At 63.8% G+C, this 55,450-nt stretch carries 58 protein-coding genes, 1 tRNA gene and 1 other RNA gene (2 of these 60 running past the window's edge); 25 read left to right on the forward strand and 35 right to left on the reverse strand.

The features are described from left to right. Positions 1–633 carry the final stretch of a cation:proton antiporter domain-containing protein gene (locus ABMC89_RS06185; RefSeq protein WP_349566283.1) on the forward strand. It extends 1,290 nt beyond the left edge of the window, so 633 of the gene's 1,923 nt are visible here — the last part of the coding sequence; the start codon falls outside the window, past its left edge; its stop codon occupies positions 631–633. 23 nt (positions 634–656) lie between these two features. Here the strand turns inward: ABMC89_RS06185 and cobT are convergent, their stop codons facing one another. Beyond that, positions 657–1,667 carry a nicotinate-nucleotide--dimethylbenzimidazole phosphoribosyltransferase gene (gene cobT, locus ABMC89_RS06190; RefSeq protein ID WP_349566285.1) on the reverse strand — a complete coding sequence of 337 codons (1,011 nt, stop codon included), beginning with the start codon at positions 1,665–1,667 and terminating at the stop codon, positions 657–659. 99 nt (positions 1,668–1,766) lie between these two features. On the opposite strand from cobT, the gene cobS reads away from it, so the two are divergent. Then, positions 1,767–2,501: an adenosylcobinamide-GDP ribazoletransferase gene (gene cobS / locus ABMC89_RS06195; protein ID WP_349566287.1), complete on the forward strand. Its 735-nt coding sequence runs from the start codon at positions 1,767–1,769 to the stop codon at positions 2,499–2,501. A 61-nt stretch (positions 2,502–2,562) separates the two neighbouring features. Here the strand turns inward: cobS and ABMC89_RS06200 are convergent, their stop codons facing one another. The 5 genes from ABMC89_RS06200 to ABMC89_RS06220 all read right to left on the reverse strand — a co-directional run bounded on the left by ABMC89_RS06200 (position 2,563) and on the right by ABMC89_RS06220 (position 7,675). After that, the gene (locus ABMC89_RS06200; protein WP_349566289.1) at positions 2,563–3,075 is read right to left on the reverse strand and encodes a CarD family transcriptional regulator; all 513 of its coding nucleotides are present in this window, start codon (positions 3,073–3,075) and stop codon (positions 2,563–2,565) included. 271 nt (positions 3,076–3,346) lie between these two features. Continuing rightward, positions 3,347–3,682, reverse strand: a complete 336-nt coding sequence (gene fdxA, locus ABMC89_RS06205; RefSeq protein WP_349566291.1) for a ferredoxin FdxA — start codon at positions 3,680–3,682, stop codon at positions 3,347–3,349. Positions 3,683–3,734: 52 nt separating this feature from the next. Then, positions 3,735–4,124, reverse strand: a complete 390-nt coding sequence (locus tag ABMC89_RS06210) for an RNA-binding S4 domain-containing protein (RefSeq protein WP_349566293.1) — start codon at positions 4,122–4,124, stop codon at positions 3,735–3,737. After that, the gene (locus ABMC89_RS06215; protein WP_439655638.1) at positions 4,121–7,102 is read right to left on the reverse strand and encodes a helicase-related protein; all 2,982 of its coding nucleotides are present in this window, start codon (positions 7,100–7,102) and stop codon (positions 4,121–4,123) included. The genes ABMC89_RS06210 and ABMC89_RS06215 overlap by 4 nt, the downstream gene beginning before the upstream one ends. An 18-nt stretch (positions 7,103–7,120) precedes the next feature. After that, positions 7,121–7,675, reverse strand: coding sequence for a tetratricopeptide repeat protein (locus tag ABMC89_RS06220; protein ID WP_349566295.1), 555 nt, complete (start codon positions 7,673–7,675; stop codon positions 7,121–7,123). Positions 7,676–7,750: 75 nt separating this feature from the next. On the opposite strand from ABMC89_RS06220, the gene ABMC89_RS06225 reads away from it, so the two are divergent. The 6 genes from ABMC89_RS06225 to ABMC89_RS06250 all read left to right on the forward strand — a co-directional run bounded on the left by ABMC89_RS06225 (position 7,751) and on the right by ABMC89_RS06250 (position 14,192). Then, on the forward strand, positions 7,751–8,038 hold the full coding sequence (locus ABMC89_RS06225; protein ID WP_349566298.1) for an SCP2 sterol-binding domain-containing protein: 288 nt from the start codon (positions 7,751–7,753) through the stop codon (positions 8,036–8,038). A gap of 12 nt (positions 8,039–8,050) precedes the next feature. Next, positions 8,051–8,998, forward strand: a complete 948-nt coding sequence (locus ABMC89_RS06230) for an alpha/beta fold hydrolase (protein WP_349566300.1) — start codon at positions 8,051–8,053, stop codon at positions 8,996–8,998. 39 nt (positions 8,999–9,037) lie between these two features. Further along, the gene (locus ABMC89_RS06235) at positions 9,038–10,063 is read left to right on the forward strand and encodes a ligase-associated DNA damage response exonuclease (protein ID WP_349566302.1); all 1,026 of its coding nucleotides are present in this window, start codon (positions 9,038–9,040) and stop codon (positions 10,061–10,063) included. Beyond that, a complete protein-coding gene (locus ABMC89_RS06240; protein ID WP_349566304.1) occupies positions 10,060–11,658 on the forward strand; it encodes an ATP-dependent DNA ligase in 1,599 nt (532 codons plus the stop codon). Before ABMC89_RS06235 ends, ABMC89_RS06240 begins: the two co-directional genes overlap by 4 nt. A 109-nt stretch (positions 11,659–11,767) precedes the next feature. Further along, positions 11,768–13,585, forward strand: coding sequence for a M3 family oligoendopeptidase (locus ABMC89_RS06245; protein WP_349566306.1), 1,818 nt, complete (start codon positions 11,768–11,770; stop codon positions 13,583–13,585). 118 nt (positions 13,586–13,703) lie between these two features. Beyond that, positions 13,704–14,192, forward strand: a complete 489-nt coding sequence (locus ABMC89_RS06250; RefSeq protein ID WP_349566308.1) for a fasciclin domain-containing protein — start codon at positions 13,704–13,706, stop codon at positions 14,190–14,192. Positions 14,193–14,235: 43 nt separating this feature from the next. Here the strand turns inward: ABMC89_RS06250 and ABMC89_RS06255 are convergent, their stop codons facing one another. From ABMC89_RS06255 to ABMC89_RS06265, 3 genes are all read right to left on the reverse strand, one after another. Then, on the reverse strand, positions 14,236–14,505 hold the full coding sequence (locus tag ABMC89_RS06255) for a DksA/TraR family C4-type zinc finger protein (protein ID WP_349566310.1): 270 nt from the start codon (positions 14,503–14,505) through the stop codon (positions 14,236–14,238). 277 nt (positions 14,506–14,782) lie between these two features. Beyond that, positions 14,783–15,679 carry an RNA polymerase sigma factor RpoH gene (gene rpoH, locus ABMC89_RS06260; protein ID WP_349566312.1) on the reverse strand — a complete coding sequence of 299 codons (897 nt, stop codon included), beginning with the start codon at positions 15,677–15,679 and terminating at the stop codon, positions 14,783–14,785. A 207-nt stretch (positions 15,680–15,886) separates the two neighbouring features. Continuing rightward, positions 15,887–16,909: an RluA family pseudouridine synthase gene (locus ABMC89_RS06265; protein WP_349566314.1), complete on the reverse strand. Its 1,023-nt coding sequence runs from the start codon at positions 16,907–16,909 to the stop codon at positions 15,887–15,889. Between ABMC89_RS06265 and ABMC89_RS06270 the strand changes: the two genes are divergently transcribed. Further along, positions 16,908–17,192 (forward strand): DUF6476 family protein, encoded by a 285-nt coding sequence (locus ABMC89_RS06270; RefSeq protein ID WP_349566316.1) that lies wholly within the window; start codon positions 16,908–16,910, stop codon positions 17,190–17,192. The two genes, ABMC89_RS06265 and ABMC89_RS06270, sit on opposite strands and share 2 nt — an antisense overlap. Positions 17,193–17,302: 110 nt before the next feature. On the opposite strand, the gene ABMC89_RS06275 is transcribed toward ABMC89_RS06270, so the two are convergent. Both ABMC89_RS06275 and ABMC89_RS06280 read right to left on the reverse strand, forming a co-directional pair. Beyond that, positions 17,303–17,379, reverse strand: a tRNA-His gene (locus ABMC89_RS06275). A gap of 62 nt (positions 17,380–17,441) precedes the next feature. Further along, positions 17,442–17,924 (reverse strand): GNAT family N-acetyltransferase, encoded by a 483-nt coding sequence (locus ABMC89_RS06280; protein ID WP_349566318.1) that lies wholly within the window; start codon positions 17,922–17,924, stop codon positions 17,442–17,444. Positions 17,925–18,008: 84 nt separating this feature from the next. Between ABMC89_RS06280 and ABMC89_RS06285 the strand changes: the two genes are divergently transcribed. After that, positions 18,009–18,209, forward strand: coding sequence for a DUF6324 family protein (locus ABMC89_RS06285; protein ID WP_349566320.1), 201 nt, complete (start codon positions 18,009–18,011; stop codon positions 18,207–18,209). An 8-nt stretch (positions 18,210–18,217) separates the two neighbouring features. On the opposite strand, the gene ABMC89_RS06290 is transcribed toward ABMC89_RS06285, so the two are convergent. Continuing rightward, positions 18,218–18,673: an MmcB family DNA repair protein gene (locus ABMC89_RS06290; RefSeq protein WP_349566322.1), complete on the reverse strand. Its 456-nt coding sequence runs from the start codon at positions 18,671–18,673 to the stop codon at positions 18,218–18,220. A 109-nt stretch (positions 18,674–18,782) separates the two neighbouring features. Between ABMC89_RS06290 and ABMC89_RS06295 the strand changes: the two genes are divergently transcribed. The 3 genes from ABMC89_RS06295 (at position 18,783) to ssrS (ending at position 21,028) form a co-directional block, all read left to right on the forward strand. Continuing rightward, a complete protein-coding gene (locus ABMC89_RS06295; protein ID WP_349566324.1) occupies positions 18,783–20,075 on the forward strand; it encodes a hypothetical protein in 1,293 nt (430 codons plus the stop codon). Beyond that, on the forward strand, positions 20,072–20,830 hold the full coding sequence (locus tag ABMC89_RS06300) for a COG3904 family protein (RefSeq protein ID WP_349566326.1): 759 nt from the start codon (positions 20,072–20,074) through the stop codon (positions 20,828–20,830). The genes ABMC89_RS06295 and ABMC89_RS06300 overlap by 4 nt, the downstream gene beginning before the upstream one ends. 43 nt (positions 20,831–20,873) lie before the next feature. Beyond that, positions 20,874–21,028: non-coding RNA, 6S RNA (gene ssrS, locus ABMC89_RS19060), on the forward strand. 86 nt (positions 21,029–21,114) lie between these two features. On the opposite strand, the gene nusB is transcribed toward ssrS, so the two are convergent. From nusB to ABMC89_RS06320, 4 genes are all read right to left on the reverse strand, one after another. Then, positions 21,115–21,603: a transcription antitermination factor NusB gene (gene nusB, locus ABMC89_RS06305; protein ID WP_349566328.1), complete on the reverse strand. Its 489-nt coding sequence runs from the start codon at positions 21,601–21,603 to the stop codon at positions 21,115–21,117. Positions 21,604–21,624: 21 nt separating this feature from the next. Next, positions 21,625–22,149 (reverse strand): 6,7-dimethyl-8-ribityllumazine synthase, encoded by a 525-nt coding sequence (locus ABMC89_RS06310; RefSeq protein WP_349566330.1) that lies wholly within the window; start codon positions 22,147–22,149, stop codon positions 21,625–21,627. Positions 22,150–22,152: 3 nt separating this feature from the next. Continuing rightward, complete coding sequence (ribB, locus tag ABMC89_RS06315; RefSeq protein WP_349566332.1) at positions 22,153–23,274, reverse strand: 3,4-dihydroxy-2-butanone-4-phosphate synthase; 1,122 nt, start codon at positions 23,272–23,274, stop codon at positions 22,153–22,155. A 61-nt stretch (positions 23,275–23,335) separates the two neighbouring features. Continuing rightward, a complete protein-coding gene (locus ABMC89_RS06320; protein ID WP_349566334.1) occupies positions 23,336–23,923 on the reverse strand; it encodes a riboflavin synthase in 588 nt (195 codons plus the stop codon). Between the two features lie 107 nt (positions 23,924–24,030). Here ABMC89_RS06320 and ABMC89_RS06325 point away from each other — a divergent pair, with 107 nt between their 5' ends. From ABMC89_RS06325 to ABMC89_RS06335, 3 genes are all read left to right on the forward strand, one after another. Beyond that, positions 24,031–25,323 (forward strand): capsule polysaccharide biogenesis protein, encoded by a 1,293-nt coding sequence (locus ABMC89_RS06325; protein WP_349566336.1) that lies wholly within the window; start codon positions 24,031–24,033, stop codon positions 25,321–25,323. Between the two features lie 110 nt (positions 25,324–25,433). Further along, a complete protein-coding gene (locus ABMC89_RS06330) occupies positions 25,434–26,576 on the forward strand; it encodes a polysaccharide biosynthesis/export family protein (RefSeq protein ID WP_349566339.1) in 1,143 nt (380 codons plus the stop codon). Then, on the forward strand, positions 26,576–28,600 hold the full coding sequence (locus ABMC89_RS06335) for a capsule polysaccharide biogenesis protein (protein ID WP_349566341.1): 2,025 nt from the start codon (positions 26,576–26,578) through the stop codon (positions 28,598–28,600). The genes ABMC89_RS06330 and ABMC89_RS06335 overlap by 1 nt, the downstream gene beginning before the upstream one ends. Here ABMC89_RS06335 and ribD read toward each other — a convergent pair. After that, positions 28,597–29,673, reverse strand: coding sequence for a bifunctional diaminohydroxyphosphoribosylaminopyrimidine deaminase/5-amino-6-(5-phosphoribosylamino)uracil reductase RibD (gene ribD / locus ABMC89_RS06340; RefSeq protein ID WP_349568531.1), 1,077 nt, complete (start codon positions 29,671–29,673; stop codon positions 28,597–28,599). The genes ABMC89_RS06335 and ribD overlap by 4 nt on opposite strands. A 14-nt stretch (positions 29,674–29,687) precedes the next feature. Beyond that, positions 29,688–30,155 (reverse strand): transcriptional regulator NrdR, encoded by a 468-nt coding sequence (nrdR, locus tag ABMC89_RS06345; protein WP_349566343.1) that lies wholly within the window; start codon positions 30,153–30,155, stop codon positions 29,688–29,690. Positions 30,156–30,346: 191 nt separating this feature from the next. Here nrdR and ABMC89_RS06350 point away from each other — a divergent pair, with 191 nt between their 5' ends. Beyond that, positions 30,347–31,018, forward strand: a complete 672-nt coding sequence (locus ABMC89_RS06350; protein WP_349566345.1) for an SDR family oxidoreductase — start codon at positions 30,347–30,349, stop codon at positions 31,016–31,018. On the opposite strand, the gene ABMC89_RS06355 is transcribed toward ABMC89_RS06350, so the two are convergent. The 14 genes from ABMC89_RS06355 to ABMC89_RS06420 all read right to left on the reverse strand — a co-directional run bounded on the left by ABMC89_RS06355 (position 31,015) and on the right by ABMC89_RS06420 (position 46,162). After that, positions 31,015–31,443: a secondary thiamine-phosphate synthase enzyme YjbQ gene (locus ABMC89_RS06355; protein ID WP_349566347.1), complete on the reverse strand. Its 429-nt coding sequence runs from the start codon at positions 31,441–31,443 to the stop codon at positions 31,015–31,017. The two genes, ABMC89_RS06350 and ABMC89_RS06355, sit on opposite strands and share 4 nt — an antisense overlap. A gap of 2 nt (positions 31,444–31,445) precedes the next feature. Beyond that, the gene (locus tag ABMC89_RS06360) at positions 31,446–31,850 is read right to left on the reverse strand and encodes a hypothetical protein (protein WP_349566349.1); all 405 of its coding nucleotides are present in this window, start codon (positions 31,848–31,850) and stop codon (positions 31,446–31,448) included. Further along, positions 31,850–32,257 (reverse strand): hypothetical protein, encoded by a 408-nt coding sequence (locus ABMC89_RS06365; protein ID WP_349566351.1) that lies wholly within the window; start codon positions 32,255–32,257, stop codon positions 31,850–31,852. The genes ABMC89_RS06360 and ABMC89_RS06365 overlap by 1 nt, the downstream gene beginning before the upstream one ends. Before the next feature lie 2 nt (positions 32,258–32,259). Next, complete coding sequence (locus ABMC89_RS06370) at positions 32,260–32,679, reverse strand: hypothetical protein (protein ID WP_349566353.1); 420 nt, start codon at positions 32,677–32,679, stop codon at positions 32,260–32,262. 186 nt (positions 32,680–32,865) lie between these two features. Then, positions 32,866–34,854: an RNA polymerase sigma factor RpoD gene (rpoD, locus tag ABMC89_RS06375; RefSeq protein WP_349566355.1), complete on the reverse strand. Its 1,989-nt coding sequence runs from the start codon at positions 34,852–34,854 to the stop codon at positions 32,866–32,868. Between the two features lie 176 nt (positions 34,855–35,030). Next, positions 35,031–37,016, reverse strand: coding sequence for a DNA primase (gene dnaG / locus ABMC89_RS06380; RefSeq protein ID WP_349566357.1), 1,986 nt, complete (start codon positions 37,014–37,016; stop codon positions 35,031–35,033). Positions 37,017–37,130: 114 nt separating this feature from the next. Next, a complete protein-coding gene (locus ABMC89_RS06385) occupies positions 37,131–37,433 on the reverse strand; it encodes a hypothetical protein (protein WP_349566359.1) in 303 nt (100 codons plus the stop codon). Positions 37,434–37,467: 34 nt separating this feature from the next. Continuing rightward, positions 37,468–38,004: a sarcosine oxidase subunit gamma gene (locus ABMC89_RS06390; RefSeq protein WP_349566361.1), complete on the reverse strand. Its 537-nt coding sequence runs from the start codon at positions 38,002–38,004 to the stop codon at positions 37,468–37,470. Further along, complete coding sequence (locus tag ABMC89_RS06395; protein ID WP_349566363.1) at positions 37,997–40,918, reverse strand: sarcosine oxidase subunit alpha family protein; 2,922 nt, start codon at positions 40,916–40,918, stop codon at positions 37,997–37,999. Before ABMC89_RS06395 ends, ABMC89_RS06390 begins: the two co-directional genes overlap by 8 nt. Beyond that, the gene (locus ABMC89_RS06400; protein WP_349566365.1) at positions 40,915–41,178 is read right to left on the reverse strand and encodes a sarcosine oxidase subunit delta; all 264 of its coding nucleotides are present in this window, start codon (positions 41,176–41,178) and stop codon (positions 40,915–40,917) included. Before ABMC89_RS06400 ends, ABMC89_RS06395 begins: the two co-directional genes overlap by 4 nt. 78 nt (positions 41,179–41,256) lie before the next feature. Next, entirely contained in the window at positions 41,257–42,510 is a 1,254-nt protein-coding gene (locus tag ABMC89_RS06405) for a sarcosine oxidase subunit beta family protein (RefSeq protein WP_349566367.1), read from the reverse strand. A gap of 132 nt (positions 42,511–42,642) precedes the next feature. Beyond that, a complete protein-coding gene (locus ABMC89_RS06410; RefSeq protein ID WP_349566369.1) occupies positions 42,643–44,010 on the reverse strand; it encodes a pilus assembly protein TadG-related protein in 1,368 nt (455 codons plus the stop codon). Between the two features lie 3 nt (positions 44,011–44,013). Further along, positions 44,014–44,466: a TadE/TadG family type IV pilus assembly protein gene (locus ABMC89_RS06415; protein WP_349566371.1), complete on the reverse strand. Its 453-nt coding sequence runs from the start codon at positions 44,464–44,466 to the stop codon at positions 44,014–44,016. Positions 44,467–44,728: 262 nt separating this feature from the next. After that, positions 44,729–46,162 (reverse strand): Glu/Leu/Phe/Val family dehydrogenase, encoded by a 1,434-nt coding sequence (locus ABMC89_RS06420; RefSeq protein WP_349566373.1) that lies wholly within the window; start codon positions 46,160–46,162, stop codon positions 44,729–44,731. Positions 46,163–46,362: 200 nt separating this feature from the next. On the opposite strand from ABMC89_RS06420, the gene ABMC89_RS06425 reads away from it, so the two are divergent. The 4 genes from ABMC89_RS06425 to ABMC89_RS06440 all read left to right on the forward strand — a co-directional run bounded on the left by ABMC89_RS06425 (position 46,363) and on the right by ABMC89_RS06440 (position 49,607). After that, positions 46,363–46,830, forward strand: coding sequence for a YbaK/EbsC family protein (locus tag ABMC89_RS06425; RefSeq protein WP_349566375.1), 468 nt, complete (start codon positions 46,363–46,365; stop codon positions 46,828–46,830). A gap of 238 nt (positions 46,831–47,068) precedes the next feature. Next, positions 47,069–48,493, forward strand: coding sequence for a pilus assembly protein TadG-related protein (locus tag ABMC89_RS06430; RefSeq protein ID WP_349566376.1), 1,425 nt, complete (start codon positions 47,069–47,071; stop codon positions 48,491–48,493). Further along, positions 48,493–49,029, forward strand: coding sequence for a TadE/TadG family type IV pilus assembly protein (locus ABMC89_RS06435; RefSeq protein ID WP_349566378.1), 537 nt, complete (start codon positions 48,493–48,495; stop codon positions 49,027–49,029). The genes ABMC89_RS06430 and ABMC89_RS06435 overlap by 1 nt, the downstream gene beginning before the upstream one ends. Beyond that, complete coding sequence (locus ABMC89_RS06440; RefSeq protein ID WP_349566380.1) at positions 49,029–49,607, forward strand: TadE/TadG family type IV pilus assembly protein; 579 nt, start codon at positions 49,029–49,031, stop codon at positions 49,605–49,607. Before ABMC89_RS06435 ends, ABMC89_RS06440 begins: the two co-directional genes overlap by 1 nt. A 75-nt stretch (positions 49,608–49,682) precedes the next feature. Here ABMC89_RS06440 and ABMC89_RS06445 read toward each other — a convergent pair whose 3' ends face one another. Continuing rightward, positions 49,683–50,207: a hypothetical protein gene (locus ABMC89_RS06445; protein WP_349566382.1), complete on the reverse strand. Its 525-nt coding sequence runs from the start codon at positions 50,205–50,207 to the stop codon at positions 49,683–49,685. Between the two features lie 70 nt (positions 50,208–50,277). After that, positions 50,278–51,228 carry an NAD(P)-dependent oxidoreductase gene (locus ABMC89_RS06450; protein WP_349566384.1) on the reverse strand — a complete coding sequence of 317 codons (951 nt, stop codon included), beginning with the start codon at positions 51,226–51,228 and terminating at the stop codon, positions 50,278–50,280. Between the two features lie 256 nt (positions 51,229–51,484). On the opposite strand from ABMC89_RS06450, the gene ABMC89_RS06455 reads away from it, so the two are divergent. Then, on the forward strand, positions 51,485–52,396 hold the full coding sequence (locus ABMC89_RS06455; protein ID WP_349566386.1) for a pirin family protein: 912 nt from the start codon (positions 51,485–51,487) through the stop codon (positions 52,394–52,396). Between the two features lie 12 nt (positions 52,397–52,408). Here ABMC89_RS06455 and ABMC89_RS06460 read toward each other — a convergent pair whose 3' ends face one another. Continuing rightward, complete coding sequence (locus ABMC89_RS06460) at positions 52,409–52,996, reverse strand: TetR/AcrR family transcriptional regulator (RefSeq protein ID WP_349566388.1); 588 nt, start codon at positions 52,994–52,996, stop codon at positions 52,409–52,411. A gap of 78 nt (positions 52,997–53,074) precedes the next feature. Here ABMC89_RS06460 and ABMC89_RS06465 point away from each other — a divergent pair, with 78 nt between their 5' ends. The 3 genes from ABMC89_RS06465 to recJ all read left to right on the forward strand — a co-directional run. Further along, on the forward strand, positions 53,075–53,371 hold the full coding sequence (locus ABMC89_RS06465) for a hypothetical protein (protein ID WP_349566390.1): 297 nt from the start codon (positions 53,075–53,077) through the stop codon (positions 53,369–53,371). A 91-nt stretch (positions 53,372–53,462) separates the two neighbouring features. Then, positions 53,463–54,749, forward strand: a complete 1,287-nt coding sequence (locus ABMC89_RS06470; RefSeq protein WP_349566392.1) for a homoserine dehydrogenase — start codon at positions 53,463–53,465, stop codon at positions 54,747–54,749. A 50-nt stretch (positions 54,750–54,799) separates the two neighbouring features. Next, a protein-coding gene (gene recJ / locus ABMC89_RS06475) for a single-stranded-DNA-specific exonuclease RecJ (RefSeq protein WP_349566394.1) crosses the window boundary here: on the forward strand, positions 54,800–55,450 show its 5' end (the start). 1,089 nt of this gene lie beyond the right edge of the window; only the first 651 of its 1,740 coding nucleotides appear in the window; its start codon is at positions 54,800–54,802; its stop codon lies off the right edge, out of view.

A 55,450-nucleotide genomic window follows, 5' to 3' on the forward strand; every position in this document is an offset into this window, starting at 1 on the left:
CCCGACGACGAGATCGACGAATCCGGCCCCGTGATCATCGCGGGCGTGGGCCGCTTCGGCCAGATCGTGAACCGTCTGGTGCAGGCGTCGGGCTTTGAAACCGTGGTTCTGGACAACAACCCCAAGACGATCTCGGTCATGCGCCGCTTCGGCTTCAAGGCGTTTCTCGGAGATCCGACCCGCGCCGACATCCTGCGCAAGGCCGGTCTGGCCGAGGCAAAAGTGCTGGTGGTCGCTCTCGACAATCAACAATCCGCGCGCGCGCTGGTGCAATACGCCCGCGCCCAGCGGCCCGATCTGCATATCGTGGCAAGGGCGCACGACCGCACGGATGTCTACCACCTGTTCCGCGCCGGTGCGAACGACATCGTCCGCGAGATGTTCGACAGCTCGCTGCGCGCGGGCCGCTACGTTCTGGAAAACCTCGGCCTGTCGGAATACGAGGCCGCAGAGGCGCAGCGGATCTTCTACCAGCACGACCGGATGTCGATCCGCGAACTGGCCGAGCTGTGGCGCCCGGATGTCGATCCGGTAAACAACAAAGCCTACGTTGCCCGCGCCAAGGCGCTGGAAAAGGATCTGGAAACAGCTTTCCTGAACCGCACGGACGAGGACGACAAGAAAAGCGCCTGACGCGCGCTTTCCCCACGAACCCTCTAGCCGTCGCTGACCCCGGCCTCGGCAAAGGTGGCCATGCCGCTGTGGCATTCCAGCGCGGATCTGACGATGTTGATCGCCAGCGCGCCGCCCGATGCCTCGCCCAGACGCAGACCGAGCGACAGGATCGGATCCTTGCCAAGACTGTCAAGCAGGCGCGCGTGCGCCCCTTCGGCGCTGAGGTGCCCCGCGACGCAGTGGTCGAGGGCGCCCTTGACCGTATGCTCGAGGCAGGCGGCGGCTGCGGTGCAGATGAACCCGTCGAGGATCACGGGAATGCGCAGGGCGCGTGCGCGCGCGATCGCGCCCGCCATCGCGGCCAGCTCCCGTCCGCCAAGCCGGCGCAACAGCTCGAGCCCGTCACCCTGCCCCGCGTGCAGCGCCACCCCTTCGGCCACCACATCCGTCTTGAGCGCGAGGCCTGTGTCATCGACGCCGGTCCCGCGACCGGTCCAAAGACCCGCATCGCCGCCCACAAGTGCTGCGGCCAGCGCGGCGGCCGGCGTGGTGTTGCCAATCCCCATTTCGCCCACGACCAGCAGATCCGACTGATCGTTGACCGCATCCCAGCCGCGCGCCAAGGCTGCGGTCACCTCGGCCTCGGTCATGGCCGGGCCTGCGGTGAAATCGGCGGTGGGTGTATCGAGGTCCAGCGCATGGACATCCAGCGTCGCACCCGCCGCGCGGGCGAGCTGGTTGATCGCCGCCCCGCCCGCCTGAAAGTTCAGCACCATCTGTTCCGTCACTTCGGGCGGAAAGGCAGAGACACCGCGCGCCGCGACGCCGTGATTTCCCGCGAAAACGATGATCTGCGGTGCCGTCACGCGGGGGCGGGCCTGCGCACGCCATGACGCGTACCAGAGCGATAACTCTTCCAGCCGCCCCAGTGATCCCGGCGGCTTGGTCAATGTGCCGTCGCGGGCCTGCGCCTCGCGCTGTGCTGCCGCATCAGTGTCAGGCATCTGGCCGAGGAGCGCGCGAAACCCCGCAAGATCGGAAAACTCAGCCATTCTACACCTCTTCATTGCCAGACCGGTCCAGCCTGTTTACCCAATGGCGCGAGGCTCACAAGCGCAGAAAGGGGCAGACACGTGCGAAAAAACGACCCTGTGAAGCAACTTTGGCTTGCGCTGGTCCTGCTCACCCGCCTGCCGATGCCGCATTTGCCCGCCGAGGCTTTCGCCAACGGCGCGCGCGCGGTCTGGGCCTATCCGGTTGTGGGCGTGGTCGTCGGCAGCTTCGCCGCCCTGTGCGCGCTGGCGGCTGCCGCGCTGGGGTTGCCCGATGTCGCGGTCTCGGGCGCGGCGATTGCCGGGATGATGATGGTAACCGGTGCGATGCACGAAGACGGGCTTGCGGATCTGTTCGACGGGTTCTGGGGCGCTGTGACAACGCCCGACCGGTTGCGGATCATGCGCGACAGCCAGATCGGCACCTACGGTGTTCTGGCGCTGGTCGTGGTGACCGGCCTGCGGTGGAGCGCGCTGACCCTGCTGCTGGCGGAGGGCATCGGCACGATGATCGCCGCGGCGGTCCTGTCGCGCGCTGTGATGCCACTGCTGATGGCGACCCTGCCCCACGCCCGTGACGACGGTCTGTCACATTCCGTCGGGCGCCCTGCCATGGCGTCCGCCCTCGTGGCCCTCGGGATCGGCAGCGTGCTGGCGATCGCGATCCTCGGCAGTGCCGGCATTCTGGCCGCCCTCACCGTGATCGCCGTCGGTGCCGGCCTTGGCACCTTGGCAAGACGCAAGATCGGCGGGCAGACGGGCGATGTTCTGGGCGCAGCACAACAGTTGGCGGAACTGGCGGTCCTGCTGCTCTGCGCTGCCGCCGTGGCATGAAAAAACCGCGCCTGCCGGGTGTGGCAGACGCGGTTGGATTTCGGCACCGTTGTCCGGCGGATCAGGCTGCGACGCGGCTTTCGAGAACGTCTCCGACCTGCTTGGCTGCGGCCATTTCATCGCCACCGGACACCGCAGCGACTTCGCGGGTCAGACGCTCGAGTGCCGCTTCGTAAAGCTGACGCTCGGAATAGCTTTGCTCGCGCTGCTCGTCGGTGCGGTGCAGGTCGCGCACGACTTCGGCAATCGCGATCAGATCGCCCGAATTGATCTTCTGTTCGTATTCCTGCGCCCGGCGCGACCACATCGCTTTCTTGACCTTGGCCTTGCCCTTGAGGGTTTTCATCGCGTGGCTGATCACGTCCGGAGAGCTGAGCGCGCGCATCCCGATCTCGGTCGCCTTGTGCGTGGGCACGCGCAGGGTCATCTTGTCCTTCTCGAAGGAAATCACGAAAAGTTCCAGTTTGATGCCAGCGACTTCCTGCTCTTCCACGGAAATGATCTGCCCGACGCCATGGGCGGGGTAGACGACGAATTCGTTGGGGCGGAAATCAAGTTTCTTGGATTTGGTCATACTCTTGAGGCTCCTGGCTCGGTCGTGCCCTGTAAGGCAGGACACGGAAAAAAACACGCAAGACATCGGGCCAAAGCCCGGTCTGTCGGCGTGGTGGTGACGGATCAGTTGCGCCGCGGCAATCCGGCGGCGATTTTATGTGCGTGTTTCACTTGCATTACGCAATCATACCACAAAAATGAGGCCGCTGGAAGCGGCCCCGCAGAAGCGTCATGGTCAAGCATTTAAGGCCTTCGGACGGATCCGCGCCAAAAACCGCGCGAATCGGTTTTCAGCCGCCCTCGCCCGGCGTTTCCGAGAAGAGCTCCATCTTGCCTTCCTTGCCGTCCATCTCCTCGGCGTTGGGCAACGGGTCTTTCTTGGTGATGATCACCGGCCAGAGCTCGGAATACTTGCGATTGAACTCGACCCATTTTTCCATGTCCGGCTCGGTATCCGGACGGATGGCGTCGGCGGGGCATTCGGGCTCGCACACGCCGCAGTCGATACACTCATCTGGGTGGATGACGAGCATGTTCTCGCCTTCGTAAAAGCAGTCGACCGGGCAGACTTCTACGCAGTCGGTGTACTTGCAGGCAATGCACGCATCGTTGACGATATATGTCATGGGGAGGTCTCTGTCATATGAAGTTGGGCACTAGCTAAATCAGCGGCTTCCATCAATCAAGGTGGCGGGACCGAGAAAGATCAAGCTGCCTGCGGTCGCGCTTGGTCGGACGACCTTTTCCGTCATAGCCGGGATTTTCGGGACGGGCGTCCTTGTCGCGCGGTTGCGGCGGCGAAAGATCGGTGTATAGCGCCTGCGCCTCGGGCGCCGGTCCGCGCCTTGTGCCGCAGGCTTCGATCCGGATCACGCGAACATGATCGTCTTTGGGGAAGGTCAGCACGTCGCCCGGCGTGACCGTGGCCGCCCGTTTCGATGTCGGCGTCCCGTTGATCCGCACATGCCCGCCCGCCACGATGGTCGCGGCAAGCGAGCGTGTCTTGAAGAACCGTGCGTACCACAGCCATTTATCCAGCCGCAGTTTCTCCGCTGCGGCTGCGGTCACTTATCGCCTTTCAGCCCCATCAGCGCGGCGGCGAAGGGATTGTCGGGATCGATGGCTTTTTCCTTGCGCGGCGGTTTGGAGGAGAAGTTCTGCGCCTTGCCCCCCTGCGCCGGTTTTCCGCCGCCTTTCTTGCCACGCGGCTGCTGGGACTTCGGTTTGTTGCGGCCACCGCCGCCTGCCCCGCGTGCATCGCCACCGCCCTGACGGCGCGGCGGACGCGCCCAGGTAAAGGTATAGAAGACTTCCATCTCCTGTCCTTCGATCTCGGCGTAGGGCTCCGTGCCGGGATCGATTTCCTCGGCGGGAGTGTCGGGGATATTGTCGTCGACTTCCGGCTGTTCGGAGGGTGCATCCGCAATCGGTGCAATCCCGTCGTCGGGCATCTCGGCGACCCGCTCCGAAGTGTCCGCGGGCTGCACGGGCTCGGCCGCGTCGACCACGCCGCCGTCCGGCTGTTCGGCGGCCACGTCCATCACGGGCTTGTCCGGGGCATCCTCGGCAGGTGCTGCATCATTGAGCGTCTTTTCCGGCACATCCGTGTCGGCCGCGGGCGGCATCGCTTCTTCGGTGCCGTCATGGGGGACAACCTTGTCCGCAGGCTTGGCCTTGGGGCGCTCACCGCGTTCGGCGCGGTACCCCAGCCCCTCCATCAGGTCGGCGAATTGTTCAAGCGTTGTGCCGGAGATCGACAGCATATCCGCTTTGGCCTCGAAGCCGCTGCGCGAATCCTCGGCGCGCAGCATGTCCGCCAGACGCTCCAGCATGTCGATGCGGATCGCCCGTGTGCCCGCGTTACGGTAGCCAGACATGGTGTCGGCCCCTTGCGGTGCGCCAGCCTCGACCGGGATGGTGACAAGGCCGGGCGGCGGCGATTCAGGGAACTCGCCAAGGTTCTTCTGGAGCGACCACAGCACCAGACGCAGACGCGTGGGCGCGGGTTTCAGCAAAAGCGGCATGAAAATCGTGAACTGGCCGAAACGGATCCCGTGCTTGCGCAGCGCACCGCGCGCGTCCTGATCCAGCGATTTGACTTCGTCGGCGACCTGCGCACGGGGGATGATGCCGAAGTTTTCGACCATCTGGAACGCAAACCCGCGGGCAAGACCCGTCAGCGCGTCATCCTTCTGCATGGCGATCAGCGGCTCGAACAGCGTGGCGATCCGGCGCTCGATGAAGTGTTGCAGCCTGCGCTGGACCTTCTGGACCACGTCAGCACCCGCGATGTCGTCGACGAAAACCTCGACGTTGGGCTTCAGGTTGTCGGAGCCCGCAACCAGTTTGCCGACAGCCGTGTCGCCCCACATGAGGCCACCCTGTTCGGTAAAATCGATTTCCGTATCCGGCGCGTTGTAGAAACGGTCGGCCCGAAGCTGGAATTGCGGCGCAAGCGCCTGCAAGGCAGCGGTCTTGATCGTCTTGCTTTCGGCGGCACCCGCCCCCTTGTCGGCGCGGAACCGGAACCCTTCCAGTTTGCCTACGTATTCGCCTCCGACGGTCACTTCACCGGTATCATTAACTTCGGCCACCATGGCTTCCTTCTGTCCTAGCCGGCGCAAAAGCACGGATGTGCGCCGGTCTACAAATCTTTGGGTCAGACGTTCGTGCAAGGCGTCCGACAGTCTGTCTTCTACGACACGGGCTTCTCCGCGCCAATGGGTTTCGTCGTTGGTCCAGCCTTTGCGCTGGGTGACGTAGGTCCACGTGCGGATAAACGCCAGTCGTTTGGATAACGCATCAATGTCGCCATCGGTTCGATCTATGCGTCGGATTTGCCGCGCGAGCCAGTCGTCCGGGATCGTCCCGCGCTCGTGCAGGTGGTTGAAAATCACTTCCAGAAGGCTCGCGTGCTCGGCGTGACTGATCCCGCGGAAGTCGGGAATCCGGCATACATCCCACAAAAGACGCACCGAAGGGCCATCGGTCGCGCGCGCCGCGATCTCGGCGTCATCGGCCAGCATCTTGAGCGCGCGCAGGTCGTCTGCCTCGCGGGCTTTGACTAGCCGCTCGTTGTCGGGTTTTTCCTCGAGCGACATGATCAGCCGGTCCACCGATCCGAATTGCAGCGCCGGGTTGCGCCACAAGACCTTGTTCTGGGGCGTGAACTGGTGATCCATGATCGCCCGTGCCACCCCTTCGTCGAGAGGCCGGGCATCGCCCGTTACGCCGAAGGTGCCGTTCTTCATGCCCCGCCCCGCACGGCCCGCGATCTGCGCCAGCTCGTTGGGGGCAAGCGGACGCATCCGCCGTCCGTCGAACTTGCTCAGCGATGAAAACGCCACGTGATCCACATCGAGGTTCAGCCCCATCCCGATCGCGTCCGTTGCCACCAGGAAATCGACTTCGCCGTTCTGGTACATGTCCACCTGCGCGTTGCGTGTGCGGGGGCTGAGTGCGCCCATCACCACGGCGGCACCGCCCTTCTGGCGGCGGATCAGCTCTGCGATGGCATAGACGTTTTCGACCGAAAACCCGACGATGGCGCTGCGCGGGCGCATCCTGCTGATCTTTTTCTGGCCCGAATAGGTCAGCTCCGACATCCGCTCGCGCTTGATGAACTGCGCTTCGGGGACCAGCGCCGCAATGGTGCCGCGCATGGTGTCGGACCCCATGAACAGCGTCTCGTGCAGGCCGCGCATCCGCAGCAGCCGGTCAGTAAAGACATGCCCGCGTTCGGGATCGGCGCAAAGCTGGATTTCGTCGACGGCGGCAAAATCGGCCCCCATGCCTTCCGGCATCGCCTCGACCGTGCACACCCAGTACTGGGTGCGCGGCGGCACGATCCGCTCCTCGCCGGTTACCAACGCCACGACCGACGGGCCGCGCGCGGCAACGATACGGTCATACACCTCGCGCGCCAGCAGCCGCAGCGGCAGACCGATGATGCCCGTGCGATGTCCGAGCATCCGCTCTATGGCATATGTCGTCTTGCCTGTGTTGGTCGGGCCAAGAACGGCCACAACTCTTCCGCGCGTATCCACCGCATCATTCCTTCGCGATCAGAGGGTGCGGCCGATGCCGTCTTTCTTCAGACCTTCGAGCGCCTTGGTTGCATTTTCATGATGCGGGTTCAACGCCAGAACCCGCCGGTAAAGCTGCGCGGCCTGCCGCGTGCGGCCGAACTCCTCGAACATCACGGCCAGCCCGAAGATCGCGTTGAAATGCTGCGGGTTGAGCGCCAATGTCCGCTCCAGATCGTCGATTGCGGGGCCGTATAGTTCGGCACGGAAATAGGCAGTGGCGCGCGCGTGGAACCCTTCGGCAAAATCCGGCGCGTGGTCGGTCAGGGCTGTCAGATGGTCGATCGCCACATCGAAATCCCCGACCGCCATGGCCTCGCGCCCGCGCTTGAGCAGAAGGTCCATCGCAGCCGATCCCGACCGCGACCATTCCCGCTCCAGATCACGCTGGGCGTTCGCCGCTTCTTCGGGGGTCGCGGTGCGCAGTTTTTCGATCAACACGTCCTGATCCTGCGCCTGCGCAGGGACACCAAGCAACAAGACGACACCAAGTGTCGCAACGGCATGTTTGAGGTTGACGGTTCGAATACGCATAACAATTGTGAACGTAACAGGTGACGGGCCGATTTCCAGAGGCACGGGTCACCAATTGCCAAAAAGGACTCACATATGAGTGATATCGTCAACGAAGCCGTCAAGGTCCTGAACGAAAAGATGTCGGGGGGCCTCGGTGGCACCGCGAAATTCGACATCGAGGGCGAAGGCTGTGTCATGATCGACGACGACGGCGCGCGCGCGGGCGACGAGGAAGCGGACGTGACGCTGAGCGCGGACCCCGAGACCTTCCGCGGCATTCTCGAAGGTGACACGAATCCGACAGCCGCCTTCATGGCGGGCCAGCTGAAAGTCGATGGCGACATGGGCATGGCGATGAAACTCGCCTCAGTTCTGGCCTGATCCGGCCGCCTCATGGCCCTGACCGATGCCCCCCTGTTCACGGATGTTGATCCCGGCCCCGATGGGGGCCGTGCGGTTTGGGCAGACACGTCCGACGGCAAACGCATCCGGCTGGGCATCTGGACGAAAGGAACCGACCGGGGCACGGTGCTGCTGTTCCCCGGCCGGACCGAATACATCGAGAAATACGGCCCCGCCGCCGCCGATTTCGCGGCACGCGGCCTGTCGACCATCGCCATAGACTGGCGCGGTCAGGGCCTTGCCGACCGGCTGCTGGACGATCCGCTGACCGGGCATGTCGATCTCTTTTCCGACTACCAGAAAGACGTGGCCGCGCTGATGCGGGCCGTGCGCGAGCTGAACCTGCCGCGCCCCTATTTCCTTGTGGCGCACTCCATGGGCGGCTGCATCGGCCTGCGCGCAGTGATCGAAGGCATCGGCGTTCAGGCGGCTGCGTTTACCGGACCGATGTGGGGGATCCATATCGCCCCGCACATGCGGCTTCCGGCCAAGATCATCACCAACCTGCTGCCGCGCATCCATCAGGGGCACCGTCTGCCCCCGGGCACGAAACGCGATCCTTACGTGCTGACCGATCCGTTCGAGGACAACGTGCTGACAACGGACGCCGAAATGTTCGAGATGATGCAATTGCAGGTGCAGGCGCATCCCGACTTGCAACTGGGCGGCCCCAGCGTCATCTGGCTGCGCGAGGCGCTGGCAGAAACCCGGCACCTCGCCGGGCGCGCGGCCCCAAACATGCCCTGCCTGACCTTTGTCGGCACCAATGAACGCATCGTCGACGTGCCGCGCATCCGCGCCCGGATGGAGCATTGGAAAGGCGGCGCGTTGCGGATGATCGAGGGCGCGGAACACGAGGTCCTGATGGAGCTTCCCAGCATCCGCACCCCGATCTTCGACGAGATTTCGGCCCTCTTTCTCGACACCACGACCGGCTGATCGCTGGCCCCGGCGGCCCGCACCGCTATCTGGTGCGCCATGAGCCGAGAACCCGCCCTGATATTCACCCCCGAAGGCATCTATTGCCCTGCCGGAGATTTCCATATCGATCCGTGGCGCCGCGTGCCGCGCGCGCTGATCACCCACGGGCACGCCGACCACGCCCGCTGGGGCATGGACAGCTATCTGGCGACCCATGACGCCCTGCCCGTCATGCGCCACCGTCTGGGCGACATCGCGGCCGAAGGCATCGCCTACGGCGAACGCCGGCAGATCGGCGGGGCAACGGTGTCTTTCCATCCCGCGGGCCATGTCCCCGGCGCGGCGCAGATCCGCGTCGAAGTAGCCGGTGAAATCTGGGTTGCTTCCGGCGACTACAAGGTGATCGACGATGGCCTGTCCACCCCGTTCGAGCCGGTGAAATGCCATCACTTCATCACCGAAAGCACCTTCGGCCTGCCCGTGTTCCGCTGGCGCGCACAGGCCGACATCGCCGCCGAGATCAACGGCTGGTGGCGTGACTGCGCGGCGGCGGGCAAAACCGCGATACTGGGGGCCTATTCGCTTGGCAAGGCACAGCGGCTGATCACGATGCTGGACCCCTCAATCGGCCCGATCCTGTGCCACGCGGCGGTTGAAAACACCAACGCGGTGCTGCGCGAACAGGACATCGCCCTGCCCGACACCGTGCTGGCCGACAAGGACATCAGCGCCAAGACACATCCGGGAGCGATGGTCATCGCGCCGCCCTCTGCGATGGGATCGGCATGGTCGCGCAAGTTCGGCGCGCAGGAAACCGGCTTTGCCTCGGGCTGGATGGCGATGCGCGGCGTCAGGCGCCGCCGCGCAGGCGACCGAGGCTTCGTCATCTCGGATCACGCGGACTGGAACGGGCTGCTTTGGGCAATCAAGGAAACTGAATCCGAAAACGTATACGTCACACATGGTTACACGGATGTATTCGCGCGATACCTTAATGAAAACGGCTGGAACGCCGAGGTAGTGCCGACACAGTTCGAGGGGGAAAGCCTCGACCGGTCGGACGATGCGGAGGATGCCGCATGAAGGCCTATGCCGACCTCTTCAATGCAATCGATCAAAGCACGAAAACCACGATCAAGGTCAATGCGTTATCAGAATATTTTAAGGTAACGGATGATATCGACAAGCTGTGGACGATCGCGCTCTTCTCGGGCCGCCGACCGAAGCGCGCGGTCACCACCACGAAGCTGCGCGAATGGGGTGCCGAAGTTGCGTGCATCCCCCTGTGGTTGTTCGAGGAATGCTACCCCATCGTGGGCGATCTGGCCGAAACGATTGCACTGGTCCTGCCGCCGAACGAGACCACGGACAATCGCCCCCTGTCGCAGTGGATCGCGGACCTGCGCGAGGTGTACAAGGCCGACGAGGAGGCCAAGAAGGCCTTCGTCCTCGACGCCTGGGCGCGGCTGGGCGGCACCGAGCGCTTCGTGTTCAACAAGCTCATCACCGGCGGCATGCGGGTTGGCGTCAGCCAGAAGCTGATGACCCGCGCACTGGCCCGCGCCACCGACCGTGACGAGGCGGAACTGGCACACCGCCTGATGGGCAACTGGCATCCCGACGACACGACGTGGCACGCGCTGATCGAAGCCGAGGACGCCAGCGCCGATACCTCGCGCCCCTATCCTTTCTATCTGGCCTACGCGCTGGAAAACGGGCCCGAAGACCTCGAGACGCCGCAGAACTGGCGCGCCGAATGGAAATGGGACGGCATCCGCGGCCAGCTGATCCTGCGCGGGGGCGAGCATTTCGTCTGGTCGCGCGGCGAAGAGCTGATGACAGACCGCTTTCCCGAACTGGCGCGCGCGGTCGACTACCTGCCCGACGGCACGGTTCTGGACGGCGAGTTGCTGGTCTGGCACGCGGACCGCGACCACCCCGAAAGCTTCAACACGCTCCAGCCGCGTATCGGGCGCAAAACGGTGCCGAAAAAACTGCTGAAAGAGGCGCCGGTCATGCTGCACGCCTACGATCTGCTGGAGCATGAGGGCGCGGACGTGCGGGAGCGCCCCTTCGCGGACCGCCGCGCCATGCTGGAGACGCTCTGTACCGGTCTGCCGCCCGATGCGCCCGTCCGCCTGTCGCCGCAACTGCCCTTCAGCGCGTGGGAGGATCTGCACGCCTACCGCGACAACGCGCGCGAGGCCTATGCCGAGGGGCTGATGCTGAAACGCGCCGACAGCCCGTATCTGTCGGGGCGCAAGAAAGGCGACTGGTGGAAATGGAAACTCGCGCCGCTGACCATCGACGCGGTGATGATCTATGCGCAATCGGGATCGGGGCGGCGGGCGAACCTGTTCACCGATTTCACCTTCGCAGTCTGGGACGGCGACGATCTGGTGCCCTTTACCAAGGCTTATTCCGGCCTGACCGACGCCGAGTTCCGCAAGATCACGGCTTGGGTGCGCAAGAACACGCAGCAGCGCTTCGGCCCTGTGCGGCAGGTCACGCCCCACCACGTCTTCGAGATCGCGTTCGAAGGCATTCAGGCCAGCCCCCGCCATAAATCCGGCGTCGCACTGCGCTTTCCGAGGATGCTGCGCTGGCGGCAGGACAAACCCATGGCCGAGGCCAACACGCTCGACGATCTCAAGCAGATGCTGGCCCAATACGGCTGAGCCGCCGCATTTTTAGCTGTCCGGTGCTGCCGCGGCGGCAAGATGCCTTGCCCCCCGGGGCATGCAGCCTTACCTGTTGGCCAAAGACTGACACAACCGAGGTGACGAGATGTTCCAACTGCCCTTTCCCGTACGCGACGCAAACGCCGGAGGTGGCAAGGATTTCGGCGACCTGCCCGAATGGGACCTCGACGATCTCTATACCGGTGAAAACGCAGCCGAGCTGAAGCGCGATCTGGACTGGCTGGAACAGGCCTGCCGCAGCTTTGCCGAGGACTACGAAGGCAAGCTTGGCGCGCTGGATGCCGACGGGCTGCTGGACTGCGTGTTGCGCAACGAGAAGATCAACCAGATCGCGGGGCGCATCATGTCCTTCGCGGGCCTGCGCTACTACCAGCAGACGACGGACGGCAGCCGCGCAAAGTTCATGTCTGACATGCAGGAGAAGATCACCAATTTCACCACTCCGCTGGTTTTCTTCACTCTTGAACTCAACAGGCTCGAAGACAATCACCTCGACGCGCTGCTCGACGCCAACGACGATCTGGCCCGCTACAAGCCAGTGTTCGACCGCATCCGCGCGATGAAGCCCTACCAGCTTTCCGACGAGATGGAGAAATTCCTGCACGATCTCGGCGTTGTCGGGGACGCGTGGGAGCGGCTGTTCGACGAAACCATCGCGGGCCTTGAATTCGAGGTGAACGGCGAGATCCTCGGCATCGAGGGCACGTTGAATCTGCTGACCGATCCGGACCGCGACAACCGCGAGGCCGCGGCGCGCGAACTGGCCAGCGTGTTCCAGAACAACGTCAAGACCTTCGCGCGCATCCACAACACGCAGGCCAAGGAAAAAGAAGTCCTTGACCGCTGGCGCGGCATGGAAACCGCGCAGACCGCGCGACACCTCAGCAACCACGTCGAACCCGAGGTCGTCGAGGCGCTGCGCAATGCGGTGGTCAACAACTATCCCAAGCTGAGCCACCGCTACTACGAGCTCAAGCGCAAGTGGCTGGGGCTGGACAAGATGCAGGTCTGGGACCGCAACGCGCCCCTGCCGATGGAAGAGCCCAAGACAGTCGGCTGGGACACGGCAAGGGCGACCGTGATGGAGGCCTACGAAGCCTTCGATCCGCGTATGGGCGAAATCGCCAAGCCGTTCTTCACCGATGGCTGGATCGACGCGGGCGTCAAGCCCGGCAAGGCACCCGGTGCCTTTGCCCACCCCACCGTCACCGACGTGCACCCCTACGTGATGCTGAACTATCTGGGCAAACCGCGTGACGTGATGACCCTCGCGCACGAGCTGGGCCACGGGGTTCATCAGGTGCTGGCCGCCGGTCAGGGCGAAATGCTGTCGTCGACACCGCTGACGCTGGCCGAAACGGCGAGTGTCTTCGGCGAGATGCTGACTTTCCGCAAGATGCTGGACAAGGCCAAGACGACATCAGAACGCAAGGTGCTGCTGGCCGGCAAGGTCGAGGACATGATCAACACGGTCGTCCGCCAGATCGCCTTTTACGATTTTGAGTGCAAGCTGCACGAGGCCCGGCGCGGTGGCGAGCTGACGCCCGAGGATATCAATGCGCTGTGGATGTCGGTGCAGGGTGAAAGCCTCGGACCTGCGTTCGAGTTCATGGAAGGCTACGATACCTTCTGGGCCTATATCCCGCATTTCGTGCATTCCCCCTTCTACGTCTATGCCTACGCCTTCGGCGACGGATTGGTGAACGCGCTCTATGCGGTCTACCAAGAGGGCAAGCCGGGGTTCGAGGACAAGTATTTCGACATGCTCAAGGCGGGCGGGTCGAAGCACCACAAGGACCTGCTGGCCCCCTTCGGCCTTGATGCGTCCGATCCGGCCTTCTGGGACAAGGGGCTTTCGATGATCTCGGGCATGATCGACGAATTGGAAGCGATGGAAGACTGATCCGGCAGTCCGGGCGCGACAACGCGACGCGCCCGGACCGCCAAACTCTGCCCGGCAACCGCGAACCATTCGCGCGGCCAGACGTATCCCCCCTGAACCATTGCAAAGGGAGATACCAATGAACCGCAGATTTCTTCTCACCTCAGCCGCTGCTGTCGGCCTGTTGTCGGTCGCGGGATGCGCGACGACCATCGCATCCAGCGGATCCATCGTCGATGTTGCGGCTGGCGATCCCGATTTCTCGACACTGGTCACGGCAATCTCGGCGGCGGGGCTGACCGAAACCCTTGCGGGGCCGGGGCCGTTCACGGTGTTCGCGCCCACGGACGCGGCCTTTGCCGCGCTGCCGGCAGGCACGGTGCAATCGCTGTTACGCCCCGAAAACCGCGACGATCTGGTTGCGCTGCTGTCCTATCATGTCGTTCCGGGGGCCTACCCTGCCTCGGCTCTGGCAGGGGAACGCGGGCGGCTTGATACGCTTGAAGGGGGTCGTCTGCGGATGAACGGCAGGAACGGTGTTCGCGTCGACGGTGCGACCGTGAGGATGCCCGATATCGTCGCCTCGAACGGGGTGATACACGCGATCGACACCGTGCTCATGCCCTGAACTTTCGCGCGGCTCGCCTAGGCGGGCCGCGCCGGTGCTTGCTTTACTTCAACTGGCTGTCTTTCGACCCGCGCCGGTTGATTCCGCCGCGCGCCTGCTGGCGCCCGTCGCGTTCCTGCATGCAGTCGATGCACAGCTTTACGCCGGGAAGCGCCTTGCGGCGGGCTTCGGGAATAGGTTCCTCGCATTCCGCGCAATGGGTGCGGCTTTCGCCTTCGGGCCCACGCCGCGCCTTCAGCCGTGCAAGTTCATCGCTGATAGAGGCTTCTATCTGCTCCGATACCGCACCATCACGTGCCCATCCTCCTGCCATCGCTTTATCCTTTCCATCCCGGTTCGGGTGTCAGTCTATACCCCCCAACGCATCACACCGGGGATTTGATCCCCGGGGATGCTTCAACCGCCGCTTGGCTACACCATAATCATAGCAAAAACGGCCTGCTGCGTCAGAAAATCGCTTGTCTCGAAGGTCGGGTTTTCAGTCCTTCCGGTCTACACCCGCGAGGCCCAACCAAGGTAGCGGCCCCCGAAAACCCTGCGCAAGACAAAAGAGCGCCCCTGTCAGAGCGCCCTTTCAGGGAAAAATCGGTTTATGCGTTCGCCATCATCCCTTTTTCTTTGGCGATTTCGCGCATGCGCGCTTGCAGCTTCTCGAACGCGCGCACCTCAATCTGGCGGATCCGTTCGCGGCTGACGTCGTACTGTCCAGACAGATCCTCCAGCGTCACAGTCTCGTCGGAAAGGCGGCGCTGCGTCAGGATATCCTTCTCGCGGTCGTTCAGGACCTCGAGCGCCTCTGCCAGCATCTCACGGCGCGTTTCCAGCTCGTCGCGCGCTTCGTAATCGCTGGCCTGGTCGGCGTCTTCATCCTCCAGCCAGTCCTGCCATTGCATCGTGCCTTCGCCTTCGGAGCCGACAGTCGCGTTCAGCGATGCATCGCCACCGGACATCCGCCGGTTCATCGAGATGACTTCCGCTTCGGTCACACCCAGCTGCGTCGCGATCTTCTCGACGTTTTCGGGCCGCAGATCGCCCTCTTCCAGCGCGCCGATCTTGTTCTTGGCCTTGCGCAGGTTGAAGAACAGCTTTTTCTGACCCGATGTCGTGCCGAGCTTCACCAGGGACCAGGAGCGCAGGATATATTCCTGAATAGACGCGCGGATCCACCACATCGCGTAGGTCGCCAGCCGGAATCCCTTTTCGGGATCAAAGCGCTTTACCGCCTGCATCAGGCCCACGTTCGCCTCCGAGATCACCTCGGCCTGCGGCAGACCGTAGCCCCGGTAGCCCATCGCGATCTTCGCAGCCAGACGCAGGTGCGATGTCACCATTTTATGCGCCGCCTCGGTGTCCTGTTCCTCGACCCAGCGTTTGGCCAGCATGTATTCCTCTTCCGGCTCCAGCAGGGGAAACTTTCGGATCTCCTGCATATAGCGGTTGAGGCCACCTTCCGGCGTGGGTGCGGGCAGGTTTGCGTAATTCGCCATGTTTCTATCCTTCGTCCCTGAAACCCCATGTTACGAGGTTTAACATACCATATGGGCGCGGTGATTTACACATACAAGTCTGTGCCGCGCGGTTCACGTTCATACCTACACAACGATTGTTAACGAGGAATGATCCATCCGCACGGATCACCCCATCGTGCATTTCGTTACAGTGCTACGTTTTGTCACGATTTGCGCAAAGCATAATCAGGTGAGGCAGCTTAGCAGATCTTCCATGTCTTGCGCCAAAGGCGCTTCGAACCGGATCAGCTCACCGCTGAGTGGATGTGTAAACCCCAAGACTGCCGCGTGCAGCGCCTGCCGGTCGAACCCGCGCACCGCCTCTGTCGCGGTCTCCGACAGCGCCGCCTTGGGCAGCTTGCGGCGCCCGCCGTAGACCGGATCACCCACAAGGCTGTGGCCCGCGTGGGCCATATGCACACGGATCTGGTGCGTGCGCCCGGTTTCGAGCCAGCATCCCATCAACGCCAGAACCGGCGGCACGCCAAAAGTTTCGATGCATCTGGCACGGGTCACGGCGTGTTTGCCGCCCTGAAACAGGACCGCCTGCCGCTGCCGGTCGGTCCGGTGGCGCGCCAGTTGCGTTGTCAGCTTCAGGATATTGCCTGTCTCGAAACTCGCGCCCTTCACCCCCCTGAGCCGTGGATCGTTGGCATCGGGAACGCCGTAGACCAAGGCGCGGTAGTAGCGCTCCACGGTATGCGCCTCGAACTGCTTGGCCAGCCCGTGATGCGCCGCATCGGATTTCGCGACGACCAGCAGCCCCGAGGTGTCCTTGTCGATCCGGTGCACGATACCGGGGCGCTTCATGCCGCCCACACCGGACAGATCGTCGCCGCAATGGGCAAGAAGCGCGTTCACCAGCGTGCCCGACGGCGATCCGGGTGCGGGATGCACGACCATGCCCGCGGGCTTGTTAACGACGATCAGGTCTTCATCCTCGAAAATGATATCGAGCGGGATTGCCTCTGGCTGGATATGGCTTTCTTCCGCTTCCTCGACGTCGATGTCGATCTTGGCACCCTCGCCCACAACCGCGCGCGGGTCGCGCTGGATTTCCTCGTTCACATAAACCGAACCGGACTCGATCAGACGTGCCAGCCGGGTGCGCGACAATGCGGCGTCCTCTGGCACATCCCGCGCCAGCGCCTTATCAAGACGGGGCGGCGGCGTTTCGCCGAGGATGAATGTGATACGGCGGTGCGACATGGACGAGCTTCCTGAACCGGGCAACCTGCGGTTTTTGCGCCGCATGGTGACGGTGCTGACCTTGGTCATGATTGGCGGTGTCGTAGTCGTAATCGGGCTGCTTGTCACCCGCCTCGGCACCCACACCCCGCCGTTGCCTGCCGAAATAACGCTCCCCGACGGGGCGCGTGCGACAGCCCTCACCCAAGGCCAGGATTGGTACGCCGTGGTCACGGATCGCAACCAGATACTGATATTTGACCGTATGACCGGCGCGCTGCGCCAGACGGTCGACGTGAAATAGCGGCAAAGACCGGGCGCTGAATCGGCCCCGTGGCGGCTCGAACGGCCAAACATACAGTTAAGGCAGAGCGTTAACGCTGCCCGACAATACGCTGAATTTAAAGAGGAAGATGGTACCACCTCCTGGTCTCGAACCAGGGACCTCTTGATCCACAATCAAGCGCTCTAACCAACTGAGCTAAGGCGGCACGCAGGTGGGACTTATCTTTGTCGCGAAAAGATTGCAAGCCTTGCAGGCTGCGAAAATCACTTAAAACGTGATCTCGAAGGTCTGTTCATTCAGCGACTGCCCGAAGGACGTCACAGGGCGTTCAGCGATCAGGCGCCAACCGTTGCGCCGGTAGAGCGCGCAGGCCGCGCGGTGGCTTTCGTGGGTCCAAAGCTGCATCCCGTCATAGCCGCACGCGCGGGCGAATCCGGTGCATGTCTCAAGCAGACGCCGCCCCAGCCCCTTGCCGCGCGCATCCGGCATCAGCAGAAACAGGCGCAGTTTCGCGCGTGTCCCGTCCAACCGGACGCAGAAGATGGACCCGATGCGCTTGCCGTCCTCCCACGCGATCCAGCCCCGCTCGTCCTCGGGATCGTGTGACGCGATGAAATCATCGAGAATGCCCGCAACCAATATGCCGAACGACTCGTCGAATCCCTCCTCGCGGGCGTAATGCTTGGCGTGGGCGGCGACCAGCCAGTCGCGGTCGTCGGGCGTAAAGGGGCGCAGTTCGATGTCGGACATATGTTCAGGATAGCCCTTAGCAATCTTGCGTTTCAACCCGCGCGCGGATACCGCTATGCTGCTGTGACACAAGGGAGAGCGACCGTGGGCATCAATTCCGAAAGCGATATCGAAGCCAATCTTCAGATCGGACCGACCGAGCTGGGCATGGTGCGCCTGTTCGTCGAGGGGGGCGGTGTGGAACTGCCAATGGATTTCACGCCTGACGAAGCGCGCGAGATCGCCGAAGAGATCGTGGCGGCAGCCGCAACGGCGGCCAAGGTCGGCGGCAAGAAAAAGCGCTGAGCGCCGCGTCAGTCCCAGTCGGGATGCATGTCCGGATCGCGCAACACCTGCAACCGGCGTGCCGCCGTTGTGGCGAATTTCTGAACCATCGTCTTGCGACGGGCGGGCGCGAGCTTGGTCTCCTCCGACATGCGCAGTATTTCGGCGTTGTAGGCATCGGCCACGATCAATCCGTGATCGTCGGGCAAGATCTCGGTCGGGAACTCCGCATCCACCGCAAAGAAAAAACGGTCGGCCCACTCCAGATAGCCCTGCCATTTCTGGTCTGATGTGAAATCCGCCCGCGAGGATTTGCATTCGACGACCCAGATCTCGCCTTTCGGGCCCAGTGCCATCACGTCCACCCGCATTCCCCGCGTCGGGACCACTTCCTCCACGCAGGCGAACCCCAAGGAGGCAAGGTGGCGGGACACGCCCCGCTGCAAAAGCTGGCCGGGCTGGTAGGTTTGTGCAATCTGGTTCATGCGCAAAATAATGAACAATTCGTGAACATTTGCAACCCCCGTTCCTGCCGCGGTTGGCAGTGGGCGCGCGCGCCCCTATCTTTCAGACAACCAAAAGGATGCAACCGCGATGAGCACACCCGATGACCATTCCGCGCAGGCGCGCGGTGTCCGCTACGCGCGAGAACTCGAAGGACATGTCACGTGGCTCGATACTTTCTCGGGGACCGCTCTGGGCGTCTTGTCGGTGGCATCCGGCATCTACACCTATCTGGGGGTGTCGTCGCTGCTGGACGACAACGGCGCGATGACCGCATTTGCGGCGATCGCCTATTCCGTGGCGGTGTCTGTCGGCATCTTCGTGTTCTGGTCCTACATGATCCGCCTGTTTCCGGCGGTGCGCGGCGCACGGGCGCGGATCGCGCTCCTGGGCGCGATGGGTCTGGGATCGTTGGCCATCGTCGCCATGTCAAGCTGGCTGAACGCGGCGGCACTCGCCGGGTCGGCAGCGGTCGAACAGCACCTTGCCGAAACCGTTCAGGATTATCAGGGCGCGCTGGAACAGGCCCACGAGGTCGCCCTGACCGGTCAGGCGCTGGAGCGTGACGTGGCCCGCGTCCGGCAGTCCTTCGAGGATCTGAGCGAACAGGAGGCCACCGGCAATCTCTCCGGCCTTGCGGGCCGCGGTGCGGTTTTCCGCGTTCTGCGCCAGAAATCATCCGAGCTTGCCGCGCTGGAAGCCCAGATCGCGGCGCAGGAACCGCTTGTCCAATCCGCCTTTTCCGAAGGCAACGCGATCCTCAGCCGGATGCGTGCCCTCACGGTCGAACCCGGCCCGGTAGAGGCGCGGTCGGTGGAGTTTTCCGAACAGGCCGTGCGCCTTGCGGGGCTGATCACGCAGCTGCGCCAGCTCTCCGTGGCATCGCTGGTCGAACGCGCGGCGCAGGATCTGTCGGCCTCGGTTGTCCTGCCGGAACTCGATGGCCGGTCCGAGGCGACGCGCACGGATCAGGCGGCGACGATCACGTCGGTGCTTGAGGTGCTCGCCCAGCGCGCAACCACGTTGGAGCGCGCCGCGCAGGACGTTCTGGCGCGCCCCGCCCCGCCCGAGACGACCTATACGCCGATATCCTCTGCCGATGCGGTGATCCTTTATGCGCGCAACTTCGTGCCCTCATGGGCGGGGGCCATCGCGATTGACCTGCTGCCCGGTGTTCTGGTGCTGATTCTCGCGATCACGCAGGGCGCTATCCGCATGGGCCGCGAGGGCACCGCCATCGAAGACAGCATGACCCTTGCAGAGCTGCGTGCCGCCATGGCCGTGGTGCGCGAGCTCGATCCCGGCATGTTCCGCGACAGCGAGACGCCCGCCACGTCTCAGCCCCCTGCACCGCTGCCCAAACCGAAACCCGCCGCCGAATGACCGAGGCAACCCCGAAACGCAACACCGTCGGACGCGTCCTGATGGGTGTGCTGATCTTCCAGCTCGGCCTTGCCGGTCTGTTGTTTCTGGGCGACATGCAAAGCGGTTTCAGCCTGCCCGACTTCGGGCCGAGGGCGCCGCAGCTGACCGAACCGATCCGCCCCGGTGACCAAACACGGCGGTTCTCGCCCGATCGCTCGCCCCCCGGCGGGCAACCCCTGCGCACGGAGCCCCTGCCGGAGCGGCTGGTGCTGACTTCCGTGGCGGGCGGTGAGGCGATCCTGCTGGAAGGGGCCATCGCGGGAGGCGACGCCGAGCGCATCCTGAAGCTGATCGAAGACCTCCGGACCCCGCCCAGCCGGATCATCCTGAATTCGCCGGGCGGGTCTGTGCGCGATGCGCTTGTGCTGGGTCGCGCCGTGCGTCAGGCGGGGTTCGAGACCGAACTCCGCTCGGGCGACATATGCTATTCGGCCTGCCCCTACCTTCTGGCCGCTGGCACCACGCGCAGGGTGCCGGACGATGCGTCGGTGGGTGTGCACCAGCATTATTTCGGCGAAAGCACCCTGCTCCCCGCTTTTGTCGCAGTGGAGGATATCCAGCGCGGACAGGGCGAAGTGATGCGTTACCTTGACCAGATGGGTGTTGATCCGCTGGTCATGCAGCACGCACTGGTGACCCCGCCCGACGAAATCTATGTGCTGCTGCCCGAGGAACTGGTGCGGTACGGATTTATTGACGGTACAGAGGGCTGAGCCCTTGTCCGGACCGACCCCGCGGCTTATCTCTGGGCTGTGACGGGTTCTGCCCTGCTCGACTGACGTCTACATTCCAGTGGCCTTAAGCAAATCCGAGGGAGCTGGCTCTGTCCTGGCCCTGGTCAGGTTATCTGGCGCCCACCTGTATATACAGGTCCTCGGGAATAAGACTGACCCGGCAACGGCGGTCCCGTCACACAACTTCCCTCAGCGGCGATTTCAGCCGGCGCGCAGCGCGGATTCACGCTGCAACAGGGCCAAAACCTCCAGTTTCAGAATATTCAGAACGTTTCGGGCCGCGCTTCACGCGCCATAAAGTCAAGGATCGCATTCACAAAGCGGGTTTCCTTGCCGTCGGGAAAGAACGACGCCGCGATATCAAGGTATTCGGCGATCACCACTTTCGGCGGGATGCCCTTGTCGCGAAACTCGGCCCCTGCCGCGCGAAACAGCGCACGCAAGGTCGGATCAAGCCGTGCGATCGGCCATTTCTGCACCAGCGCGCGGTCTGTCGACTGGTCGATGGCCGCCTGATGGGCCACCACGCCCTCCAGCACCCGCGTGAAATGCGCTTCGTCGCCTTCGAGCATTTCCTGCCCGTCCAGAAGCTCTCCGAAACGGTGGTTCAGGAATTCGATGCGCACGCGGTCCACCGACAGGTCCGAATGTTCCATCTGGAACAGTGCCTGCACCGCGAAAAAGCGCGCGGCGTGGCGCATCTTTCGCTTCATGTTGCCGGTCATGTTGTCGCTTCGCGGAGGCGTGGTCATCGGGAGGGTCCAGTACTGGGATCAGGCAATGATGGTATCCGTGCCACCCGGTTTGAAACCAATGCCTTTGCTCGTGCCCGCCCACTTACGGGCCAGTGCAATGAGATGCAAGGCCGCCATTGCGGCACCGCCCCCCTTGTTCTGCCCGTCGGGGTCTGCACGTACCTCGGCCTGCTGCTTGTTCTCGACGGTGAGGATCCCGTTCCCGATGCACAGCCCCGACAGGCCCAGCATCTGGAGCGCGCGGCTGCTGTCGTTGCAGACGGTCTCGTAATGCGTGGTTTCGCCGCGGATCACGCAGCCGAGCGCCACGTAGCCGTCGAAATTGCTGCCACGGTCGGAGATGCCGATGGCCGTGGGAATCTCGAGCGCGCCGGGCATCTCGACGACCTCATAGGTCGCGCCGACGCTTTCCAGCGCCGCCTTCGCGCCCTTCACCAAGTCGGCGGCGATATCGCTGTAATAGGGCGACACCACGATCAGTACCTTCACGGGCGCGTCGAATTCCGGCGCAGGCAGGACGGTGTGTTCTTCCGAGGCGGCCATGGCTTATTCCTTTGTGATCGGGCGGTGGCCCACGATTTTCAGATCGTAGGCTTCAAGCCCGGTGTATTTGGTCTGCGGATTGTCGGTCAGCAGGATCAGCTCGTGAACGCCCATTTCCGCAAGGATCTGCGCGCCAAGACCGGTGCGCTTGATGGTGCGGGGTGCGTCGTCTTCGTCGTCGAGCCGCAGTCGCGGGTTCGGCTCGCGGAACAGCAGGACCGCACCGCGCCCCTCTTTCTCGATGATCCGCATGGCGCGGGGCAGCTCGTCCGGAGCGGACGGGCCCAGCCCCAGCACGTCTTCAAGCGCGTTCAGCGCATGGGTCCGGGTCAGCACGGGCTTTCCGTCGCCGATATCGCCCTTCGACAGCACGACGTGGTCGGTGCCCGAAATCTGGTCCTGAAAGACGCGCATGCGCCAGTCGCCACCATAGGCCGAAGTCACTTCGCGGTCATCGCGGACCATCAGCATGTTGTCGTGCTTGTTCCGGTAGGCGATGAGATCGCTGATCGTGCCGATTTTCAGGTCGTGCTGCTTGGCGAAGGTCACCAGATCGGGCAGCCGCGCCATGGTGCCATCGTCCTTCATGATCTCGCAGATCACACCGGCGGGTTTCAGTCCCGCCAGCCGCGAGATATCGACCGAGGCCTCCGTATGGCCGGCGCGCACCAGCACGCCGCCGTCACGGGCGCGCAGCGGGAACACGTGGCCCGGTGTGGCGATGTCTGCGGCGGTGTTCTGTTCGTTGATCGCAACGGCGACGGTCAGCGCCCTGTCCGCGGCCGAGATGCCGGTGCTGACACCCTCGCGCGCCTCGATGCTGACGGTGAACGCGGTTTCATGGCGCGAGGAATTGTTCGTGGCCATCATCGGCAGTTCCAGCGCGTTCACCCGCGCCTGCGTCATCGGCAGGCAGATCAGGCCGCGCCCGTGGGTCGCCATGAAATTGATCGCCTCGGCATCCGCGAATTCCGCCGCGATCACCAGATCACCCTCGTTCTCGCGGTCCTCGTGATCGACAAGAATATACATCTTGCCCTGACGCGCCTCCTCGATGATCTCTTCGATCGGTGAGATGGCGCTTGCCAGCTCTTCCTCGACGGGTCCGGGTGTTTCGAAATTCATGCTGTCTCCTTCGGAGCGCTTTGACGCCGGTGCGCGCTGACGCGCCACACCGGCAAATTGTTCAGGTCATCTCTGCCAGCCGCGCGACATAGCGCGCAAGCGTATCGATTTCCAGATTGATGCGGTCGCCGACGGCGACATCGCCCCACGTTGTCACCGTTTTGGTGTGCGGGATGAAATTGATGCCGAAATCGCAGCCGTCGACCTCGTTCACGGTCAGCGATGTCCCGTTCAGCGCCACCGAGCCTTTGGGCGCGATGAAACGTGCCAGTGATGCGGGCGCGCGCAGGGTCACGCGGGTGCTGTCGCCCTCGTCATGCATCGCGACCACCTCGGCCACGCCGTCGACGTGGCCCGATACGATATGTCCGCCCAGTTCGTCGCCCACTTTCAGGGCCCTCTCGAGGTTCACCCGCCGCCCCTCGCGCCAGTCGCCCAGATTGGTCAGATCGACGGTTTCCGCGCTGACCTGTACCTCGTACCAGTCCGGGCCCAGATCTACCACGGTCAGGCAGACGCCGTCGCTTGCGATGGACGCGCCCATGTCGATCCTGGATGTATCATAACCGCAGCGGATGCGTACGCGCAGGTCGCCTTCCTGCTGCAGGGACGTTATGGTTCCTACATCGGTGACAATCCCCGTGAACATGGCTTTCCTTCCGGTCATGATGGACCACGGCGCACTGCACGCCGGGTCATAATTTGGACAGAGTTTTGAGACTAAATAAGCCCGACCGCAACCAAAGAAAGCCCCCCATGCCCTCGTCGAGCCCTGACAAGCGGGTGTTTCTGTTCCTGCAAGGGCCGCACGGGCCCTTCTTCAACCGGCTTGGCCGGATGTTGCGCGCGGCTGGCAGCGAGGTATGGCGCGTGGGCTTCAACGCCGGTGACCGTGCGTTCTGGTTCCATTCGAGCAGCTATATCCCCTTTCGCGGCACTGTAGAAGACTGGCCCGGCACCTTCGCGGCCCTCCTGCGCGACAAGGGCGTGACGGACATCGTCCTTTACGGCGACACGCGCCCCATCCACGCCGAGGCCGTGGCACAGGCCCGCGCAAGCGGACTTTGCGTGCACGTCTTCGAAGAAGGCTACATGCGGCCCTACTGGATCACCTACGAGCGGGGCGGCACGAACGGCAATTCGCGCCTGATGGAAATGAGCATCCCGCAGATGCAAAAGGCGCTGGAGAAATCCGACATGGAGGCGCCCCTGCCCCCCGGCCACTGGGGCGACATGCGACAGCATGTCTTCTACGGCGCGCTCTATCACTGGTTCGTCATGTTTAGAAACGGCGATTACCGCAATTTCCGCCCCCACCGCGACCTGCCGGTCACCAAGGAATTCCAGCTCTATCTCAAGCGGTTGCTGTTGATGCCGTGGCAGGCGATCGAAAGGCGTCTGGCCACCCTGCGCATCCGGCTGAGCGGTTTTCCCTACCACCTGGCCTTGCTGCAACTGGAGCACGACAGTTCGTTCCAGATGCATTCGCCCTTCGACAGCATGAGCGATTTTCTCAAGCTGGTGGTGGACGGTTTCGCCGATGGCGCGCCGCAGCATCACCACCTCGTGGTCAAGGCGCACCCGCTGGAAGACGGCCGCGTGCCGGTGCGGCGCGTGCTGCGCAAGCTCGCGCGCGAGCGCGGCATCGGCGACCGCGTGCACTTCGTGCGCGGCGGCAAGCTGGCGCAGCTTCTCAACGATGCGCGCACTGCCGTGACGGTGAATTCGACCGCCGGCCAGCAGGTGCTGTGGCGCGGCATTCCACTGAAGGTGTTCGGTCGCGCGGTCTATGCGAAACCCGAATTCGTGTCAGACCAGCCGCTGACCGACTTCTTTTCCGCAGCGTCGCGTCCCGACAACCGCGCCTACAAGGATTTCCGCCGGTATCTCCTTGAAACATCGCAGCTTCCCGGTGGGTTCTATTCGGCCCGCGGGCGCAGGCAACTGATGCGACAGGTCGTGGACATGATGCTGAGCCCTGACGATCCCTACGACGCGCTGGACCACGGGACCGCGGCACCACGGCAACAGTTGCGTGTGGTGAAGTAACGGCGCGCGGGCGCAAGTGTAGATTTTATCAATCGCTTACGCTACGCTGCTGCCTAATCAGCCGGAAGATACCGGCATCGAGGCAGTAAATAGGTCGAGGAGACCGGGCAGTGAAAACCCAGAAGTTCCGGTGGGCACGTCCCATCGCATTCGTCGCGGCTTGCGCCGTTTTGGCGTCCTGCGGATTGCCGCAGGTCGGCCCGAACAAACGCCAGATCTACGCGGGATCGGTCCAGCGCGAGGGTGATGCCTTTATCGTTGCGGTCAACGACCGCGTGACACGCGCCACTGCCGTGACCCCCGCACTCGGGTTCTCGAACGCGTTCAAATCGGCCGGGCAACTTGGCTCCGACACGATCCGCGCGGGCGATGTTCTGGGAATCACCATCTACGAAAACGTCGATGACAGCCTTCTGGGCGTCGAGGGCGCACCCGCGATCCTCGAAGAGGTGCAGGTCGACGGGGCCGGATTTATCTTTATCCCCTACGCGGGACGCATTCGCGCGGCGGGCAACTCCCCCGAGGCGATCCGGCGGATCATCACCAACAAACTGGCCGACCAAACCCCCGATCCGCAGGTCGAGGTGCGCCGCGCCGCAGGCGACGGTGCGACCGTGTCGCTGGTCGGTGCGGTCGGGGGTCAGGGCGTCTATCCGATCGAACGTCCCACACGCACCCTTGCCAGCATGCTGGCCCGCTCCGGCGGCATCACCATCGAACCCGAGATTGCGCAGATCACCGTCATCCGCGGCACGACCTCCGGCAAGATCTGGTTCGAGGACCTCTATGAGCACCCCGAACTCGATATCGCGCTGCGGGCCGGTGACAAGATCCTCGTCGAGGAAGACACCCGTTCCTACGTAGCGCTCGGCGCGACCGGCACACAGGCCCGCGTCCCGTTCGAGACACAGAACCTGTCGGCCATCGAGGCTATTGCCCAAGTCGGCGGCCTGCTGGCCAGCGCGGCGGACCCGACAGGTGTGTTCGTGATGCGCAACGAACCCGAGGAAGTCGCGGCACAGGTGCTGGGTCGCAACGATCTGCAAGGCGCGCAGCGACTGGTCTATGTTCTCAACCTCACCGAACCCAACGGCATGTTCATGGCCCGCGATTTCGTGATCCGCGACGGGGATACCCTCTATGTCACCGAAGCGCCGTTCACGCAGTGGAACAAGGTGATCGCGGCGATCACCGGCACCGCCTCTTCCGTGGGGGGCCTGACCACCACGGCCACCGCCCTTTCCGGCGGCTGATGCCGAACGACAGCCAGAACGCCGCCGCCGGTCCCGTAAAGGACCGGCGGCTTTTCGTTTACAACGGCGGCTTTCTCACACAGGGGCGTATCCGGCGCATCCTGCATCTTTCGGGCTATTCCATCCATATCGGCCTGCCCTCAGAGGACGGTGATGCCGTGGCGGTCTGGGGCAACTCGCCCACCGCGCATCGCGGTCTGGGCGTGGCCGAAGCGCGCGATAGCCCCGTTGTACGCATCGAGGACGCGTTTCTGAGGTCGCTGTTTCCCGGCCGCGAGGGCGAGCCGCCGCTGGGGCTGGTGATCGACCACAGCGCGGCCCATTTCGATCCCTCGCGCCCTTCAGATCTGGAACGGCTGCTGGCGAACGACCCACTGGACGACACCGCCCTGCTGGACCGCGCGCGCGGGGCCATCGCTAGGCTGAAAGAGGCGCATCTGACAAAATACGCCGCTGTGCGCGACGACATCGACCCGCCCGCTCCGGGCTATGTGCTGGTCATCGACCAGACCCACGAGGACGCCTCCGTCACAGCCTCGGGTGCGGATCGCGCACGGTTTCTCGAAATGCTCTACTACGCGCAGGAGGAGCATCCGGGCGCGCAGATCCTGATCAAGACCCACCCCGAAACGGCTGCGGGACACCGCAAGGGATATTTCCGCGACGAGGATCTGGGCGACCGGATACGCTTTCTGACCGAACCGATCAGCCCGTGGATCCTGTTCGAGGGGGCCATCGGTGTCTACACGGTCTCGTCCGGTCTGGGGTTCGAGGCGATCTTTGCCGGGCACAGGCCGCGCGTGTTCGGGCAGCCCTTCTATGCAGGCTGGGGGCTGACCGAGGACGCCTTCGAAGTGCAGCGACGCCAGCGCAGGCTGACCCGCGCGCAATTGTTCGCGGGGGCGATGATCCTCTATCCGCGCTGGTACGACCCCTACACCGACGCGCTGTGTCCGCTCGAGCGTGTGATCGACACGCTGGAAGCGCAGGCGCGGGCGTGGCGCGAGGACCGGCAGGGCTGGACCGCCTCGGCCATGTCGCGGTGGAAACACGCACCTTTGCAGACATTCTACGGTCGCCATCATCCCGTGGTGTTCGAAAACGATCCCGCCCGCGCACGGGCGCGGGGCGGGCCGTGGATGGTCTGGGCGGGGCGCGCCGACGTGGGCCACGGCGATGCCGTAAGGGTCGAGGATGGCTTCCTGCGCTCGCGCGGTCTGGGGGCGGCGCTGACCCCGCCGCTGTCGTTGGTCACGGACGATCTGGGCATCTACTACGATCCCGCCCGCCCCTCGCGGCTGGAGCGGGCAATCGCCGCGCGGGCCGAGCTGCGCCCCGATCAGGAACGCCGCGCAGCCGCGCTGATCAAGGCGCTGCGCGCAAACCGGCTCAGCAAGTACAATACCGGCACCGCCACGATGCCAGACCTGCCGCAGGGGCATCGCATTCTGGTTCCCGGACAGGTGGCCGACGATGCCTCGATCCGCACGGGCACCACGGATATCGCGACCGATCGGGCGCTGCTGGAGGCCGTGCGCGCGGCCCGTCCCGAGGCGGTGATCCTCTACAAGCCCCATCCCGACGTCGAGGCCGGTTTGCGCAGCGGCGGGATCGACGATCCGGCCCTTGCCGATGTGATCCTGAACGGTGTCGATCCGGCAGCCGTGCTGGGCGCCGTAGACGAGGTGCATACGATGACCTCCCTGATGGGGTTCGAGGCTTTGCTGCGCGGCATTCCGGTCACGACCTACGGCGCGCCCTTTTACGCAGGCTGGGGTCTGACCACGGACAAGGGCGAAATTCCGCCCCGGCGCCGGGCGCGCCCTACCCTCGAAGGACTGGTCCATGCGGCTTTGATCGACTATCCGCGCTACCTCGATCCGGTGACGGAACTGCCCTGCCCGGTCGAAGTGGTCGTGCAGCGGCTGGCGAAGGGCGACATCCCCGGCCCCGGAGCGCGCAACCGCCTGTTGTCGCGTCTGCAAGGGCTCTTCGCCCCGTTTGCGGGGCTTTGGCGGCGCTAGACCGCGGCGCGCGTCCAGTGGTGCAGCAGATCACCACCCACCGCCCGCGTCCCTGCCAGCGCAAAGCGTGGGCCGTCGGACAGTCGCGCCAGCCCCATCGCACCCAGTCCCGGCAATCCTTCCGCCCCGATTGCAAGACCGGCGGTAAATCCGACCAGATGGTCGACCAGATCCGCCTGCAACAGGGACGCGGCCAGCGCGGAGCCGCCTTCGCTGAACACGCGGGTCAGACCATGCGCGCCCAGCTTTTGCATCACGTCCACCAGATCCAGCTGCCCGCCGCTGATTTCGCACGGCAGCAGCACCGCCCCCAGACCGCGCCATGCCTCGACCAGCTCCTGCGGCGCAGAGGCCCCGTGACACAGGATCACCGGTACATCACGCGCCGTCGTCGCCAGCTTGCCCGTCAACGGCAGATCCAGCCTGCGGCTGATGACCACGCGCACCGGCTGCCGCGTGGCGCCCATGTCGCGCACGGTAAGGGAGGGATCATCCTCGCGCGCGGTGCCAGCCCCCACCATCACCGCATCGTGGCGCAGACGCATCGCGTGGACCTCACGGCGCGCCTGCGCTCCGGTGATCCACTGGCTTTCTCCCGTGGCCGTGGCGATGCGCCCGTCAAAGGATTGCGCCAGCTTGAGGGTCAGCATCGGCCGGCCCCGTTCGACCCGCGCAAAGAAGCCTTCGTTGGCGCGCCGGGCGGCCTTCTCCATCACGCCGACCTCGACCTTGATGCCGGCGGCACGCAGCATCGCGATGCCCTGCCCCGCGACGCGCGGATCGCTGTCCTGGGTTGCGACGACCACACGCGCCACACCCGCGTCGACGAGGGCCTTGGCGCAGGGGGGCGTCTTGCCGGTATGGGCGCAGGGTTCAAGCGTGACGAATGCATCCGCACCCCGCGCCAGCGGTCCCGCCTGCGCCAAGGCGCGGGTTTCGGCGTGGGGCCGTCCCCCCGGCGCAGTCCAGCCACGGCCGACGATGCGCCCCGCGCGCACCAGAACACAGCCCACCGCCGGGTTCGGCCATGTATTGCCAAGCCCGCGCCGCCCCAGCGACAGGGCCAGCGCCATGAAGCGAAGATCGCTCAACTTTCGGGAAGCGGATCGGGGCGGAGTTCCTGCACGAACTTGTCGAAATCATCCGCCGCCTGGAAATTCTTGTAGACGCTGGCAAAGCGCACGTAGGCGACAGTGTCGATCCGCGCCAGCGCTTCCATCACGATCTCGCCGATTTGCTTGGAGGGGATGTCGGTTTCGCCCATGCTCTCCAGCCGCCGCACGATCCCGCTGATCATCTGGTCGATCCGCTCGGGCTCTATCGGGCGTTTCTGCATCGAGATACGGATCGAGCGTTCCAGCTTGTCGCGGTCGAAATCCTCGCGCTTGCCGGAGGACTTGATGACGACCAGATCGCGTAGCTGCACGCGCTCGTAGGTCGTGAAGCGACCGCCACAGGCCGGACAGAACCGGCGCCGGCGGATCGACACGTGGTCTTCGGCCGGTCGGCTGTCTTTGACTTGAGTATCGATATTCCCGCAAAATGGGCAGCGCATGGACCTGTCCCCTCAACTGTGTTCCGCCTCGATTGTGGGATCACCGCCCCACTTGTCCACAGGTATACGCCAGACACAAGGTTTTGGGTAGACAAGATTTGCGGGCCCAGATGCTGAGACAGAATGCCCCGAACAAACAGCCGCCCTGGCGCGTTCCTGTCTGAGTTCACACACACAGACGGAGACAGACCATGGCCAAGACACTATTCATCACGGGCGCGTCCTCAGGCATCGGGGCCGCAACAGCGAAGGCTGCGGCGAGCGCGGGCTGGAACGTCGGCCTTTTCGCGCGCAGCGAAGACAAGCTGAACGAACTGGCCAAGGAAATCGGATCACAGGCGCTGGCCCTTCCCGGCGACGCGATGAACTTCGACGCACAGAAAAAAGCGATCGAGCAACTGCGCGAGCATACCGGCAGCATCGATGCGGCCTTTGCCAACGCGGGCCGTGGCAGCAAGGCGGCGGGCGTGGAAAGCGGTGACCCCGAGGATTGGGACGGCATGATCGACCTCAACATCAAGGGTGCGCTCTACACCGCGCACGCGGTGATGCCCGATCTGAAAAAGAACAAGGGCCAGTTTCTGGTCACCGGCTCGGCTGCCGGTCGCAGGCACATCAAGGGGTCGATCTACGGCGCGACGAAATGGTTCATCCACGGTTTCGCCGGAAACCTGGCCGAGGAAATGTCGGAATGGGGCGGGCGCTGCATGGTCGTGGCACCGGGCATGGTCGATACGCCATTCTTCGACAGCGCCAAGCCTGACAAACTCCACGCCGAGGACGTGGCCGAAGCGGTCGTCTACGCGCTGAACGCGCCCGAGCGCGCCACCATCCGCGAAGTGTTCATGATGCCGACGAACTAGGCCCGGTCGGACATGAAATGCCCCGCAGCGCGCCTGCGGTGCGGGGCAGTACGATGCTCGAACAGGTAGATGCCCTGCCATGTCCCCAACCGCATGTGCCCGTCGATGACGGGGATATGGAGGCTGACAGGTAACATCGCCGCCTTGATATGCGCGGGCATGTCGTCGGGCCCTTCGGCGGTATGGGTCAGATAGGTCATCTCGGGCCTATCGGCAGGCGGCACCAGCCGCGCGAAATAGGCGTGAAGATCACGCTGCACATCCGCGTCGGCATTTTCCTGGATCAGCAGGGACGCCGAGGTGTGACGCACCATCAGCGTCAGAAGACCCGACACGGCACCGCAGTCGCGCAACCACGCCGCGACGTCCTGCGTGAATTCATAGAGGCGCGGGCCGCGCGTCTCGATCTCGAACTCGGTATGCATCGCTACTTGGTCGACCGCGTGAACGCATCGCGGCAAAACCGGCGCGCCTGCGCGGATTTCATCATCTCGCCCGGGACATCGACCGTCACGCTCAGCCGCTCGGGGTCGGGCGCGGGAAGCCCCTCGTTGCTGAGGCTGAACACCACCGCCTGACGCCGGCTTGCAGTGCGCGCCGGGCCGATCGGGGTTTTCACGTAGATCGGTGTCGTCTCTGAGAGGCCCTGCCGCACCTCGACATAGCTTGCAGCGGCGCACCACAGCTCTGCCGGGCCCATCTGCTGGAGGCGGATCACCTCGAAATCGGTGCCACCCAGAGGATTGATGACAAACCTCTTTTCCTCGCCAAGGGTTGCGGCGGCAGCGCTGGTTGCAAGGCACATAAGGCCGGACAGAACGATCTGGCGCATCAAATATCCCCGTTCGTGATCAGCCGGAAATCGGCGCAAAACCCGTAGGCGTGGCCAACGCTGAGATTGCTGCCCGGCTGCGACAATGTCGCGCCGAGGATCGTAGCCGCGCGGGGCGTCAAACCGGCAGGGTCCAGCGTAAAGACAACCGGCGATCTTTGCCCCAGACCGGCAGGGCGCGGGGAGGCAACGTAGATGCGGGCGTTCCCGCGCGCACCCAGAATGTCGCGCGCATAGTCCGCCGCACCACACCAGTAACCGCGCGCGCCCAATCCCCCGTCGGACAGCACCGCGAAGCCGCTCTCGACGGGGGCAACCTCAACACCCGGCGCGGCGGTGTGGGTCTGCGCAACGGCTTGCGCTGCCAGCGATACGAATGAGGCCAGAGCCAACAGGGTCAACCGCACGATCAATACCTCCGGAACAGGGAATCGTCGCGATCATAGATATCGCGGCAGAACTGGATCGCGTGATCGACCGGCAGCCCCACCCCGACCTGATCCGTACCCAGACTGACGGACTGAAAGGGGCCTTGGGACAAATTGGCCGGATTGATGGTGAAACCCACCGCCTTGCGACCTGTCACGCTCTGCGCCGGTCCGCGCGCCCGCTGGATGTAGACGCGATCCTCCGCGCCAAGGCGACGTTCGGCATATTCGGCAGCCGCGCACCAGATGCCGCGCGGCCCCTCCCCGCGCCCTTCGATCACCTCGAATTCGGTGCCGCCGAGGGGCACGACGTAGAGGTCGTTTACCGCCTGATACGCCTGCGCGGACGCGATAGCGGGGGTCAGGCCAAGCGACAGGGCAACAATGGCAAGGGAACGCATAGAACTCTCCTTCTGCTGCCCTAAAGGTAGGGGCCGCACGGGCGAGGTCAAAATCACAGCCGGGTGAGCGGCGGCGCCTTGCCGATTGGTACCAGCCACTCGCTGGGCCCCAACGAAAAAGGCGGGGGCCATTGGTGGCCCCCGCCTTGCAATATCGTTGGTGCGGGTCCTGTACCCGCGACCGACCTACTGGTCGAGGAAACTGCGCAGCTTGCGCGACCGGCTCGGATGCTTGAGCTTGCGCAGCGCCTTCGCCTCGATCTGGCGGATCCGTTCGCGGGTCACGCTGAACTGCTGGCCCACTTCTTCCAGCGTGTGGTCTGTGTTCATGCCGATGCCGAAACGCATGCGCAGCACACGTTCCTCGCGCGGCGTGAGGCTGGCCAGAACCCGTGTGGTGGTTTCCTTGAGGTTTTCCTGAATGGCGCTGTCCAGTGGCAGCACGGCATTCTTGTCCTCGATGAAATCGCCCAGCTGGCTGTCTTCCTCGTCGCCGATGGGGGTTTCGAGGCTGATCGGCTCCTTGGCGATCTTCATCACCTTGCGGACCTTTTCCAGCGGCATCTGCAGCTTCTCGGCCAGCTCTTCCGGCGTCGGTTCGCGGCCGATCTCGTGGAGCATCTGACGGCCCGTGCGGACCAGCTTGTTGATCGTTTCGATCATGTGCACCGGAATACGGATCGTGCGCGCCTGATCCGCAATCGACCGAGTGATCGCCTGCCGGATCCACCATGTCGCGTAGGTGGAGAACTTGTAGCCGCGGCGGTATTCGAACTTGTCCACCGCCTTCATCAGGCCAATGTTGCCTTCCTGAATGAGATCAAGGAATTGCAGACCACGGTTGGTGTATTTCTTCGCGATGGAGATAACGAGACGCAGGTTCGCCTCGACCATTTCCTTCTTGGCCTGACGGGCTTCTTTCTCGCCCTTCTGGACCTGCTGCACGATGCGGCGGAATTCGGAGATATCCAGACCGACGTATTGGCCCACCTGCGCCATGTCGGCGCGCAGCTGCTCGACCTTGTCGGCAGAGCGTTCGATGAACATCTGCCAGCCGCGGCCGGGCTTTTCGGCCATCCGCTCCATCCAGCCGGGATCGAGTTCGTGGTTGCGGTAGGCGTCGATGAATTCCTTGCGGTTGATACGCGCCTGATCCGCAAGCTTTACCATCGCACTGTCGATCTGCATGATCCGGCGGTTGATGCCGTACAGCTGGTCGATCAGGGCTTCGATACGGTTGTTGTGCAGATGCAGATCGTTCACCAGCGCCACGATCTCGCTGCGCAGCTTCTGGTAGGTGTCCTCGTCCCCTTTCGAGAAGGTATTGTCCTCGTTCAGGGTGGCCGAGATACGGCTGTCCTGCATCTCGCTCAACTTGACGTAATCGTCGGCGATACGGTCAAGCGCTTCGAGCACCTGTGGCTTCAGCGCGGCTTCCATGGCGGCAAGCGACATGTTGGCCTGATCGTCGTCATCGTCGTCGTCATCGTCATCGGCGCTGATCGGATTGCCGTCCGCGTCGAGTTCCTGCTTGGCCTCTTCCTTGCCCGGCGCAGGGGCGCCTGCCGCGGGAACCACCGGAGTGGTTTCCTCGTCGTCGCCCATCTGGTTGCCGAATGTCGCCTCGAGGTCGATCACATCGCGCAGCAGAATATCCTCGGACAGAAGTTCGTCGCGCCAGATGGTGATCGCCTGAAAGGTCAGCGGGCTTTCGCACAGGCCCGCAATCATGGTGTTGCGCCCCGCCTCGATCCGCTTGGCGATGGCGATTTCGCCCTCGCGGCTCAGCAGTTCGACCGACCCCATTTCGCGCAGGTACATGCGGACGGGATCGTCCGTGCGGTCCAGTTTCTCGGAGGTGCCGGAGCCGAGTGCGACCTCGCGGTTGCTTTCGGTCGTAGTTACGTCGGTCGAGCCCTTGTTCTCTTCTTCCTCGGCCTCTTCGTCCTCGATGATGTTAATGCCCATCTCGGAGAGCATCGACATCACGTCCTCGATCTGTTCGGAACTCACCTGATCGGGTGGCAGGACCGTATTGAGCTGGTCGTAGGTGATATACCCTTTCTCGCGCGCCTCGCCGATCATCTTCTTGACGGCGGCCTGGCTCATGTCGAGCGAGTGGCCGGAGTCCTGATCGTCGTTCTTGACGTCTTCGTTGGTATCCTTGGCAGCCATGAAAGCTCCTCTCAAGCGTCCCTGCGAATCAGTGGTAGCTGATTCGTTTTTCGAATCATGCGTGGTTTCAGACGATTCTTAAACCCGCGTCCCTATTTTTCCGCTAATTGCGGACGATTGGTCACGATCGACCCGTCGATGCGCCAGAGCGCCCGGCCGCAAAGCCGCGCGGCGCATCAGCTGTTCTTGCGACCGCCCTTGCTGAAATCGATCTGATCAAAGAAGCTGCGGCTTTTCTCGACTTCCTCCCGGTCCAACCGCGCGCCATTGTCGGCGATCACGTATTCCGCCTGATCTTCTTGTCCAGAGCGGCGTGCCCGGTCGTGCGCACGTGCCGCTTCGGCCAGCCGCCACGTCACCCCCTCGTCTGCCTCGCCGGTCAGATCGTCAAGCGCATCGTGAAGCTCTTCTTCCAGCCCGCGCTGGGCCTTCAGCTTTGCCAACTCCTCGGCGATGGTCATTGCTGTCAGATCGGCCATCCCGGGCTTGCGGATACAGGGTGTGATTGCGACATGGCGCTGCGCCAGCAGGTTTTCAATAGCGTCCGGTCCCAGAGCGTCCGAAATTCTGTCGCGCAAATCACCGGCCCCTCTGTGCGCGTGCGCCAGAACCAGATCGCGCATGCGCGCGTGATCGGGATCGGCGCAGGGCATGTTTTCCAGCCCGGTCTCGAATTTCTCGACGACCTCGGGGCAGCAGATGCAGGCGGCAAGGATCACCGCTTCGCGCAGGTGATCGGTGGCGCGGGCATCCTGCGCCGTGGCCAGCACCGAGGATTTCGCACCGACGGACGGACCGGGGACCGCTTTGACCCACGCGCCCTGCTGTCGCGGACGCCGCGCGCCGCCTCCACCGCCGCCCGATGCCGACGTGGATTTATTGCGGAACAGCTGCCAGCGCAGATCCTTGATTTCCTGCCCGTAGTGGCTGCGGATGCTGGGGTCGCGGATCAGCGCAATCTTTTCGCGCAGCGTCTTGTCCAGTGCCGCCTTGCGTTCGGGGCTGTCGAAGACCTTTCCGTCGATCTCGCGCTGCCACAGCAGCTGGACCGTGGGCTGGGCCGCATCGATGATGCTCTGCACCGCGCCGACACCGGCGGATTTCAGCAGATCGTCGGGATCCTGCCCTTCGGGCATCATCGCAAAGCGCAGGCTGCGCCCCGCTTCCAGCAGCGGCAAGGCCAGATCGATCAGGCGCAACGCCGCACGCTGGCCTGCAGCATCCCCGTCCAGCATGATGACAGGCTCGTCGCTGATCCGCCACAGCATCGCCAGCTGGTTCTCGGTGATGGCGGTCCCCAGCGGCGCCACCGCCGCACCGAAACCGGCCTCGCTGAGCGCGATCACATCCATATACCCTTCGGCGACAAGCAGCGGCTGCCCCTTGCCCGCCGCCACGCGCGCCTCGCGCACGTTGTAGAGGCTGCGGCCCTTGTCAAAAAGCGCCGTTTCCGGAGAGTTGAGGTACTTGGCCTTGTCCTCAGGGTCCATGGCGCGGCCCCCGAAGGCGATGGCACGGCCCTGTGCGTCGCGGATCGGATAGATGATGCGGTTGCGGAAGGTATCATAGGGCTTGCCGCCCTTCTGCGACGGCTTGGCCAGACCGGCGTCGAGGATCAGCTTGTCTTCGACGCCCTTCCCTTTCAGCGCATCCCACAGCCCCTGCCATGTATCGGGCGCAAATCCGATCTCCCAGCGCGCCAGCGCGTCGCCTTGCAGACCGCGGCGGGCGAGATAATCACGCGCAGCCTGGCCTGCGCCGGTGCGCAACTGCAACCGGAACCATTTGACCGCCAGTTCCATCACCTCGGCGAGCTGGGTGCGCGCATCGGCTTTCTGTTGTGCCTGCGGGTCGCGTTCGGGCATCGGCATCCCGGCCTCGCGGGCCAGAATCTCGACCGCTTCCATGAAACTCACGTTCTCGGTCTCGCGCACGAAGGAGATCGCGTCGCCCTTCGCGTGGCACCCGAAGCAATAATAGAATCCCTTGCGGTCATCGACGTGGAAACTCGCCGATTTTTCCTGGTGGAACGGGCACGGCGCCCACATATCGCCCTTGCCCTGATTGGACTTGCGCTGATCCCACATGACCTTGCGCCCGACGACCTGTGACAGGCTCGACCGGCTGCGCAATTCATCCAGAAATCCAGGGGGCAGGCTCATACGCGATCATACCGAATGCCGCAGGCCAGAGTCCAGAAGCGCGCGGCGGAATACAGGCCGAAAAGAGCGGTGGCGCCGCGCCGCATCGACGCGGCAGCGACGGTCAGATCCGAGTCATTGCTGCAGACACAGCTCTTCCCACGCCTCACCCAGATCGGCTGACTTCAGCTCTTTCATTTTCATGCGGTAGACCCAAGGGGTCACCAAGGGGACGACCGCGTTGTATTTTTCCGGCCATTCCGGCGCGGTACCTGCGACATGATCCACGACCTGTCTTTCGCGCACCCGCTCCATCCTTGCCGCCTGAACCGCTGCGACAACATCGGCCTGATAGCCACAATCGGTTTCCTTGGCGCTCTGCGCGGCCAGAGGCGTGGCGGCGCACAGGGCGACGACGGCTGCAAACATCCGGATCATATCGGTACTCCTTACAAAACTCACAGGCGCCATTCTAGCGGCGCGCCGCCACCGCTTCCAGTGCCTGCGTCAGATCGTGAACGAGTGTTCCGGCCAGTGAGCGGAACACCGCGACCATGAAGGTATCGGGGCCGGTTCTGGTAATGCTGGCATGCATATGGCCCAGAAGGCTCCGCGCGGTTGCGCCCTGCGCGAAATGCGCGGCGCGCAGATCGACGGGAACCAGCCGCGCCAGAACGTCTTCCGACCCGGCCCCGGACAATTCGGCAAAGCACCATGCATCGCCCTGATCGATCACAGCGGCCAGCGCCGAGAGTTCTCTGCCCGGCGCGCGCCCCAGCAGCAGCGCCTCCTCGCGGCCCCACCAGATCAACCGCGTGTCCCCCTGCGTGACACTTTGGCCGGCACCGGGAAATGGCATGCCCAGCGCCTCTTGCAGCGCTTCCGGCGTGGCCGTGGCGTAAGGCAAGACCGCATGGGCAGAGCCGACCTCGGCTTCGCGCAGGGTGACACCGCCGATCGTAACCGGCAGAAGGTCCGCGAAACAGGTCTCCGCTTCAAGCTCACTCACGCAGGCGCCCTCCCTCGGGATCGTAGAAGACCGGCGGACAAATCTCGACCTCGGTGCGGATGGCCCGCAGATGGTCGACCAGTTGCAGACGCTCGCCCATACGCTCGGGTCCGCGGCTGACAAACCCAAGCCCGATCATCGAACCGGCCTGCGGCGACTGGCAAACCGAGGTGACATAGCCCTGATCGTTGGCATGCACGGCGCTCTGGCCCACGGGATAGAGATGCGCACCGGCTGAAATCTCCTGCGCGGGGGCCACGGGTTTGAGGCCCACGAGCCGCGCCCGCGCCGGATCGACCAGACCGGGCCGCGCGGCCATCACCTTGCCGATGCAGTCCTTACCCGGCGACACCATCCGCGCCATGCCGATGTCAAATGCCGTGACGCGCCCGTGGATTTCCGCGTGGGTGATGAACCCTTTTTCCATGCGCAATACGTTCAGCGCTTCCATACCGTAGGCCCCGCCCCCCAGCGCCTCGGCGCGGCGGACCAGCTTTGCAAAAAGCGCTGCACCGTAGCGGGCGGGCACGGCAATCTCGTACCCCCGCTCTCCCGAGAAGGAGATCCGGAACAGCCGTCCGCGCACCCCCAGGACGCCGACCTCGCCACAAGCCATGAACGGCGAGTCGGCATCGTCGAGCGGCTGATCGAGCAGCCCTTCCAGCAGCCCATGCGCCTTGGGTCCCGCCACCGCGAACTGCGCCCAGTGTTCGGTCACCGACGCGAAGCGGACATCCCATTCCGGATGCAGCCCCTGCGACACCCAGTTGAGATGGCGCATGACCTCTCCAGCCGCGGCGGTGGTGGTCGTCATGAGGTAGTGCTGCGGCCCCAATCGCGCGGTGGTGCCGTCATCCATGACCATCCCGTCCTCGCGCAGCATCAGGCCATAGCGCACGCGCCGCTCTTTCAGGGTGGAGAAGACGTTGGTGTAAACCAGATCAAGCAGCCGCGCCGCGTCGGGGCCCTGAATGTCGATCTTGCCCAGCGTGCTGACATCGCACACGCCCACGGCCTCGCGCACATGGCGGACCTCGCGGTCGCAGGCCGCGCGCCACGTGGCTTCGCCCTCGCGCGGGAAATAGCTGGGCCTGTACCACAAGCCGGCCTCGATCATCGGCGCGCCCATCGCGACACTTTGGCGGTGGCTGGTGGTGAACCGCTGCGGCGCGAATCCCGCGCCGCGCCCGCCTGCCCCCATCGCGGCGATCGACACCGGCGTGTAGGGTGGCCGGAACGTGGTTGTCCCGGTCTGCGCGATCCCGCGCGCGGTCGCATCGGCCAGAAGCGCCAGCGCCGCGACGTTCGAGGTCTTGCCCTGATCGGTCGCCATCCCTTGCGTGGTGTAGCGCTTCATATGCTCGACCGAGACAAAGTTTTCCACCGCCGCCTGCCGGATATCCTTGGTGGTCACGTCATTCTGGAAATCGAGCCAGGCACGCCCCTTGCCGGCCACCTCCCACAAAGGGGCGATCCGGTAGGCAGAACCGTCCGCATCAGGAAGCACCAGATCTGCCGGGGCCTTGCCCAGCGCCTGCGCCACACGCTGTCCTGCGTCGAGCCCGCCGCGCAGGCACGCTTGCGTGGAAAACGCCCCGGCGCAGGCCCCGGCCCAGTCCATGCCCGGCACCGTCCCCGCCACCGGGACGAAAGCCGCGATATCCTCACGCCATTCGGGCCTGCCGCCCGTGTGACAGGTCAGGTGAACCGTCGGGTTCCAGCCCCCCGATACGGCAAGGCAATCGGCCCTGATCGTCCAGTCCCGGCCGTCCCGCCGCAGCGTGACCGTCTTCACGCCCCTGCGCCCCGATGTGCCGCAGACCACCGCACCGGGATGCACCGGGAAGGGGCTGTCGGCAAACTCCGCCTCCGTGCGGCTATCGACCAGCGCGGCCACCTCGACCCCCGCGGCATGCAGATCGCGTGCGGTCCTGTGGGCGTCGTCGTTGTTGCCGAACACGACGATCCGCCTGCCGGGCGCCACCCCCCAGCGGTTGAGGTAGGCCCGCACGGCACCCGCCATCATCACGCCGGGCCGGTCATTGTCAGGGAACGCGATGGGCCGCTCTATCGCCCCTGCGCAAAGGATCGACGCCCGCGCCGTGATCCGCCAGAAACACTCCAGCGGCGCGCCAGATCGCGGCAGATGATGCGACACACGCTCCAGCGCGCCGAAAACGCCGCCGTCGTAGGCGCCGGTGACGGTCGTACGCGGCATGATCCGCACGTTCGCCCGCGCTGCCAGCTCTGCCACCTTCTGCGCGACCCAATCGGTCGCAGTCACGCCGCCGACCTCCTCGCGCTCGACCAACAGCCGCCCCCCGGGTTGGCTGTCTTCGTCGCAAAGGATCACGTCCAGACCCGCTTGCGACGCGGCATCCGCCGCCATCAGCCCCGCAGGCCCTGCCCCGATCACCAGCACATCGCAGAATGCAAAGGCGCGGTCGTAGCGATCCGCATCCGCCTTGCCGTTCAGCGCCCCCAATCCGGCCGCACGGCGGATCACCGGCTCATAGAGCTTTTCCCAGAAGGTCTGTGGCCACATGAAGGTCTTGTAGTAAAACCCCGCCCCCAGAAACCGCGCGCCCAGATCGTTCACCGCCAGCGCATCGAAGGCAAGAGAGGGCCACGCCGACTGCGAGCGCACCTCGAGCCCTTCGTAGACTTCCTGAACCGTGGCGCGCAGGTTCGGTTCCGCGCCCGCGCCCCTGCCAACGGTGACAAGCGCGTTCGGCTCCTCCGACCCCGCCGTCAGGACGCCGCGCGGGCGGTGGTATTTGAACGACCGGCCCATCAGCCGTACGCCACTCGCCAGCAGGGCAGCAGCAACCGTTTCTCCGCGCCGGCCCGTATAACCCACGCCGTCGAAGCGGAAGCGTATCTTTTCCCCGTCGGGGATCTCGCGAAGCCTCACTTTCCCGCCTCCGCGGCCAGTGCGGTCGCATGGATCTCGTGGGTGACGGTATCGCGCTCCACGATCAGCCAGGCCCCGCATCCCGCCTCGTGCTGCCACAGATCACGGGTGCGTCCGGCGGGATTGTCGCGCAGATGCAGATAGCTGTCCCAGGCGGCCTCTCCGGCGTCTGGGGCCGGACGCTCCAGCGCAACCGCATCCCCCTTGTAGTAGAACTCGCGCCGGTCACGGGCGCCGCACAATGGACAATCGATCCTCACGCCACGACCGCCCGCAGGCCGCAACGGCCTGTCTCCATTTTGCCCCTAAACTCAATCCCGCAGCCCGCTCCGGGCGCCTCAGTGGAGGTTGTGTTGCGCACCTGTGCCCTCCTCGTCCATCAGGCCGCGCCCGGTCCTGAACCGGTCGAGCCGGAACTTCGCCGCCGCCGCGTGGTGCTCCCCGGTCGCCATCAGATGCGCAAAGGCATCGCCAGAGCCCGGCACCGCCTTGAAGCCGCCGTAGCACCAGCCGCAATTGAGAAAGAGCCCCTCGGTCCCGGTCTTGTCGATGATAGGAGAGCCATCGGGCGTCATGTCCATGATACCGCCCCAGGACCGCAGGACCTTGGCCTTGCCGATCATCGGCATCAGTGTCATGCTCGCTTCCATCACATGCTCGACCATCGGCAAATTCCCCCGCGCGGCGTAGGAGGCATAGAAATCCAGATCCCCGCCAAAGACCAGCCCGCCCTTGTCGGACTGGCTGATATAGAAATGTCCCATCCCGAAGCTGATGACGTTGTCGATGCAGGGCTTCAACCCTTCGGTGACAAAGGCCTGCAGCACGTGGCTTTCGATGGGCAGGCGCATGCCCGCCATGGCCGCCACCTGCCCCGAGCGGCCCGCAACGACGATGCCGACCTTGCGCGCCCGGATCGCGCCACGGGTGGTCTGAACCCCGGTGACGCGCCTGCCCTCGATATCGATACCGGTGACTTCGCAGTTCTGGATCAGGTCCACACCTCGGTCGGACGCCCCGCGCGCATAGCCCCACGCCACGGCATCGTGGCGCGCGGTCCCTCCGCGGCGTTGCAACAACCCGCCGTAGATCGGAAACCTGGTATTTTCGAAATCGAGGTAGGGCGCGATGCGGCGCACGCCCTCGCGGTCCAGCAGTTCCGCATCATCGCCCTGCCCGCGGATCGCATTGCCCCGCCGCGCAAAGGCATCCCGCTGGCCGTCGGAATGGCACAGCATCATGACCCCGCGCTGCGACAGCATGGCGTTGTAGTTCAGCTCGCGCTCCAACCCTTCCCAAAGCTTCAGCGAATGTGAATAGAACTGCGAATTGCCGTCGAGAAAGTAGTTCGCCCGCACGATGGTCGTGTTACGCCCGATATTGCCGCCACCGAGATAGCCTTTCTCCAGCACGGCGATGTTGCGCATGCCGTGCGTCTTGGCGAGGTAATAGGCCGTCGCCAGCCCGTGCCCGCCGCCGCCGATGATGACCGCGTCATATTCCGCCTTTGGCGTGGCATCGCGCCAGTGCGGGCCCCAGCCCCTGTTTCCCGTCAGCCCTTCGCGCAACAGACGCCATCCAGAAAAGCGCATTGCAGATCCCTTTGTGCAGCTGCGTCCACTTAGACAGAACTGCACGGGCCGCACAATCGCGCCAAGGGATTTGGCCGGGGATAATCGCGAAAGGATTGTCTCGCGGAAACGGATGCCGCCCGCTGATGCGCCCTAGCGGATCATGCGGAAGTAATCGGCGCGATAGGCATTCTCGAGCCCGCTGCCGTTGCAGAACCCCATGACCGAGTTGCTGGTGCCGTCGATGCGCCCCTTGGCGATCAGGCTCGCACCCAGCACACCGCTGGCGTCCGCCGCGAAAGTGATATCCCCCAACGCGAGGATCTGGCCGCCGAAAATGCTCAGACCGGCCGCCACGTTGAAACCGCCCATCGTCATCAGAACCGATCCGCCCCCGTCCAGACAGTTGTCCTGCCGGCCCAGCATGAAGCCAGACGGCGAATTGAACGAATTAGCGCCGGTGTGGGTGGTCGCGATCAGGGTGTCTTCCAGAATCGCGTCCTTGGCGAATTTCACCTCGCAATCGGTGATCAGCGCGATGTTCCAGTAGGTTCCCTTGTCCAGCGTCACCTTGCCACTGCCGCCGCAGCGCAGCGCATTGACGACACCGGTCTCGAAATTCTCGGGCAGAAGGGTGCTGGCATAGGGCAGGTTGTGGACGTAGCTGTTATACTCGCCGCCCAGCAGGGTGCCGTCGCCGAAGCTGCCAGGCTTGCGGCGCGGGAAGGAGGCCGGATCGGCCGTCCACAGCCCGTCGATGATGTCGGGCAGTTTGGCAAGCAGGCGCATCCGGTAGGACCCGCTGCGCAGGGCCGCTTCCAGACCGTCGTTACGCTCATAGCCGGATTTGGGCATGTCCAGGTCGTCGGTATCAGGCATCGACACGACGGTCCCCGGCTCGAAGATGTTGTTCGAGTTCACGCTGACGTGGGAGTTCGAGTGGATGCAGAACCCGTCGCGGAATTCGTTGTTGGACTGGATGTCGACGACATCTTCGGCGACGAAACCTTCGGTGAAACACGGGGGGAAATAGGTCGTGTAGACCGCAGAGGTCCGGATATCGAATCGCCCGTAACCGATCAGGCCCAGCAACAGGTTGCGCGCGCCGTTGCCACGGCTTTCTTCAAGGTTCGCAAGCACCTGTACGGCCGTCCGGCTGTTCTCGTCCTTGGTGAACTCGTAGGTCTCGTTGTTCCAGACGCCGAACTCGACATCGGTCTTGTTGGTGATCTTGTTGAAATACCCATTGGCAAGGATCGCGTCGATCGAACGCAGCGCGGCATCGCGGGCTTCTTCGACCGAACCGTCACTGCGCACGTAAAGGGCTGCGTGCGCCGCTGTGTCGGCGGCGGCCTGCAACTGCGCGCGCTCGGACACGGATTTGCTGAAGTCGATCGCGACCCCACCGAGGGTGAGAAAAATCAGGAGAAACGACAGGCTGAGGATACTCGCCGTGCCCTTCTCACCGTTGATGAAACCTCGGGGCGATCCGTCACGTGCTGGGATGTGCTGCTGTTTCATGGCTCAGAACTCGATGATCTGCTGGGCGACGAAGCCGATCGTGACATCGTCGAAGTAGCCCCGCATCAGGCTCATGGGCATCAGGTGGATGGCGGGAGCGGTCACTTCCGTCACGATGAAACCGTCGCGGATCGCGCTGTTCACGCTCAAGGCCGCTCTGGTGTAGGCGAACTGCGCCTTGATGTAATTCTCGACATCCGTTGTCGCGTCCATCCGGCCCAGCGAATAGGCGCGGTTGCCGTCCTGTGCGACGCGCAGCATCTGTGATTTCGTGAAGAACATCATCGAAAGGTTCAGGATGATCGCGAACACGACCATGTATATGGGAAACCAGATGACGGCCTCGACCGTCTGACTTCCATCCTCATTTCCCCGAAACTCTCGAACTTTCGAGGTTATCCGCTGCCAGCCGGATTTCGACCGGTCAGCAGACGCGCCAAATCCAAAGTTGAACATGGAGTATTTCCTTCATTTCCAACCTTTAAATGGCAGGATCACCACGGCGGCAGCGGGCCCTAAGTAAGGTATTTTCCCGACAATTATGAATTTCGGTGGAAAATTTTATTGATACCTCAACGTCCATTCACAAAATTATTATATTTCAATTATTTAACAACCTTCAGGCGCGATGTAGACGCTGCGTCACCCTGCGTGAAAGACAAAAGCGCCGCGGTGAGAACACCGCGGCGCCGCAATCTAGACCCAGTTGCGCCGTCGGTCAGAGGCCTTTCGCGTGGTAGCTTGCCGCGACCTTGCCGATTGCCGTCAGATAGGCTGCGGTGCGCAGGTCGGTCACATCCTCGCGCCCGTGCCAGACCTGTGCCATGGAATCGTATGCCAGCCGCATCGTGTCATCCAGACCCGAGCGGACAAGCTCCATCTCCCCCGCTCCTTTGAGGTATTTTTCCTTGAAATCGGGGCTCAGCGTCCAGTTGATCGAGGTGTCGCGGCTGATCCGTTCCAGTTCGTCCACGATCAGCTGGTGACGCGATTCCTCCTGGCGGCGCTGCATCCGCCCGAAGCGGATATGGCTGAGGTTCTTGACCCATTCGAAATAGGACACCGTGACGCCGCCGGCGTTGGCATACATGTCGGGAATGATGACGGTCTTCTTGTCCCGCAGGATTTCATCCGCCCCCGCCGTCACGGGCCCGTTCGCGGCCTCGATGATCAGCTTGGCCTTGATGCGGTTTGCGTTGCTAAGGTTGATGACCCCCTCGAGCGCCGCAGGGATCAGGATATCGCATTCGCGCTCCAGCAGATTCTCGCCGTGTTCAAAGAACTGGCCCCCGGAAAACCCCTCGGGAGTGCCGTGTTCGGTGATGTATTGCTTCAGCTCCTCGATATCGATGCCGTCGTCGTTCCAGATCGCGCCATTGTATTCGATCACACAGACAACCGGCGCGCCGTCCTCTTCGCTGAGGAACTTGGCGGCGTGGTAGCCGACGTTGCCCAGCCCCTGCACGATCACGCGCTTGCCATCGAGCGTGCCTTTCATGTTGGCTTTCTTGACGCCTTCATCGTCGCGGAAGAACGCCCGAAGCGCGTATTGCACCCCGCGACCGGTGGCTTCCGTGCGCCCCTGGATACCGCCCGCGTTGATCGGTTTGCCTGTCACACAGGCCGCGCCGTTGATATCGGTGGTGTGCATCCGCTTGTACTGGTCGGCGATCCACGCCATCTCGCGCTCTCCGGTGCCCATGTCCGGTGCGGGGACGTTCTGGGCGGGGTTGATCAGATCGCGCTTGATCAGCTCATAGGCGAAGCGGCGGGTGATCATCTCCATCTCGTGCTCTTCGTATTCACGCGGGTCGACGCACAGCCCGCCCTTCGATCCGCCAAAGGGCGCTTCGACCAATGCGCATTTGTACGTCATCAGCGCGGCCAGCGCTTCGACCTCGTCCTGATTGACGCCCAGCGAGAACCGGATACCGCCCTTGACCGGCTCCATATGTTCGGAATGGACGGACCGGTAGCCGGTGAATGTCTTGATCTCCCCGCGCAGGCGGACACCGAAACGGACCGTGTAGGTTGCGTTGCAGACCCGGATCTTTTCTTCAAGCCCGGGCCTGAGATCCATCAGTCGCACCGCGCGATTGAACATCAGGTCGACGCTCTCGCGAAAACTCGGTTCGTTGGAAGGTTGGGACATTACATGCGCCTTTTTGTAGAAATGAAGAAACGTGGGCCTTGTTGCGTGCCGGGGAAGGCCGCCACCCTGACCCTAATCTGACTGCCACAGATTGCCAGATTTTTAATCATTTTATGAACGCCCCCGCAAAGCTATGGTCGCGTCCGTTGCATTCGGCACAGCCTCTGACAGACTGCAGCAGGCGATGAAGGAGCACGGCGATGGGAAAGAGCGTCAAACGGGTGCAGGAGGCCGCGAAGGTGCTTGGCCTCGGTATCGAGATCGTGACGCTAGACCGCAATACCCGCACCGCCGAGGAAGCCGCAGAGGCCTGCGACTGCGACGTCGGCCAGATCGCCAAATCGATGATTTTCGAAGGGGCACGCAGCGGATCGCTTGTCCTTGTCCTCGTGAGCGGCGCGCACCGGCTGGACATGTCCCACGCCGCCGAGATCTTCGGAGAGGAACTGGTCCGCGCCGATCCCAGCCGCGTGCGCCGCGACACGGGATTTGCCATCGGCGGCGTGGCCCCCATCGGGCATCTGTGCGAATTGCCCGTCTGGATGGACACTGCCCTGCTGGATTTCGGCACCGTATGGGCGGCAGGCGGCGCGCCCAACACGGTGTTCGAGGTCGCGCCACAGGATCTGCGCAATGCGACCGGCGCGCGGAGTTTCGTCGCCCATTAACCTTGACGACTCACAGGTTCACACTGCCGCCCAGTTTGGGCCCGCAGCGGGCGCCCTTTGTTAACACGCTGGAAACACTCGCGGTGAAACACAGTCCATTGTTCAGAATATTCCTTTAAAATTGGAAGCTTAGGCAATTTTCTGCCCCATTTTAGCCAAAGTCCTGCGGCATAACCATCGGTCATAACAGCCATTTTGCGCGCTCTGGCAGGGCGTCTTGGCCTGAGAGGTAATGCGAATGTCAAATTTGTTTTCAACGACCCGTATTCCGGTCGGATTGACGCGCTCGAACAGCGCGCGGATGCGCCGCTATACCAAAGAAGAAGATGGTATGGTCACCATCTTCGCCTGTTTTACACTGCTGATGATGCTGCTGGTCTGCGGTATCGCCATTGACATGATGCGCAACGAGATGGAGCGCGTGCGCATCCAGAACACCGCCGACCGCGCGGTTCTCGCTGCTGCGGATCTCGATCAGACGCTGGATCCGCAGACCGTCGTGAACGACTATTTCGCAAAAGCCGGCATTCCCGACCGCTCCAACGGCGTGAAGGTGAGCGAAGGTCTGAATTTCCGGACTGTCTCGGTCAACTCCGACTCCGTGACGCCGACCAACTTCATGCGCCTGTTGGGCATCAACGAATTGCCGCTGCGCAGCCGGTCCGAGGCCGAGGAGCGCGTCACCAACGTGGAAATCTCGCTTGTGCTCGATATCTCCGGGTCCATGGGCCAGGGCGACAAGATGCCCCAGCTGCGCGACGCCGCGCGGGAATTCGTCGATACGGTGATCCGCCCCGAAACGCAGGATCTGGTTTCGCTCTCGCTCATCCCCTACTCCGAGCACGTCAGCGCCGGACCGGCCCTGTTGAGCAAGTTCAACGTAAACTACAACAACCCCTATTCGCACTGCATGGAGTTCGATTCATCGGACTTCACCTCGACGCGGCTGCGGCGCGACAAGACCTACAAGCAGGTGCAGCATTTCCAGTGGGGTTACGATGGCTACAGCAACGACGTCTCGACACCCGTCTGCCCGAACGGAACCTACGAGGACATCACGCCACTCAGCCAGGACGCAAACAGCCTGAAGTTCCAGATCGGTCAATTGGTCCCACGCGGGTCGACATCAATCTTTGCGGGGATGAAATGGGCCTCCGGCCTGCTGGATCCCGATTTCAACGAGATCACGCAGCAACTGGTCACTGAAAACCGGGTCGACCCGATCTTCTCGTCGCGGCCTGCATCCTTCTCGGACTCCGAGACGCTGAAAACCGTGATCCTGATGACGGACGGCAAGAACCACTATTCGTACCGGATCAGCGACTCCTATTACGCCAACTCTAGCCATGCGTCGCACTGGGCGCGGTACAACCTGCATTGGTATCTCAACAACTACGTGCATCCCTACTATCACAACAGCTTCCGCTACATGAAATACACGCCCTCCATCGGGAACGACCTTCTCGACAGCGTGTGTGATGCAGTGAAGGCAAAGAACATCGTCATCTGGTCCATCGGTTTCGAAGTCGACGACTACGGTGCCAGCGTGATGAGAGACTGCGCATCCTCGCCCAGCCACTTCTTCCGTGTCGAGGGCGTCGAAATCTCTGACGCATTCAAGGCGATTGCCCGCCAGATCAACCAGCTGAGGCTCACACAATGATGACCCGTCTGAAAAAGCGGCTCCGCATCTTCCGCAAGAACGAAGATGGCATGATCATCGCGCTCGAATTCGTGATCATGGCGCCGCTGATCTTCTCCTTCTTCTTCTTCGGTCTGGAGATGGGGATCTACAGCGTCCGGCAGATGCTTCTGGACCGCGGCCTCGAGGTGACCACCCGTCAGGTCCGTCTGAATACCGGCATGGTATTCGATCACGACGACCTCAAGCGGGCGATCTGCCAGAACGCCGGGAACCTTCCGGACTGCAACACCGTGCTGCGTCTCGAGATGGTGTCGATGGACCCGCGCAACTTCACCGGTCTGCCGGCAAGCCCCGACTGCCCCGACGTTTCGGAGCCCGCAACACCGGTACGCGGCTGGTCGCTGGGTCAGCCCCACGAACTGATGATCCTGCGGGCCTGCTACAAGTTCACACCGGTCTTCCCGATGACCGGTCTGGGCCAGGATTTCCGCAAGGACGGCGGGGGTAAGGTCGCCATGACGTCGATCAGCGCCTTTGTACAGGAGCCAAGATAATGTTCACACTTAACCTCAAATCTTTCCTGCGAGGGGACTTCCTGCGCAAGGAGGATGGCGCCATCGCGCTGGAAACCGTGATCATCATCCCGATCATGTTCTGGGCCTACATGTCCGCCCTTTCGATCTTCGATGCGTTCCGGCAGTATTCGATGCACCAGAAAGGCGCGTATACGATCAGCGACATGATCTCTCGCGAGACGGTGCCAATCGATGCGAATTATCTTGCAGGTGCGCACCGGCTGTTCGACACGCTGACACGGTCGCCGCAGGACAGCACCATCCGGGTTTCCGTGGTCTACTGGGACGCACGCAACGAACGTATCGATCTCGACTGGTCGCAATCGACCGGACGTTCCTCCCCGCTGACCGCCAGCACCGTGCGCGGTTGGGGCGACCGCCTGCCGAACATGGTGGATGGCGAGCGGCTGATCATCGTGGAAACGTCGGCCTTCTACAGCCCGCCCTTCCGCACCGGCCTCGAAAACCGCGAGATCCAGAACTTCATCTTCACCCGTCCGCGTTATGCGCCGCAGGTCCTGTGGGATGATGGGTCGGATACCGCCCCGGGCGTCTGACGGACCCCGGATACACGAAACGAAACAGAAAGGCCCCGGATGGTATCACCGTCCGGGGCCTTTTTCGGTTCGCAGTCAGTCCTGCGGGGGCTCTGCCGCCATCTCGCGCCGGGCCAGCATGACGGCGATGATTTCTGACATCACCTTGGTCTGGCTGCCCGGTGTCATGCCCCCGATGCCGATGCGGCGGCCCAGCCGCCACCACAGGCCCGGACGCCATGTGCGCTGCGCGCCCGCACGGGTCCGCAGCAGAAATCCGTTCGACGGTTTGAACGCAAAAAACCCACGGTCCATCCCGTCGATCTCCTCGACCCGCGCGATCAGCGTGCCGTCGCTGTCGCGCAGTTCCGTCTCGGTCAGTTCGATACGGCTGGCAGTGGCGCGGCGCATCATGTCGGCCATCCAGATCGCCGCCGCGCCAAGGACCAGCAGGAACACCCGCCAGACCGGTTCGGGCGAAGAGCTGAGCGCGAGGTAGATGACCATCACGCCCAGAAGCCCCAGCGACGTGATGCCCAGCACACGGCGACCGGGCGAGGCCTGCACAACGGCCAGCACCTCCGTGCGCGGGTCCGCTGCGGTATGATCCGGATCTGTCATGGCAATCTCCCTTTGCGCAGACCCCTAGCGGCACAAAGGTCCTGCGGCAAGGCTCCGCAGACCCGCGCGTTCAGCCGATCCGCGCCGGGCGGACTTCGTAGCCACGCTCTTCCGGCTCGTCATCCACCAGTTCCTGCGGAAAGCCGTCCGCTAGAATGCGCAGACCGGTCGCCTCTTCGAGGCGTTCGATCATGCGGTCCGACTGCGCGCGGATCCCGAAACGGCGCTGGCCGTCGGTCATCATCTCGATCATCAGCGGCGAAATTTCGAGCGGCACACCGGCGTCGTCGGCGAGCTTCTGGAACAGGCCGATGTCCTTCTGGATCAGGTCCATGGTGAAATTGACGTCGCGCGATCCGGACAGGATCAGCTGGCTTTCCGTCTCGTGGACGAAACTGGTACCCGATGACATGGCTATCGCCTCGTAGGTCATGGCCAGATCCATGCCCTGCGCCTTCATCACCGTCAGCGCCTCGCAGAGGGTCAGCAGATTGGCAGTGGCAAGATAATTGGTCATCACCTTCAACGTGCTGGCCACCCCGATCCCGCCCACGTGAAGGATACGGCGGCCCATATGCGTCAGCACGGGCAGGACACGCTCGAAGGTGGCGCGATCGCAGCCCGCATAGATGCTGATGTTTCCGGTATCCGCACGGTGGCATCCGCCAGACACGGGGCAATCGACGGCCTTCCCGCCTGCTTCGGCAACCTCCTGGGCAAGGCGCTTGATCTCTTCGGGATCGGTCGTGGACATTTCGACCCAGATCTTGCCCTCCCCGACATGGGGCAGCATCTGCGCGACGACCGCCGCCGACGCGACGGGGCTGGGCAGACAGGTGATCACGATATCGCAGTCCTGCATCATTTGCGCGGGGCTTTGGCCGCTTTTGGCCCCTGCCGCGATCTTGGCCGCCACCAGCCCCGCGTCCAGATCGTGCACGCGCAGCGCGATCCCGTTGCGCAGCAGGCTTCCCGCCAGCTTTCCGCCGACATTGCCGAGGCCGATAAATCCGATTTCCATTCCTGTCTCCCGATTGCCTGCCCTCAGGCTTGACCGGCCAGAACGACAGGTCGCGCCTGAATGCGACCTCTGACGAAATCGGCGGCTCTGCCCAACCGGATGCCACGGATACCCGCGCCCCGCCTGTTGGTGACACACGGACCGACGGATGCGCGACGCTAGTGCGTATTGATGCACAATGCCGGTGCGCCAGCGGGACTTGCACCGGGGGCCCCTCTTGCCTACCTCCTCTGTACACCAGTCAGGAGATGCCAAAATGTCCCTCAGACCCACGATCGAAACCCGCCGCGCAATCCCTACACTGGAAGGCGCAGGCGTGAAATTGCACCGCGCTTTCGGCTTTCAGGATCCCAGCGAGCTGGACCCCTTCCTGTTGTTCGACGATTTCCGCAACGAGCGCCCGCAGGATTTCGAAAAAGGCTTCCCCTGGCACCCGCACCGCGGCATCGAGACGATCACATATGTCCTCGAAGGCACGGTCGAGCATTCGGACAGTCTGGGCAACACCGGCACGCTGGGCGCGGGTGACGTGCAGTGGATGACCGCCGGATCGGGCATCCTGCACCAGGAAATGCCGCAGGGAAACACGCGCGGGGCCATGCACGGCTTCCAGCTGTGGGGCAACCTGCCGTCGAGCCAGAAGATGACCGCGCCACGCTATCAGGACGTGACATCGGACGCGATTCCAGAAGTAATCGACGACGACGGCGTGAAGGTGCGTGTCATTACCGGTGAATTCTGGGGCAAGCGCGGCCCCGTCGATGGAATCGCCGCCGATCCGCAGTATCTGGATGTCACCGTGCCGGCAGGCGTGAAGAAAACCTTCCGCATCGACACCTATCGCCGCGCCTTTGCCTATATCTTCCAGGGTGCGGGCGCGTTCGTTGACGCCAGCCGCCCTTCCGGCATCCTGCTGGAAAAGGAAGTCGCGGGCGAAGAGCTGAACATCCGCGACATGTCGGGCGACCGCACGCTTGTCCGCTTTGGCACCGGGGACGAGATCACCGTGCAGGCGGGCCCCGAGGGGATGCGGTTCCTGCTGATTTCCGGCGCGCCCATCGAAGAGCCCGTGGCGTGGCACGGCCCCATCGTGATGAATACCCGCGCCGAGCTGATGCAGGCGATGCAGGAGCTAAACAACGGGACATTCATCAAACCAGCACACTGATGTGCAGTAGCGTCAGGCGGCCCCCACCGCCCGACGCACCATTTCGCCGTATTGCGACGTCACCTGATCCAGTGACAGCCGCCCGCCCTCGCGGAACCACGTATTCACCCCGGTCAACATGGCGATGATGGCAAGGGTCGCGATCTTCGTGTCGGTCACCCGAAATGCCCCGCTTTGCACGCCCGCGCGCAGGATCTGCTCGAGCCCGTCCTCATAGGTCCGGCGCAGCGCCTCGATCCGTGCGAAATTCTCGGCGCTGAGATTGCGCAGTTCCATATAGGCGATGAACACCGCATCGGGCCGCGCCGCATGAAAGCGGATATGAAACGACACGAATGCGTCCAGCCTCTCCGACGGCGGCGCTTTCGGGTCGTCCTCGACCGCGGCCAGCAGATCCTGAAGATGGCTCTCCATCAGATCGAAAAGCAATGTCTGCTTGTCGGGTGTGTAGTTATAGAGCGCGCCGGCCTGCACGCCGACCTCGGCCGCGATGGCGCGCATGGACACGGCCGCATAGCCGCCTTCGGCAAAGAGCCGCTGCGCGACCTCTCGCACTCTGGGGCCAGTGATATCGGAATGGGAACCTGCTGTGCGCGCCATGGGGCAATTATCTGAACGCCCGTTCAAAAGTAAAGGCCGTGCTTGCGCGCCCGCCCCGCGCTGGTGCAGAACAGTGCCATGAGATCGCAGCACCTCTTCCTTGCGTTATGCCTGGCCCTGCCGCTGGTGGCCGGATGCACGACCTTTCCCGCGCTCGACCGCACCATCACCCCCGCGCTAGAGGCCGCCCCCTACCCCGAGCTTGTGCCACTGGGGCCGGTTCTGGCGCGCGCGCAGGCCGAGGGAGTGGCGCCAGAGCGGGCGAATGCCGCGCTCGACCGCCGGATCGCCGCTTTGCGCGCCCGTGCTGCGGGGCTGCGCGGCTCCGTTCTCAGCGGTCGCGAGCGGCAGCGTCTGGCGCAGGGTCTGCAATAGCCGCTCTTGACGGTCGACGATGCGTTGCGCGGGCCTGCGGATCGCGATACATCGCCCGACAACAGATTTCTCGCAGGAAGGACCGCCATCCATGTCACAGCCTCTTCGCCTCGGAATTGCGGGTTTGGGTACCGTCGGAGTGGGCGTCGTGCAGATACTGCGCAAGCAGGCGAAGCTGCTGCAGGCGCGCACGGGACGCGAGATCGTGATCTCAGCGGTCAGCGCCCGGGACCGCACAAAGGACCGCGGCGTGACCCTGTCGTCCTACGCCTGGGAAGACGACCCCGTAGCGCTGGCCAAACGCGACGATGTTGACGTTTTCGTCGAACTTATCGGCGGCGAGGACGGCCCCGCGAAAGACGCCTGCGAAGCGGCGCTTGCGCTTGGCAAGGATGTGGTCACGGCGAACAAGGCGATGCTGGCCATGCACGGCCAGTCCCTCGCCGAAACGGCAGAAGAGCGCGGCTGCGTCATCAAGTACGAAGCCGCGGTCGCGGGCGGTATTCCGGTGATCAAGACCCTGTCAGAAGCCTTGGCGGGCAACGAGATCACCCGCGTCATGGGCGTGATGAACGGATCGTGCAACTATATGCTGACCCGCATGGAAGACGCGGGCCTGACCTATGCCGAAGTCTTTGCCGAGGCCGACGGTCTGGGGTATCTCGAGGCCGATCCGCAGCTTGACGTGGGCGGCATCGATGCGGCGCACAAGCTGGCGATCCTGTCCTCGCTGGCCTTTGGCACCAAGGTGAACTTCGCGGGCATCGAACTGGAGGGGATCGAGCGCGTCTCGATCGAGGACATCACCGCCGCCGCCGACATGGGCTACAAGATCAAGCTGCTGGGCGTGGCGCAGATGACCGGTCGCGGCCTCGAGCAGCGTATGCAGCCCTGCCTTGTCCCCGAAACGTCGCCGCTGGGCCAGCTTCAGGGGGGCACGAACATGATCGTCCTCGAGGGCGATTCCGTGGGCCAGATCGTGCTGCGCGGCCCGGGCGCCGGTGCAGGACCGACCGCCTCCGCCGTGCTGAGCGATATCTGCGATATCGCGCGCGGTGTGCGCGGCCCCGTATTCGGTCAGGCGGCGACAAAGCTGGAGGACGCGACACCGGCGCTGAGCAAACGCCCCGCCGCCTACTACCTGCGCATGGCGCTCAAGGACAAACCGGGCGCATTGGCCAAGGTGGCGGCAGTGCTGGGCGAAGCAGGTGTCTCCATCGACCGCATGCGCCAGTACGCCCACGCGGACGACCACGCGCCCGTCCTGATCGTGACGCACAAGATCACCCGTTCCGATCTGGACCACGCGCTGTCGGCCATGGCGACGACGAATGTGGTCGCCGCCGACCCCGTCGCCCTGCGCATCGAAGAGGTCTGACCGGCGGCGGCGCGGCCGTTGCCCACCCTACCCGGAAAGAGGCGAATTTGATGAGCTTTCTTGGCGTCGAGGCATCACTGACGGGGCGGCGCTGGGTCGGACCGGGCGTGGAAGTCTCCCGCGCTGCCGAGGCGCTGCACCAACAGAGCGGGCTGCCCATGCCGGTCTGTCAGGTTCTCGCCCGGCGCGGCGTCCCCGCCGAAGAAGCGCAATCGTTTCTCGCCCCGTCCTTGCGCGATCTGCTGCCCGATCCGCGCAGCCTGCGCGACATGGAACGCGCGGCAGAGCGGTTTCTGGCTGCGGTCCGAAACCGCGAGCGGATCGCGATATTCGCCGATTATGACGTGGACGGAGGCAGTTCCGCCGCCCTGCTGATCATCTGGCTGCGTGAGATGGGCGCGCGGGCAACGCTCTATGTGCCCGACCGGATTGACGAAGGCTACGGCCCCAACGACGAGGCGATGTCCGCACTCGCCGCCGAGCACGATCTGATCATCTGCGTCGATTGCGGCACCCTGTCCCACGGGCCGATCGCGGCGGCCAAGGGTGCGGATGTGATCGTGCTGGATCACCATCTTGCGGGCGAAACCCTGCCAGAGTGCTGTGCGGTCGTGAACCCCAACCGGCAGGACGAGGACGGCGCGCTTGCGCATCTGTGCGCAGCGGCGGTGGTGTTCCTGATGCTGGTCGAAGCAGGACGG

Source organism: Sulfitobacter sp. HNIBRBA3233 (assembly GCF_040149665.1).
GTDB lineage: Bacteria > Pseudomonadota > Alphaproteobacteria > Rhodobacterales > Rhodobacteraceae > Sulfitobacter > Sulfitobacter marinivivus.

Coding starts and splice junctions, on each gene's coding strand:
- ABMC89_RS06295 (WP_349566324.1), top strand. CDS start 18,783: ATGAGCACACCCGATGACCATTCCGCGCAGGCGCGCGGTGTCCGCTAC.
- ABMC89_RS06310 (WP_349566330.1), bottom strand. CDS start 22,149: ATGGCCGCCTCGGAAGAACACACCGTCCTGCCTGCGCCGGAATTCGAC.
- ABMC89_RS06430 (WP_349566376.1), top strand. CDS start 47,069: ATGTCAAATTTGTTTTCAACGACCCGTATTCCGGTCGGATTGACGCGC.
- ABMC89_RS06350 (WP_349566345.1), top strand. CDS start 30,347: ATGGCCAAGACACTATTCATCACGGGCGCGTCCTCAGGCATCGGGGCC.
- ABMC89_RS06220 (WP_349566295.1), bottom strand. CDS start 7,675: ATGCGTATTCGAACCGTCAACCTCAAACATGCCGTTGCGACACTTGGT.
- ABMC89_RS06200 (WP_349566289.1), bottom strand. CDS start 3,075: ATGACCAAATCCAAGAAACTTGATTTCCGCCCCAACGAATTCGTCGTC.
- ABMC89_RS06405 (WP_349566367.1), bottom strand. CDS start 42,510: ATGCGCTTTTCTGGATGGCGTCTGTTGCGCGAAGGGCTGACGGGAAAC.
- ABMC89_RS06250 (WP_349566308.1), top strand. CDS start 13,704: ATGAACCGCAGATTTCTTCTCACCTCAGCCGCTGCTGTCGGCCTGTTG.
- cobT (WP_349566285.1), bottom strand. CDS start 1,667: ATGGCTGAGTTTTCCGATCTTGCGGGGTTTCGCGCGCTCCTCGGCCAG.
- ABMC89_RS06420 (WP_349566373.1), bottom strand. CDS start 46,162: ATGTCCCAACCTTCCAACGAACCGAGTTTTCGCGAGAGCGTCGACCTG.
- nusB (WP_349566328.1), bottom strand. CDS start 21,603: ATGACCACGCCTCCGCGAAGCGACAACATGACCGGCAACATGAAGCGA.
- ABMC89_RS06450 (WP_349566384.1), bottom strand. CDS start 51,228: ATGGAAATCGGATTTATCGGCCTCGGCAATGTCGGCGGAAAGCTGGCG.
- ABMC89_RS06230 (WP_349566300.1), top strand. CDS start 8,051: ATGGCCCTGACCGATGCCCCCCTGTTCACGGATGTTGATCCCGGCCCC.
- ABMC89_RS06425 (WP_349566375.1), top strand. CDS start 46,363: ATGGGAAAGAGCGTCAAACGGGTGCAGGAGGCCGCGAAGGTGCTTGGC.
- ABMC89_RS06415 (WP_349566371.1), bottom strand. CDS start 44,466: ATGTTCAACTTTGGATTTGGCGCGTCTGCTGACCGGTCGAAATCCGGC.
- ABMC89_RS06240 (WP_349566304.1), top strand. CDS start 10,060: ATGAAGGCCTATGCCGACCTCTTCAATGCAATCGATCAAAGCACGAAA.
- ABMC89_RS06255 (WP_349566310.1), bottom strand. CDS start 14,505: ATGGCAGGAGGATGGGCACGTGATGGTGCGGTATCGGAGCAGATAGAA.
- ribD (WP_349568531.1), bottom strand. CDS start 29,673: ATGGCGCTGGCCCTGTCGCTGGGGCGGCGCGGGCTTGGCAATACATGG.
- ABMC89_RS06370 (WP_349566353.1), bottom strand. CDS start 32,679: ATGCGTTCCCTTGCCATTGTTGCCCTGTCGCTTGGCCTGACCCCCGCT.
- ABMC89_RS06445 (WP_349566382.1), bottom strand. CDS start 50,207: ATGACAGATCCGGATCATACCGCAGCGGACCCGCGCACGGAGGTGCTG.
- ABMC89_RS06320 (WP_349566334.1), bottom strand. CDS start 23,923: ATGTTCACGGGGATTGTCACCGATGTAGGAACCATAACGTCCCTGCAG.
- rpoD (WP_349566355.1), bottom strand. CDS start 34,854: ATGGCTGCCAAGGATACCAACGAAGACGTCAAGAACGACGATCAGGAC.
- ABMC89_RS06325 (WP_349566336.1), top strand. CDS start 24,031: ATGCCCTCGTCGAGCCCTGACAAGCGGGTGTTTCTGTTCCTGCAAGGG.
- ABMC89_RS06410 (WP_349566369.1), bottom strand. CDS start 44,010: ATGAAACAGCAGCACATCCCAGCACGTGACGGATCGCCCCGAGGTTTC.
- ABMC89_RS06280 (WP_349566318.1), bottom strand. CDS start 17,924: ATGTCCGACATCGAACTGCGCCCCTTTACGCCCGACGACCGCGACTGG.
- ABMC89_RS06360 (WP_349566349.1), bottom strand. CDS start 31,850: ATGCGCCAGATCGTTCTGTCCGGCCTTATGTGCCTTGCAACCAGCGCT.
- ABMC89_RS06355 (WP_349566347.1), bottom strand. CDS start 31,443: ATGCATACCGAGTTCGAGATCGAGACGCGCGGCCCGCGCCTCTATGAA.
- ABMC89_RS06265 (WP_349566314.1), bottom strand. CDS start 16,909: ATGTCGCACCGCCGTATCACATTCATCCTCGGCGAAACGCCGCCGCCC.
- ABMC89_RS06235 (WP_349566302.1), top strand. CDS start 9,038: ATGAGCCGAGAACCCGCCCTGATATTCACCCCCGAAGGCATCTATTGC.
- ABMC89_RS06385 (WP_349566359.1), bottom strand. CDS start 37,433: ATGATCCGGATGTTTGCAGCCGTCGTCGCCCTGTGCGCCGCCACGCCT.
- ABMC89_RS06465 (WP_349566390.1), top strand. CDS start 53,075: ATGAGATCGCAGCACCTCTTCCTTGCGTTATGCCTGGCCCTGCCGCTG.
- ABMC89_RS06335 (WP_349566341.1), top strand. CDS start 26,576: ATGCCGAACGACAGCCAGAACGCCGCCGCCGGTCCCGTAAAGGACCGG.
- ABMC89_RS06460 (WP_349566388.1), bottom strand. CDS start 52,996: ATGGCGCGCACAGCAGGTTCCCATTCCGATATCACTGGCCCCAGAGTG.
- ABMC89_RS06470 (WP_349566392.1), top strand. CDS start 53,463: ATGTCACAGCCTCTTCGCCTCGGAATTGCGGGTTTGGGTACCGTCGGA.
- ribB (WP_349566332.1), bottom strand. CDS start 23,274: ATGAATTTCGAAACACCCGGACCCGTCGAGGAAGAGCTGGCAAGCGCC.
- ABMC89_RS06225 (WP_349566298.1), top strand. CDS start 7,751: ATGAGTGATATCGTCAACGAAGCCGTCAAGGTCCTGAACGAAAAGATG.
- ABMC89_RS06300 (WP_349566326.1), top strand. CDS start 20,072: ATGACCGAGGCAACCCCGAAACGCAACACCGTCGGACGCGTCCTGATG.
- ABMC89_RS06290 (WP_349566322.1), bottom strand. CDS start 18,673: ATGAACCAGATTGCACAAACCTACCAGCCCGGCCAGCTTTTGCAGCGG.
- ABMC89_RS06270 (WP_349566316.1), top strand. CDS start 16,908: ATGGACGAGCTTCCTGAACCGGGCAACCTGCGGTTTTTGCGCCGCATG.
- ABMC89_RS06440 (WP_349566380.1), top strand. CDS start 49,029: ATGTTCACACTTAACCTCAAATCTTTCCTGCGAGGGGACTTCCTGCGC.
- ABMC89_RS06435 (WP_349566378.1), top strand. CDS start 48,493: ATGACCCGTCTGAAAAAGCGGCTCCGCATCTTCCGCAAGAACGAAGAT.
- ABMC89_RS06455 (WP_349566386.1), top strand. CDS start 51,485: ATGTCCCTCAGACCCACGATCGAAACCCGCCGCGCAATCCCTACACTG.
- dnaG (WP_349566357.1), bottom strand. CDS start 37,016: ATGAGCCTGCCCCCTGGATTTCTGGATGAATTGCGCAGCCGGTCGAGC.
- ABMC89_RS06245 (WP_349566306.1), top strand. CDS start 11,768: ATGTTCCAACTGCCCTTTCCCGTACGCGACGCAAACGCCGGAGGTGGC.
- rpoH (WP_349566312.1), bottom strand. CDS start 15,679: ATGGCGAATTACGCAAACCTGCCCGCACCCACGCCGGAAGGTGGCCTC.
- fdxA (WP_349566291.1), bottom strand. CDS start 3,682: ATGACATATATCGTCAACGATGCGTGCATTGCCTGCAAGTACACCGAC.
- nrdR (WP_349566343.1), bottom strand. CDS start 30,155: ATGCGCTGCCCATTTTGCGGGAATATCGATACTCAAGTCAAAGACAGC.